General features: G+C 46.1%; 43 protein-coding genes and 3 pseudogenes. 31 read left to right on the top strand and 15 right to left on the bottom strand.

The genetic code is table 11. The features are described from left to right. Positions 1-232, top strand: a pseudogene (locus L5M37_RS22340) (IS4 family transposase); the annotation flags it as partial. 103 nt (positions 233-335) lie between these two features. On the opposite strand, the gene L5M37_RS22345 reads toward L5M37_RS22340, so the two are convergent. Beyond that, positions 336-2,753: an Ig-like domain-containing protein gene (locus L5M37_RS22345; protein WP_263149259.1), complete on the bottom strand. Its 2,418-nt coding sequence runs from the start codon at positions 2,751-2,753 to the stop codon at positions 336-338. 10 nt (positions 2,754-2,763) lie between these two features. Continuing rightward, positions 2,764-5,145, bottom strand: a complete 2,382-nt coding sequence (locus L5M37_RS22350; RefSeq protein ID WP_263149260.1) for an Ig-like domain-containing protein — start codon at positions 5,143-5,145, stop codon at positions 2,764-2,766. A 109-nt stretch (positions 5,146-5,254) separates the two neighbouring features. Between L5M37_RS22350 and L5M37_RS22355 the strand changes: the two genes are divergently transcribed. Continuing rightward, positions 5,255-5,539 carry a hypothetical protein gene (locus tag L5M37_RS22355; protein ID WP_037431062.1) on the top strand — a complete coding sequence of 95 codons (285 nt, stop codon included), beginning with the start codon at positions 5,255-5,257 and terminating at the stop codon, positions 5,537-5,539. Here L5M37_RS22355 and L5M37_RS22360 read toward each other — a convergent pair. Beyond that, a complete protein-coding gene (locus L5M37_RS22360; RefSeq protein WP_259564278.1) occupies positions 5,520-5,972 on the bottom strand; it encodes a hypothetical protein in 453 nt (150 codons plus the stop codon). The two genes, L5M37_RS22355 and L5M37_RS22360, sit on opposite strands and share 20 nt — an antisense overlap. A gap of 82 nt (positions 5,973-6,054) precedes the next feature. Between L5M37_RS22360 and L5M37_RS22365 the strand changes: the two genes are divergently transcribed. Then, positions 6,055-6,354 carry a hypothetical protein gene (locus L5M37_RS22365; RefSeq protein WP_037431063.1) on the top strand — a complete coding sequence of 100 codons (300 nt, stop codon included), beginning with the start codon at positions 6,055-6,057 and terminating at the stop codon, positions 6,352-6,354. 2 nt (positions 6,355-6,356) lie between these two features. Here L5M37_RS22365 and L5M37_RS22370 read toward each other — a convergent pair whose 3' ends face one another. Beyond that, entirely contained in the window at positions 6,357-7,076 is a 720-nt protein-coding gene (locus L5M37_RS22370) for a hypothetical protein (RefSeq protein WP_263149261.1), read from the bottom strand. Between the two features lie 75 nt (positions 7,077-7,151). Further along, positions 7,152-7,889 carry an OmpA family protein gene (locus L5M37_RS22375; protein WP_263177614.1) on the bottom strand — a complete coding sequence of 246 codons (738 nt, stop codon included), beginning with the start codon at positions 7,887-7,889 and terminating at the stop codon, positions 7,152-7,154. A gap of 120 nt (positions 7,890-8,009) precedes the next feature. Between L5M37_RS22375 and L5M37_RS22380 the strand changes: the two genes are divergently transcribed. Together L5M37_RS22380 and L5M37_RS22385 are read left to right on the top strand one after the other, a co-directional pair. Continuing rightward, a complete protein-coding gene (locus tag L5M37_RS22380) occupies positions 8,010-8,882 on the top strand; it encodes a DNA replication terminus site-binding protein (protein ID WP_259564288.1) in 873 nt (290 codons plus the stop codon). A 143-nt stretch (positions 8,883-9,025) separates the two neighbouring features. Further along, positions 9,026-9,931, top strand: coding sequence for a hypothetical protein (locus tag L5M37_RS22385; protein WP_011711611.1), 906 nt, complete (start codon positions 9,026-9,028; stop codon positions 9,929-9,931). A 22-nt stretch (positions 9,932-9,953) separates the two neighbouring features. On the opposite strand, the gene L5M37_RS22390 is transcribed toward L5M37_RS22385, so the two are convergent. The 7 genes from L5M37_RS22390 to L5M37_RS22420 all read right to left on the bottom strand — a co-directional run bounded on the left by L5M37_RS22390 (position 9,954) and on the right by L5M37_RS22420 (position 20,814). After that, the gene (locus tag L5M37_RS22390; protein ID WP_259564290.1) at positions 9,954-10,499 is read right to left on the bottom strand and encodes a hypothetical protein; all 546 of its coding nucleotides are present in this window, start codon (positions 10,497-10,499) and stop codon (positions 9,954-9,956) included. Between the two features lie 13 nt (positions 10,500-10,512). Then, entirely contained in the window at positions 10,513-11,403 is an 891-nt protein-coding gene (locus L5M37_RS22395) for a hypothetical protein (RefSeq protein ID WP_259564292.1), read from the bottom strand. A 108-nt stretch (positions 11,404-11,511) separates the two neighbouring features. Next, the gene (locus L5M37_RS22400; RefSeq protein WP_263201859.1) at positions 11,512-16,962 is read right to left on the bottom strand and encodes a conjugal transfer protein TraG N-terminal domain-containing protein; all 5,451 of its coding nucleotides are present in this window, start codon (positions 16,960-16,962) and stop codon (positions 11,512-11,514) included. Positions 16,963-16,965: 3 nt separating this feature from the next. Beyond that, positions 16,966-18,360: a conjugal transfer protein TraH gene (locus L5M37_RS22405; RefSeq protein WP_263149161.1), complete on the bottom strand. Its 1,395-nt coding sequence runs from the start codon at positions 18,358-18,360 to the stop codon at positions 16,966-16,968. Then, on the bottom strand, positions 18,357-19,352 hold the full coding sequence (gene traF / locus L5M37_RS22410; RefSeq protein ID WP_208660813.1) for a conjugal transfer protein TraF: 996 nt from the start codon (positions 19,350-19,352) through the stop codon (positions 18,357-18,359). Before traF ends, L5M37_RS22405 begins: the two co-directional genes overlap by 4 nt. A gap of 98 nt (positions 19,353-19,450) precedes the next feature. Then, positions 19,451-19,738, bottom strand: coding sequence for a hypothetical protein (locus L5M37_RS22415; protein ID WP_011711605.1), 288 nt, complete (start codon positions 19,736-19,738; stop codon positions 19,451-19,453). Positions 19,739-19,746: 8 nt separating this feature from the next. Beyond that, positions 19,747-20,814 (bottom strand): hypothetical protein, encoded by a 1,068-nt coding sequence (locus L5M37_RS22420; protein WP_140906551.1) that lies wholly within the window; start codon positions 20,812-20,814, stop codon positions 19,747-19,749. A 645-nt stretch (positions 20,815-21,459) separates the two neighbouring features. Between L5M37_RS22420 and mobI the strand changes: the two genes are divergently transcribed. From mobI to L5M37_RS22485, 13 genes are all read left to right on the top strand, one after another. Beyond that, positions 21,460-21,951, top strand: coding sequence for a conjugative transfer protein MobI(A/C) (gene mobI / locus L5M37_RS22425; protein WP_263149167.1), 492 nt, complete (start codon positions 21,460-21,462; stop codon positions 21,949-21,951). A 9-nt stretch (positions 21,952-21,960) separates the two neighbouring features. Then, positions 21,961-22,680 (top strand): hypothetical protein, encoded by a 720-nt coding sequence (locus L5M37_RS22430; RefSeq protein ID WP_263201860.1) that lies wholly within the window; start codon positions 21,961-21,963, stop codon positions 22,678-22,680. Next, complete coding sequence (gene mobH / locus L5M37_RS22435) at positions 22,680-25,532, top strand: MobH family relaxase (RefSeq protein ID WP_259560901.1); 2,853 nt, start codon at positions 22,680-22,682, stop codon at positions 25,530-25,532. The genes L5M37_RS22430 and mobH overlap by 1 nt, the downstream gene beginning before the upstream one ends. Beyond that, positions 25,525-27,399, top strand: coding sequence for a conjugative transfer system coupling protein TraD (gene traD / locus L5M37_RS22440; protein ID WP_140906554.1), 1,875 nt, complete (start codon positions 25,525-25,527; stop codon positions 27,397-27,399). Before mobH ends, traD begins: the two co-directional genes overlap by 8 nt. Before the next feature lie 12 nt (positions 27,400-27,411). Further along, positions 27,412-28,047, top strand: coding sequence for a DUF4400 domain-containing protein (locus L5M37_RS22445; protein ID WP_259216138.1), 636 nt, complete (start codon positions 27,412-27,414; stop codon positions 28,045-28,047). A gap of 113 nt (positions 28,048-28,160) precedes the next feature. Further along, positions 28,161-28,559, top strand: coding sequence for a hypothetical protein (locus L5M37_RS22450; protein ID WP_205403074.1), 399 nt, complete (start codon positions 28,161-28,163; stop codon positions 28,557-28,559). Between the two features lie 71 nt (positions 28,560-28,630). Next, a complete protein-coding gene (locus L5M37_RS22455; protein ID WP_140906556.1) occupies positions 28,631-28,915 on the top strand; it encodes a hypothetical protein in 285 nt (94 codons plus the stop codon). 9 nt (positions 28,916-28,924) lie between these two features. After that, positions 28,925-29,581 (top strand): TraE/TraK family type IV conjugative transfer system protein, encoded by a 657-nt coding sequence (locus L5M37_RS22460; protein ID WP_140906557.1) that lies wholly within the window; start codon positions 28,925-28,927, stop codon positions 29,579-29,581. Between the two features lie 5 nt (positions 29,582-29,586). Then, positions 29,587-30,846, top strand: a complete 1,260-nt coding sequence (locus tag L5M37_RS22465) for a type-F conjugative transfer system secretin TraK (RefSeq protein WP_259216137.1) — start codon at positions 29,587-29,589, stop codon at positions 30,844-30,846. A gap of 1 nt (position 30,847) precedes the next feature. Next, positions 30,848-32,206, top strand: a complete 1,359-nt coding sequence (locus L5M37_RS22470) for a TraB/VirB10 family protein (RefSeq protein WP_259216136.1) — start codon at positions 30,848-30,850, stop codon at positions 32,204-32,206. A 3-nt stretch (positions 32,207-32,209) separates the two neighbouring features. Then, the gene (locus L5M37_RS22475) at positions 32,210-32,764 is read left to right on the top strand and encodes a hypothetical protein (protein WP_263177140.1); all 555 of its coding nucleotides are present in this window, start codon (positions 32,210-32,212) and stop codon (positions 32,762-32,764) included. A 6-nt stretch (positions 32,765-32,770) separates the two neighbouring features. Then, on the top strand, positions 32,771-33,034 hold the full coding sequence (locus L5M37_RS22480) for a hypothetical protein (RefSeq protein ID WP_259483858.1): 264 nt from the start codon (positions 32,771-32,773) through the stop codon (positions 33,032-33,034). Positions 33,035-33,043: 9 nt separating this feature from the next. Beyond that, positions 33,044-33,181: a hypothetical protein gene (locus tag L5M37_RS22485; RefSeq protein ID WP_263170212.1), complete on the top strand. Its 138-nt coding sequence runs from the start codon at positions 33,044-33,046 to the stop codon at positions 33,179-33,181. A 491-nt stretch (positions 33,182-33,672) separates the two neighbouring features. On the opposite strand, the gene L5M37_RS22490 is transcribed toward L5M37_RS22485, so the two are convergent. Continuing rightward, positions 33,673-34,032, bottom strand: coding sequence for a DUF3147 family protein (locus L5M37_RS22490; RefSeq protein ID WP_011787741.1), 360 nt, complete (start codon positions 34,030-34,032; stop codon positions 33,673-33,675). An 89-nt stretch (positions 34,033-34,121) separates the two neighbouring features. On the opposite strand from L5M37_RS22490, the gene L5M37_RS22495 reads away from it, so the two are divergent. From L5M37_RS22495 to L5M37_RS22540, 10 genes are all read left to right on the top strand, one after another. After that, positions 34,122-34,499 carry a BlaI/MecI/CopY family transcriptional regulator gene (locus L5M37_RS22495; protein ID WP_014609901.1) on the top strand — a complete coding sequence of 126 codons (378 nt, stop codon included), beginning with the start codon at positions 34,122-34,124 and terminating at the stop codon, positions 34,497-34,499. 230 nt (positions 34,500-34,729) lie between these two features. Further along, on the top strand, positions 34,730-35,488 hold the full coding sequence (locus L5M37_RS22500; protein ID WP_263177138.1) for a M56 family metallopeptidase: 759 nt from the start codon (positions 34,730-34,732) through the stop codon (positions 35,486-35,488). 13 nt (positions 35,489-35,501) lie between these two features. Next, on the top strand, positions 35,502-36,785 hold the full coding sequence (locus L5M37_RS22505) for a TolC family protein (RefSeq protein ID WP_014609899.1): 1,284 nt from the start codon (positions 35,502-35,504) through the stop codon (positions 36,783-36,785). Positions 36,786-36,793: 8 nt separating this feature from the next. Further along, positions 36,794-38,038: an efflux RND transporter periplasmic adaptor subunit gene (locus L5M37_RS22510; protein WP_014609898.1), complete on the top strand. Its 1,245-nt coding sequence runs from the start codon at positions 36,794-36,796 to the stop codon at positions 38,036-38,038. 11 nt (positions 38,039-38,049) lie between these two features. Next, complete coding sequence (locus tag L5M37_RS22515) at positions 38,050-41,193, top strand: efflux RND transporter permease subunit (protein ID WP_011787746.1); 3,144 nt, start codon at positions 38,050-38,052, stop codon at positions 41,191-41,193. Further along, positions 41,183-41,878 (top strand): HupE/UreJ family protein, encoded by a 696-nt coding sequence (locus tag L5M37_RS22520; protein WP_011787747.1) that lies wholly within the window; start codon positions 41,183-41,185, stop codon positions 41,876-41,878. The genes L5M37_RS22515 and L5M37_RS22520 overlap by 11 nt, the downstream gene beginning before the upstream one ends. Positions 41,879-41,897: 19 nt before the next feature. Further along, positions 41,898-42,428, top strand: coding sequence for a hypothetical protein (locus L5M37_RS22525; RefSeq protein ID WP_011787748.1), 531 nt, complete (start codon positions 41,898-41,900; stop codon positions 42,426-42,428). Positions 42,429-42,453: 25 nt separating this feature from the next. Beyond that, positions 42,454-42,786 carry a DUF6488 family protein gene (locus L5M37_RS22530; RefSeq protein ID WP_011787749.1) on the top strand — a complete coding sequence of 111 codons (333 nt, stop codon included), beginning with the start codon at positions 42,454-42,456 and terminating at the stop codon, positions 42,784-42,786. 293 nt (positions 42,787-43,079) lie between these two features. After that, entirely contained in the window at positions 43,080-43,337 is a 258-nt protein-coding gene (locus L5M37_RS22535; RefSeq protein WP_218737364.1) for a hypothetical protein, read from the top strand. A 28-nt stretch (positions 43,338-43,365) separates the two neighbouring features. Further along, entirely contained in the window at positions 43,366-43,641 is a 276-nt protein-coding gene (locus tag L5M37_RS22540; RefSeq protein ID WP_259216134.1) for a hypothetical protein, read from the top strand. Between the two features lie 3 nt (positions 43,642-43,644). Here the strand turns inward: L5M37_RS22540 and tnpA are convergent. Then, a pseudogene (gene tnpA / locus L5M37_RS22545) lies at positions 43,645-43,842 on the bottom strand (IS200/IS605 family transposase); the annotation flags it as partial. Between the two features lie 55 nt (positions 43,843-43,897). Here tnpA and L5M37_RS22550 point away from each other — a divergent pair. The 3 genes from L5M37_RS22550 (at position 43,898) to L5M37_RS22560 (ending at position 45,976) form a co-directional block, all read left to right on the top strand. Next, positions 43,898-45,103, top strand: coding sequence for an RNA-guided endonuclease InsQ/TnpB family protein (locus tag L5M37_RS22550; protein WP_086904945.1), 1,206 nt, complete (start codon positions 43,898-43,900; stop codon positions 45,101-45,103). A gap of 79 nt (positions 45,104-45,182) precedes the next feature. Further along, positions 45,183-45,494, top strand: a complete 312-nt coding sequence (locus tag L5M37_RS22555; RefSeq protein ID WP_140906700.1) for a helix-turn-helix domain-containing protein — start codon at positions 45,183-45,185, stop codon at positions 45,492-45,494. A 224-nt stretch (positions 45,495-45,718) separates the two neighbouring features. Beyond that, a complete protein-coding gene (locus L5M37_RS22560; protein ID WP_259216132.1) occupies positions 45,719-45,976 on the top strand; it encodes a hypothetical protein in 258 nt (85 codons plus the stop codon). Positions 45,977-46,688: 712 nt separating this feature from the next. Here the strand turns inward: L5M37_RS22560 and L5M37_RS22565 are convergent. After that, a pseudogene (locus L5M37_RS22565) lies at positions 46,689-46,918 on the bottom strand (IS1634 family transposase); the annotation flags it as partial.

Here is a 46,918-nt window from a genome sequence, read left to right on the forward strand (position 1 = left end):
GATGGTTCAATGCCTGTTGTGGCTAGTTGGTTTACACGCACAGCAACAGGGCTGGGATAAGCATTTTCAGGCCAATACCATTGGGCATCGAACGGTACTCTCAACGATTCGCTTGGGATTGGAGGTACTCAGGCGGCCTGATTATCAAATCACGGAGAAAGAATTGCTGGCGGCCTGGGTATTATTCGCCAATCAGTTGCTCAAATATGGCTATGCTATGGCTGATTTATGAGGGGATCCTTCAGTACTGAAATGGCAGTGACCACATCGGTGTACTGCCTTTTCAAAAAACTTCTGCGCAATCCGTATTTCAGTATTTTAAGTCAATCAAAGTTTTAGATACTGCTCTTCACTTCTAATATTTCAAATAAAAACTGCGCCTTTCCTTTTTGACCACTCACAGCGGGATACACCGAAAATTTAACCACTCCCGATTTGGCAACAGGGTTTAGCGTTACCGTTTGACCAGGCTTTACTACTTGACCAAGTACTTGAACACTTATTTCAGCATCAGTGCGTAACGTAAATAAAGCATCTTGCGGTCCCGAAGCGAGCTGGCTTTCAACTGTTCTCAGATCATTAATGACGACTTCACTGACAGGATTGTCTACAGAGCTAGCTAAATCCTTAGATACTGCAAGAGTTGTTAATGAGCCTACATTTACTATGTTAGGCGGCTGATAAGTAAAGCTCTTGCTACTAACGCCTTGGTTGCCAAAAACGTCGGTAGCTTTCACCGTTAAAGTATAAATCTCACCGGATGTAAGTGATGGGAAAAGCCTTGGATATTGCAATGAATACACGTTATTGCCTTTACTTACAGTGGCCAAATAAACCGTGTCGTTAGCTGAGCCGCCGGAGATAATAACACTATCGATGGTGTAGCTTGATTCATCTGCAATGGACACTACCAAGTCATCTAGCCCGACAATGTCATTGAATACTGCACTACCGGAATTGGTAATGCTTATTGTTGGTGCGGCGTTTTCTATTTTGAATGTTTGAAGCGGGGACACAGTGGTAGGCCCGTGATTCTCGACCATCTCTAATTCTAGTGAATGGTTTCCAGTCGGCAGAGAGTTTAAGTTAAAGACGTATTCCCAATTAACACCGTTGCGAATTGAACTAATAGGGTTTAAATATTTTGTACCATATTTAATTCTAGCGGCCTTCATGACTAACCTTTCAAACCAACTGCCTGCACCCGGTAGATAAACAAATGCAGTAAGAGTGTTAGTTGTCGTATCAACTTTATAACTGGTCATTTGCGGGTATTGAGCATCGTTATAGGTTGATTCGCCGTAGCTGTAATTCGCGTAAAGTGTTCCCATCGGCAGGCCCACTGACACAACACCGATAGCATCGTGCAAATAGCCATATCCACCTTTGGTCATCTCATATGTTAAACCCGTTAAGCTACAAATTGACTCACCTGCTGGAATGTCGCAAGAATATCCACGAAAACTTGCGCGTTGCACGTAATCCCGCGGCTGCACCCGAAGCTCAAAATCAGTCATTGTAGCTGGCAAAATCGAATTATGATGCTTGATCCCTGTCGTAATAGGCATTCGAACGTCATTTAACAAAAATGTTGCTGACGTCAACACTGGGGATTTTGAAGCAGTTTCAGACAATGACAAATTGTATTGGATAGTGCCTGCCATCCATCGACCAAAGTCAACCCACTTAATTTGGTTTGCGCTGTTATATCCAAATGGCGCTGTCATATCAAAATAACCGTATTCACCATTAATTATAACATTTGTCGCTCCCACTGAGTTCGCGAGAGCAAGCCCCCCTTTCACTCCAGCGTCTCGAACGTTATCTACTGGTACTCTATATAACAATCGAACGGGGTTGGTTTTGACTGTCATGCCTGGCGTATAAGCTACAAAACCTACAAATGAACTAGATACACTTTCAGCCAAGTTTGCATCCGGGTCGAAGACTGCAAAAGGAGAAGATGGAGCCCCACCATAGTTGTCGTAATAGAATGTTTTGACAGTTGAACGAGTGATGTTACCTGCGGCATCATATAGCTGAGCCTGCATTGAATATGGTTCAGAAGCGTTATTTGACGGTAATATATTTGATAAGTCTGTTTGTGCATTTATCACAGCTTTGAATGCTGCTTGGTCTATGACCATGGGTCTTGTTAATACGATGGAATCGGAATTTAGTTTTTGTACAATGACAGAACCTGAAACCGCACCTTTTACATCCGTTATCCAAATTTTCGATTCTTCGCCGGAGTTTTGTGTATTTAGCCACCAAATTTCATTCGACCCTGTTTCGGCACCATAATTGCCTGTACCATTTCCATACCAGTCTCCAATGATAGGTCCCTCAGTATCAACTTCAACAACCTTTGTATACTGATCAATTGTTGTACCAGAACTGTTAATCGTTTCGATTTTAAGGCTATACAAACCATCCATCAATTTGGGGATAGTTATTGATTTTCCGTAAAATTCTCGTCCAGAAAAGCTTAACCTGTCAGAAACTCGAATAAAATCTGTGGTGTTGTTGAACACCGTCACTCCACTGGTGTTGATGACTGATAGCTTAAGTTTGTTATCAAGCCCTCCAGAGAGGTAAACCATCGCATCAGTTTGAGGGTTAATGAGCGAGCCCTCAGTGGTTTTCACTGTAGCGTTGGTGTCTGTATACGAAAAGCCTTCTACTGCCGCGTTAGCCATGCCAGAGCAGATGACGCTACACAGCCCTAAAAGTAGTGATTTATTAATTTGCATGGCCTGCCCTTTAATTGGTAGAAGTGATTTGCGGAATGTCGATCATGAAGCTTGCCTGCCCTTTCACACCAGGAGAAGCAGAGTAAACAGGAATAACAACTTCACCTGTGATGCTGGGGATGATCGTGATTTGTTTAGTTTCCCCAGGTTGCAACACGCTACCAAGGATATTGACGTTGATTTTGGCGTCACTGCGTAACGTGATAAATGCCGTTTGAGCACCGGACGCGAGTTGTCCTTCAGCCGTTCTGAGCACACCAGTTTTAATTGATGTAATTGGGTCGTTTTGCGTGTTCTGCAGTTGTTTATTAACAGCCAAAGTCGTCATTTGCCCAACTTGCAATAAGTTGGCAGGCAAATACAAGAAGGTTGAAGTTAACGTCGATGCGTTCCCTGCTGTATCTTGAGCGGTAATATTGATAGTGTAAGTTTCATTCGCTTCCAAACTAGGGAATAAACGAGGGTAATTCAGGTCGTAAACACCATCACCTAAATTATTTGTAGAAACATAAACTGAATCCTTAGCAGCCCCTCCAGATAGCACAACCGAATTGATATTGGCTTCACTATCATCAGTAATGCTGATACGTAAACTCTCTAAACCATTAATGGTGCTTCCGTTTGAGATTTGCGCTCCAGAAGGCGATTGCAATCGCAAAACTGGAGGCGTAGTGTCGTTTAGATAATTGGATAGAATCGACTGTGTTACCCGATTACCATAGGTGTCATCTGCGTAAAACGAAATATTTTGACGACCACTTGGTAATCGATTGAGTTTAAAAGTAACTCGATGACGGCCGGTGCCGGTGATCACCCAAGAATCGGGAGATATTGCGAAGCCTAAACTAGATTGCAATCGGAAAACCTCTGTCTTCCACATTCCAGAACGCCAATCGCTAGTAGTGTTCGTGTCGTACACGTTTACAGTTATTGAATCATCAGTAACATTGACCGATTCGATTGTGGGAGCAATAAAATCCCAATATGTATACCAATAATTAAATTGAGCACTAAAACGTCCATCACTGACACCGTTCACACTTGAGTAGACCACATAGCTGTAGGGTGTATAGCCAAAACCAGACTCAAATACTCTGTTGATTGTAACATCGCAATAGGTTTCACCAATTGGGATAACACAGGAGCCTAAACCTGAAACAACGGCTAATTGTTCATAACCCATTTTTTCACTGTTTAGACGAAGCCTTACCACTTTTGTGTATTTGCCAACACTGATTCTTTCGCCCCCACTGCCACCTTCCTCACTAAACCATTGTACAGTGTCAGGTTGCTTAGTAGGCGAACGATCAACACCTGGGCCTAGGGTGAACTTGAAATCAGAAAGGTAATTGACTGAGTGAATGCCACTTTTCGTCAGCGCAACCCAATATGGGTTTACTGTAGGATATGAGACAGTAAATTCGTTATAGACAAAATCACCATCTCGATAACCATAACTACTCCAACCATAATCCCCGTTTGCTTCCAACGTTTCAGAATAGGGCCGTCTATAGCGGACTTTTATCGGATTGTTGTAGATGGTCATCCAAGATGTGTACGGCTTCCACGTAGCACTTGAAGCATCATAAATGTCGCTACGAACTGGTAAGGGATATGAGGCTTTTTCGATAAACGAGCGAGCAGTAAAATCTGAATAATTACCTGCTGCATCAAAGACCCTAAAACCAGCCTGATACCAACCTCTATCACTGGGTAAAACCTCAGATGGTAGGGACGAAAGGCTCGCAGTGGAAGTATCTAAATCCAATTGAGCATTAATCGAATTTATTAATGAAAGGCTCACATCATCTTTCACAATGTAGAGAACATTTTTGAGCCCAGCACCTGTATCTTGAATACCTGTGAGTTTTAATTGGCCGAAATCCATAGGGCTATATGAAGCTAAAGTTCCACCGAAGGATCTATAGTTAAAAGCTAAATCAGAACTATTAGCTGTTGGTGCTTGAGTATCTATTGTCACCGGAATAGACCAAGAGCCAATCACATTCCCATCAACGGATAACAAGTCAGCCTGTAAGGTATAATTTCCCTGTAAATTAGGCGCAACTATAGAGATCTGTTTTCCGTAAAAGTCTTTTCCTTGAAATGTAATTCTGTCGGAAACACCAACCACACCCGTATTGACTTCGTTAAGCTTGACCCCACTAGAAAGCCAATATAGTTTTAGCTTTCGGTCAAGACCGGCAGACACATAAACATTCATTGAATGTGCAAGAACCGGGTTGATGGCCATAGCGGAAGCAGGTGTCAAAGTCGTCTGTTCTTGCATAACAGACGTAAAGGTCATACCTTCAATTTCCGCAAATGCAAAATGTGGCAAGGCTAATAACGCAGCCGCTAAAAGTTTGTAGCGATGCTGACTGAAATTCATAAGTGGCTCCTTCATCGAGAGCGATTATTTTAACACAGATAATTAAGTTTGCATGTTATTTAATCTAAGTTAAGATCTAACATAAACCATAGTTCTAGGTAGGAAATTCATGAAACTTATCAGACTGATTAAAGCCGTATCCATTTGTGCGATTGCTTCAGCTACGCTAAATGTCTACGCCAAAGATGATGGCAAGAAACGGCCAACCCTAAACGAATTGATGGCTGAAAATGCTTACATCGAACTTGCTGAACGTAATGAGCTCAGCAAGCCAGTTGTCTCTTCATGGGAACAAAAAACGATGAAATCAGAAGGTGGGAAAACCACGGAGGTTGTTGAGTCTTGGAAAGTCGAAACACGTATATACAGTAAGCCTAAGAGTGACAAACCTTAATCAGTTTTGCTAACTGCCCATGAACCTGCTCAGCTAATCCCCGCGAATTGGTAAGCACGATACTTTTGTCACTGAGAACCACGCGATAAGCGTTCATTGTACTTTCAATTTTAAGTTCATCATTGGCTAAGTTGAATTCTCGACTCCAAATGCGCCCCCCCCACAGTGTCAACTCGAGCAGGCAATCAGACTCGTAAAGATAAGACATATAGACCTTTTTCTTTAATCCAAGCGCCACCAACGCCCCCCCCCCAAGTACAACCATCCCAGCCCAAGGAGTTAATGAGTTATGGAGGTTGACGATCACAGACAACGTGCTGAAACCCACAATTGAGATCAACGAATAAAAAACTGAGCGAGGGTAAGGTGTGAATGAAGTACCAAACCATACTCGGATTTTAGGGTTGTTGTGACAAATTCTTATCGCATTCACAAAATTACATCTCCATATTTGAATTAGGATGGATTATAGTAGCGTCAATAACACAAATCTATAATGCTAAGGCATATGTAAATTGTTTATTTCATATTCAGAATTAGTGGACGAATGCGGTAAACTACTAGAGTCAGAAATGCCAGTAGTGCTAGTTCAAATTATTCATGCCCGAGGTCACAGCGCGGCCTACCATTTAAAACTGGGAGTTATCCCAGAATCAAATGACAAGATCATTGTTAAGTACCAACTTCCAAGCATGACCGATAATCCATCGGTTGCGCAGACGTGGATAGAGACTCTTCTGTCGCATTATCCTCAACTGGCTATCCACACCTACGGCGCTTTCAAAACTCATTCCTTGCCGATTGAAAACGCCTAGCACTACTGCTGGACAGGATAGTACGGCAGCTGTGTAAAGGTTTGAACGGTATTTAACAGGCAATGTGAGTCAATGTTAGGGTAATTTCGTGCAAATACATCCAATGCGTAGACCCCGAGTAAGTAAGCATCATCAAAGCTCACAGGAACAGCTTTTGGCTTCTTGCCACCCTCATTGATTGAGAAGAAAAACCCATTCTGTTGTCGCTTGACCGAGATGCTTTTGTTTTTCTGTGGGCCATGTGACTTAAACTCAATGAATGGAATGAATCCGAATAGCACGGCTAGCAAATGCCGATATTCAGTCGCGGTGATTTGAATTATTGTCTTATCCTGCCAATCAAACTTTTTAGTGCCATCCCCCATTCCGTTTGCGCCTTCAATGTTCAAGGTGTGAAAACCTTTCTTAGTGACAGATGCGACGATGGTCAGCGCAGCGGCCTTACCGTGGATTTTTACCGATTTTTCAAATTCTGGAGCAGCTGCAGGCTGAACATTATGAGCGCTTTGTGCGGATTGCTCTTCAAATCCGCGGCGATTGTCATGCTGGGGTTGGTACTGCTGATATTCATCATAATTTGCGGCCTCGTGGTGAGGCTCAATATTCATAGGGTTACCTTGGCGCGGTTGATAATAAAGCGTCTGCTGTTGCATTGGAGCAGATTGAGATTGGGCTTGTGGGGTTGCGTTGTAAGCGGGTTGGCTGTAATAGCTGTTATTCATTTTTAAATCTCCACTAATCATCATGACTATGATTAGACCAGACATTTCAAATGACGCAAAAATTGGCCTTTCGACTCAATAATACAACTCGACTTTACGCCACAACTTCAAATTGTCAGTATGACCGCTCATAAGTGGTGGCGAATACGAAGCCCCATAGCTAACGACGCTAATCAGTTCACTAGGCACCCCTTTGGTGACCAATTCGTTTTTTACTCGCTCCGCACGTTTGCGTCCAAGAGCAAGATTGTAATCAGCTGAGCCACTAATATCAGCATAACCAACAACCAGCACTCTACCGTGGGTTTTTAAAAGATAATCACGGTGCTTAGCCAAAACATATTGAGCCTCGGCAATATCGGAATAGCCGACAGCATCATACTCAAAATAAAGCGTTCTATCGGTGGGTTGGTGAATAATGATTTGGGCATCATCATTGAATTGTTGCTGATAACTCTTTTCATCATTTGCAGCTGGCACTTGTGTTGGCAGATAGCTATCACTGTAAGCAGATGAAACTGCGGCACGATAAACGTCACGATAGTACTTCATCATGGAGCTACGGCCATCATTAACAGCCGCATCTCTCGCCTTTTCCAATTCGAAAGCGAGATCGCCTATTTTTCGCCCAGCATCAGCTGAAAGGTTCCGAACGTCGTTTCTTTGTTGATGCCTTACATTGATATTTTGATCATAAATTGTTTTACTACAGCAATCAGTAATTTCTGGTATTTCAGTTGATACTGATACAGCGCACGCTGAAAGCATCATGGCGAACAGTGATACTGTTGCTAGTTTGTTGATTTTCATCATATGGCCTACACAGTTTTCTAAACGCAAAGTTTTTAATATATAATAACATTTTTTTAGAAGAGTTCTAAGTTTTCAAATGAATCAGAAGAAAGGGAATTTCGGAATTTTACGAGGTAGACGGTGACTAACGCCGAATTCGACATTAACTCTTTTGATGTTTTGTACAACAAACTGACTCTTGAATTAATTGAACTAGCCAGTCATCTTCCTGATGCAGCTAGCAATCAGTCATTTTTTTATAAAATAACTCCTTCACCCCAAACATTTGATAAATTCAAAGTAGAACTATTTTCTGACATCAAAGCGCGAGGGTGGATAGCATCTTCCTTAACTCAAATGACGCTTTCTGAAGATTCAATCGGCAGAACCAGTATAACACCAGGTGTTATCATTTTCCCTCATTCAGAATATAACCATATAAATCAACTGATTGAAAAAATAAATAATACGAAAGATAACATTCAAGCGTTACTATCAACGCATGACCTACACAAGTTAAGAGCAACGTTAGCCCGGCAAAATACATTGTGCTCACTCGTTATGCTCACAAGAAAAATCCACGTTTTAAAATGCGAAGAAAAATCTACCATTTCAGTCTCTTGGTACATGAGAAGTGGAATGCGCGTTTTGAAAGAAAAGGATTTTTCAACAAGAATACAAAAAGCAGTGCAAAACAACATTCTGGAATTTTCAAAAGGAAATGAATATCTAGAAATTTTTCAAAAAAACCAAAAATCACATAGTTTTCGAATAAAAAGAAACATAATACCAACAACGATTTACAACATTTGGAAAGCTGGTAGTAGTAAAGAAAAACTGCAATACAACGGCCAAACACCTCTTTTCGTTTTCTCCGATTACGACATAAAGGTCAAACACTTAGAAAGTAATTACGGTACTAAGACGCGTTCAAAACGCAATGATGCAACGCCTGACACGGATCTTCTCATTCCAGAATTACACATTTACATGTCAAAGATTAACAAGGAATGATTAACCTATAGAATATTTGAATTGTGTTTGTGAGAGATTTCGCACATACTCATAGATGAAAATCGTACTGAGTAGACAGCTACCCTCTCAGGAATTTTACGAGCCTAGCCAGCGCGAAGCCGTCAAAAAATCGAGAAAACATCATGAATAGCAACAACGTACTTAAATTTCCGGTTACTGCACCACTAACGCACGTACCCAAGGATAACATCAAAAAACCAGAGCAAGTTGCTTCGGAGAAGATGATAACCTCACGGAAAGGGGTGCAGTTTTTATCTTATGAAGATTGGGTGGAGTATATAAAAGATCTCGGAGTTACCAGTCGTGCAGAATGGCTTAGATACGTCGAGGCTAATGAAATCCCTCCATATCTACCAGTGTCGCCATCATTATTCTATGGCCGTAGAGGATTATGGCAAGGTTGGGGGGTGTTGAACCCTAACGCACCTGTAATACCGCAATCGGAAGAAGATGACATTCATAGTCGCGGCGGCGTATTTGCTAGTTATGAGACATCTTCCGAATATGCCAAAGCATCTGGCATTAAAACAATGGCCGAATGGGTGGAGTATCACCAGAAGAATGAAAAACCTAAAAACATTCCTTCTGATCCTCGTTCTTTCTATACAAGAAAAGGTATGTGGCAATCTTGGAACCATTTCCTAGGAAATGAAGAACCTTATGATTACCACCAAAAAGGTACTCTTGAGAAAGTGAAAAGATGGTTTAAAGAAAATAACATCACCACTTCAACTCAATTTTTAGAAATGGCTGCAAATAAACAACTGCCTGACTTTGTGCCAGCAGCACCGACCATGTTATTCGGTGTCAAGTTCAAAGACCTTCTTGCTAAAAGACAAAAGTACGTCACTTTTAACCAAGCTAGTAAAGAAGTTAAGAAGTGGAATTGCAGCAGTATGTTGGAATTTAGAGCTAAACATCGCGAATTGAAAGCCAGTGGCAACAAACTAGCGACTCAAATTCCGTCTGCACCAGATCGCGTTTATAAAGACCTTTGGAAAGGCTGGACAAACTTCCTTCAAGGTTAATTTCCTAAAAAAAGCTGGGACATCAATAACTTGAAAGTGTGTAGTCAAGATAAATTCCCAGCTTATCAAGCGCCTCAAAGCTCATAAAGATCCTTGACATCTCTCCCGCATTTTTTTGATTCATCGCTTTAGAATACTGTTCAAAAGCCTTTTGAAATTCCTGATTTTGCTCCAACCTCAAAACATTTTTATAAGCACGATCAATCACATCACCTCTCACTGTAATTGTTTTGCTCGCAACAATTCTAAATATCGGCTCCGACTGGCCTTCTATCTCTCCTTGTTCAAAGGCTAAATCGCTCCCGGTAACTTCATACGGGGACAAATTCAAAACCATCACCACTTCCCAAGGCTTTTCAATCTTGCGGCCTGACTGCATCAAAGCATCGTAAAGCGCATATTGAATCGATTTGATACTTCCTGTGTGCGCAAGAGAATCGGCGTCGTCGAATCCATGAACAATTAACCTGGACACACCATTACCACGATAATCATACTCACCCGCAATGACATCTGTGTGAGTTAACAACATAGTAATTATTAGCAGCGCGGCACTAATTTTTTGCATATAAAATCCTCCCCTACTTCGACGGCAACGCTTGAATCGTAGCGTTCATACCGATGGGTACTTGGGTATTTTTCAAATTGTTGACAGATACGACCTTTTTACCGACTGAGATAAATGCGCCATCCATCCTTTTAATCATCTGTTGGTCAGGATATTTAATCTGCTGTTGAGGCTTATGTGACAGAACGGCTTCAAAGACCATATCAGGCCTTGAGCTAACATCATCTACCGTGCCTAAAGTGGGCCCCTTTACCCCACGACGCCCGTAAGCGTCAGCGAGCATGACTTTGTAGCGCATAACCCAATAATCCAAAAAGGTTTCAGTAGAGACAAACTGATAGTCGGATGGCATCGTGTTCTCATGATTGCCGGTGATCACAAACAAACTATTAGGAGTGCCATAAATTCTATCTTCTTTTTCTTTCAAATAGCGTCCATCAATCGGTGTCCAATGGCGCCGATTCTGCGAAGATAGATGCACATCCGTTTCCAACTGTTTTAATAACGCGGACTCGTCGTAAGGACGAATGCTAACGGTGATATCTGCTTTAATCTCAATACCAGCAGACAACACGTTATAGCAAAATTCAACACTATTTACAGAATACATATAGGAACTTGCAGTAACGACCTCATGTAATACCGATTCGTCATTAGATGATGACCTGATCAATACGCCCTGTTGTGCTGTAGGGTTCAATTTGGAATAAATTGCTTTTCTCGCCGCTCGGTCAATTAGATCTGCTTTGAAATTGTTGAGTGACATCTTGCGGCCCACTGGTTTGCCACTTAAATAACTCACACCCCATAAATCGGTTGCTGACTCTGTAACAGTCAGTTCTTCAGCATTGACAATACAGGTTGAACTAAACCAAGCTGCCACTAATAGGCTAATTATCTTCAAAATTTTCCCCCTACCATTACATTTCCATCCATGCTACACCACTAATCAAATCCAGCAAATTCCCAAAAAAACGGCGGTAGAAACCGCCGAATTTCAAACCAAAATCTATCAACGCTCCATCGTTGGCACGTTGCTATTGGAAGTGTCCATAGATGGGCCACCGCTGCTATTGGAACCTGCGACAGAGTGACCGCTGGCCGCACCACCACCCACTAAATCAACACTGTTATAACTCACGTTTGAGGGTTGGACGTTGTTCCCGAATCCGCCCATTACAGAGAAATTGAATCCAGCTTGATTACCATCGAATGCGTAAGGATTGTTCTCTACAACGGTACTTCCCGATTGCGTAGAATTTTCGGCCGGAGTTTCGACATAACGAACCTCTGGCTCACTTCTTTCAGGACTAGCGGTGTTTACCGCATCACCTTGAACCGTTGCCGCAGGGGATGCGCCTTGTTGGCTCACCGTGTCACCCTGAGCCATGGCCGCTGGCGCTGCGCCTTGCTGGCTCACAGTGTCACCTTGAACCGTTGCTGCAGGGGATGCGCCTTGTTGGCTCACTGTGTCACCCTGAGCCATGGTTGCTGGAGCTGCGCCATGTTGGCTCACCGCATCACCTTGAGTTGCGGCCGCTGGGGCTGCGCCTTGTTGGCTCACCGTGTCACCCTGAGCCATGGCCGCTGGGGCTGCGCCTTGTTGGCTCACTGTGTCACCCTGAGCCATGGTTGCTGGAGCTGCGCCATGTTGGCTCACCGCATCACYTTGAGTTGCGGCCGCTGGGGMTGCGCCWTGTTGGCTCASCGYRTCACCYTGAGYYRYGGCCGCTGGAGCTGCGCCATGTTGGCTCACCGCATCACCTTGAGTTGCGGCCGCTGGGGCTGCGCCTTGTTGGCTCACCGTGTCACCCTGAGCCATGGCCGCTGGGGCTGCGCCTTGTTGGCTCACTGTGTCACCCTGAGCCATGGTTGCTGGAGCTGCGCCATGTTGGCTCACCGCATCACCTTGAGTTGCGGCCGCTGGGGCTGYGCCTTGTTGGCTCACCGTGTCACCCTGAGCCATGGCCGCTGGGGCTGCGCCTTGTTGGCTCACTGTGTCACCCTGAGCCATGGTTGCTGGAGCTGCGCCATGTTGGCTCAGCGCATCACCTTGAGTTGCGGCCGCTGGGGCTGCGCCTTGTTGGCTCACCGTGTCACCCTGAGCCATGGCCGCTGGAGCTGCGCCTTGCTGGCTCACAGTGTCACCTTGAACCGTTGCCGCTGGCGCTGCGACTTGTTGGCTCACAGTGTCACCTTGAGCCGAAGCCACTGGGCTTGATGGGAATTGTGTCTCACCTATGGGCAATTTTTCACTTGATGGCGATGAATTGCTTGCAGTTAATTCCATGCCACGCTCTACATTCGACCTTACCGAATCCGGAAGAGATCCTAAAATTGCGGCTTTATCTTCTGGCGACATCTTATTGGCAATGGACTCAAGTTGCATGTTCGCACCTTGACCGTTAAATAGGGTGTTCTCCATCCTAGATTGAGTTGAACCTTCTCCCACTCCTATCCGGTTGAAACCATCCATCGCTCGAATCCTTTCGCTTGAGCTTAGACCACTCATGGCCGGGCTATTTTGAGTTGCATCGTCATAAGCTGTTGCATGATCATAACCTGTGCTATTTCTTGCATGTGCGTCAGAGTTGAGTGATACCGCTAATTTCTGATTAAAATCCTGCAATCCTTGTAGGGTTTCGGCCAACCTTTGTTTTACAGGTTCAGATAATCCATCTTGTCCCATTGCCTGTGTCACGATGCCTTGAGCACGATCCGTGACTAACCTCATACCTAACACGTCTTCCTTAGCAGGGTTGTTTTCCTTGTAGTACCGACTAAATTCCGCGTTTGGCAATGGATTAGCACTTGTCCCTTCCGCTGCAATAGTCGAAGCCAGAGCCACGGCCTGTTGAGTTTGAGGGTCCTTACTAGAACCTAAAGATGAAATAACTTGCGCTGCAGCATTACCCGCGCTTGAAGATCTATCCGAAATTACTTTAGCAGAATAGGCATCATTCAAACCACTAAAGGCCTGTTGAGCATTCTGGAAGTAAGGTTTCTCACTCGGGCTTAATTGATCGCTGTTGATGGCCTTACTTAATAAACCATCAACAGTGTTGGCCATTGCGGAGATAACTGGGGCGACTTGAGCTGCACGATCGCCACTGAAATAATTAGATTTTGCATCTGTATAATCATTCAGCATCCGACCTAACTCTGCGGGTGAGTTACTGGCGTTTTTCATCACTTCAGCAACTCTGTCAATAACCTGTGGTGATACTGCCCCATAAGTCCCTGACTTCAATTCTTGCGCTACAGTGTCGATGATTTGGTTTACCCCTGCAGGCCCACTCACAGCCTCACTTTGCTGCATTTGTTTCCATAGGTCATCAACACTCTTGTCCAACTTATCAAGTTTATGTTGCTGATCAGGCGTCCATTTAGCTGGAGACTGAAGATTTTGGTTGCGGTAACCATCTATAGAAGGTTTATAGTCCTTCGCTCTTTGAGCCGCCTCTTGTTCCAATTTGGCGCCCTCTGAGCTGATACGTTGACCCGCTGCATTAATGCCATTCTGTGTATCAGATTTGAAGGCCTGTTGCTCAGGAGTTAACGCTGGCTTATCATAGTCTTTAATCTGCGCCTGACCAACAGCGATAAATTGAGCGCCAACAATTCTAGCGGTCTCATTTCCATTGGCAGTTCCATTTAACGCAGCATATTCAATGGCGGCACCTGTAGCAAGGTTGCGAACCGCGTCAGCCTTAATCGGTTCTGATTGAGTTCGGGCCATCGTATCCGACAACTTGGCTACGGCACGGTCAGCGATCGAACCAATATCTTGAATGGGGATAGGTCTACCATCAGCGGACATCATCGTCTGCGAATCATTCACAATGCTCTGTAGCGCCTGCTTGTCTCGTGCCACGTCATATAATGACTGATTAGCGGCATAGTCCTGTTTCATCGCATTAAACCTGGCTTCTTCTGCTGTACCAGCCCCAGCCCCAGCGGCTTTAGCATCTAAAGCACTCATTGTGCTTTTGAAATCGAGCGTATCCACGCCGTTAGTAGCGGCATCCCAATCGTTTCCATATTTGCCACGCATTGCGCCATCAGCTGCATTCTGTGCAATCTTGCCCAAGTTGCTCGCCGTTGACATCAAATCACGATTGCTAGAAGAAATAATCTCACCAAACTTGATGTTTGCACTGCTACCCGCCGCTCCCGATGATGTTACACCGTCACGAACTTCACGAGACCGAGACTCTGCTTCCTGTAATTGCTGTTGGATACTTTGCTGTCTGGTAGCTGCTTCATCTCGAGCCTTAGCTGCTTGATAACTGGCTGACGAAGTATCAGTTGCTGAATCGCTATAGGATTTACGATTAGAGGCCGAATCGCTTTCTCTAAACGCCCTTGCTACGTCTTCTTGCTGGCTTGAACTTAGCGTTGACGTTTTGTTGGCTCCTTCTGACTCTAGCTGCGTTTTTATGCTCGTTTGCGTCTGCGACCAAGATGCACCGGCTTCTGCGTTAACACCCAAGGTTTTCATTAATGCTGTGAGCGGATTAGTTGAAACTCCTTGACCGGCCCCCACAGAAAACCCAGCTTTAAGAGCAAATTGATTTGCTTCTTGCTCACTCATTTGTGATAAGGTTTGAATTATCTGCTGACGGGCCTGTTGACCACTAACACCCATCTGCGAACCGAGTTGCTGACTTACATCAAACCCGCGTGCTTCTTCAAACCCCAAACCTGCTTGATGGGCATTTTGATAGGCGTTACCAGTACCAATAGCGGTCTGTAATCTCTCATTCGCGGCAGCGAGATCTTGTTGCGCTGCGGTTTTAGATGAAGTTAGAGATGAAACACCTGATTCCGCTAGGGCCACGGCTGAAGTACCAGCATGTTGAGCATTGTAAGTTGAACCACCGGTGCTAATGGAAGACATATTACCTGCACCCTGACGGCTTTCCATCCACTCACCATTCGATGTCATTGTCTGACTATAACCACCTGACGAAACGGTTTTACCATCGCTATTGACCGTCTGTGGTGATACGCCCTTGGCATCCATGTTGGCGCCCATTTGGGCTTTTTGTGTTGCCCCCATCATAGTATGAACACCGCCGAAGACAATCATCATAGCCAGCGCTGGCACCATCGTTTGAATGATTGCCGCTTGAGATACGAAAGTCTCTAGTGTGGTGTAGGTGCTATCCATCCCCCCAAGAGAATCGATACTCCAATTTCGCATACTAGGCGCAATCATGCAGTTCTGAACCGAGCTCGAATCATTCCCTGGCAGAGAACACATCAGCTTATTGAAATAGTGGTTGGTATACATGTTGACGCCGACTTGGATAATCGGCCAAAAGTTCACAGCGAGTAGAAATGAATAGAGCTTTCCGGCCATCATGATCCCTTTGGAGCCGAAGGTCAGGAAAACCGGAAGCAGCGGAGCAATGAGGAAAATAAAACACTCAAACCAAGTGATAAGTGCAGGGGCAGTTTCCAAGAAAAATGAAGACTGCGCTGCTTGGCTTAAGTGACGCTGTTGAATCGCATCAAATTCTTGCTGAAACGCCAATCGTTCAGAGGGCTCTAACTCTACATAGCTAGCCCCAACTTTGGCCATCATTGCTTTTACAAAGTTGGCTCGATACAAATTTATGAGGTTAGCAGTATCCCCTGTTAAAGACTCGAAGACTTTCTCAACTTGAGACTCTTCTGCCATATTGTAAAGTACGGCGGCTCGCCCCTTCATTTCTTCGGCCCAAGGACTACTGTCAGAGAGATCATTTCCTAACTTGGCATAAGCATCGGCACAGGTAATTTTTGTGTAGGACTTGGTGTTAACATCGTAGTAAGGCGTAAACCAGCTTCCCGAGGTTACCTTGAATTTAGTCCAGTCAAACGCCCCAGTGACACTCTCGTCGTGATGAACCTCCTGTACAGCCTGCCCCGTCGGATTTTTACCGTTTCGAATGTCTTCGAAATAACAGTTTTTAATGTACGCTCCCAAATTTTCACCGACAGAACGATAACTCGCATCTGCCTCAGAAGTGCCGACAAATCGGGCTTTAAGTAACGCTTTTAGAGGGTCTATGTTGGTGCCAGGCTCAGTGTCATAATTAGGCGTGATACTGGAATAGGCCTCTGACATACCTTGAGCAAAACCACCACCAATCATGGTAGCTAATGCAGCAGGCGCCACAATCCCAAATGGCAAAGTAAATGACTGAGACACTTCGCCCGTTCTGACTGACTCAACGTAAAAATCCACCTTCGGGGTGAACAAAAACATGTAAGTGAACAAGGCGATGAAAAACTCCTTTACATGGAATTTATCAGGGTCAAAAATTTGCTTGAAAGCAGATACTAGCAGGGTAATACCCAATCCAATCGCAATAAGATTGCTATTTGCAATGCCGCCATCACTGAATGCCAATTCCGCCGATTGCGCCATCTTTATCAATAAATCGAGGTCACCGAGAGAGTAGATAGTTAACATGAATTACTTACCTCTCAAACTTGCACGAAAGTTGATCTGATTTAATAGTTCCTGCTCCATTTCACGTCTTCTGTTGGCCATTTCTTCCCTTTCAAGGCTCAGCGCATCGATTTTCTCTAACAACTTAGATGAAAACGCGCCGCGCTGACCTTTATCAGTCGAAGCCATCTTACTCGCGGCAATTCGTAGACCGTCGAGCAACTGCTGGGTTGCATCTATGGCCATCGCTTCGGAGATAAACTTACAATTACCTGTATTGATGACATTGATTGTTGAGGCTCGTTTAATAATGTCTTCAAATTCACTTCGCATATTGGCCATGATCTGTGCTTGAGAATCACTATAATTTCCTTTCTGAGCATAGATGGCCATGATGCTCGAACCGACTAAGTTAGAATCGACTAAGCCACAAATTGCATCACCATAAAATCGATAGAACGAATCCAAATAGCGTGTATCGCTAATTGGAACAGTCGCGACCTTAGCCGATAGACACTTGCTATCGGCAGATTGGGCCTGCTCACAGACCACCATTTGTTTAGGTACAGCCATTGATGTAGTCGCTTGAGGCTGATACAAGTCTTTCAATGAAACTTGTGGGCTAAATGACTTACTGACCGCATCACTTCCTGCTGAAGCCGATGCAGTTAATGTGCTGTCGAATTTATAAACTTCAGTCCCTAAAATAGTCATTAACATTTGAGCGACGACATGGCTGTCTGAGGATAGGGTTGGGACGGTAGTTTTAGACTGCATGAAGGTTTCATACACCGAGTTGAACTGCATCTCGTCGCCAGCCTGAGTCAACTGTGCGGCTTTCGAGTGGGAGTCTATTGAACTGCGCTCAACCGTCGATGAAGCGAATGAATCAAACCAAGCACCAGTCGAATCATTGTAGGCTTTCCACATTTTACGGTCACTTTGTACCTGAAGTGATGGCCACTGTTGCTCGGCCAGATCAGCCCATTCCTCGCAATCTTTGCTGATAAAATCATTTAACGCATTGAGGCGTTTCGCTAGGTCTGCGAGAATTGCATTACAGTCCGGGCATAACATTCCCATTGCTAATTGGAATGCGTACATCGGGGCGGCGGCGGCGATAGATCTTGCCATCTGAACAAGCTCTTCACGTTTTATAATGGACAGTGAGCCACCGAAGAAGTCGATCCCCTTGCAGGATGATTGAAGGTAAGGAGCCCTAACCGCCACAATCTTTTCGTTAGTGGTTTTAATCCGTACCGACGCACTCCCCAGAGAAAATCCGTCACGTTTAGCGCCTGAATATGAAGTTGCACCGGAGCTGGCAGACAACATCTGATCCCATAAATTGTTTAACCCGCTAGCAGCTGTAGCTGATAACGGGCAACAAAGTAAAGCAACTATAACTTTCTTTTTCATTCTTGTTCACCCTCGCTATCAGGTTTTCCGAGCATAAAATTCCGCATCTTGTTAATGAGGTAGTCTGGGTCTTCATACACTTTTTGCGTGTCAACCTTGGCTTCTGCATCGGTCATATAAAGAGCTCGTACCTGCTTCACATTATTAAGTTCTGCTTGGCTAATAATTTTCTCGCGGCTAGCGAGTTCTATGATCCTTTCACTGAGAGAATCCATGCCGATTAGCCCAGAACTCAACAGGAAGTAATCACCCGTGTTGTTGGTTAGATACAGTGTTGGTGTCGCCAAGACGTCGAAGCGCTGCGCCATGTCGGAAGTCGCCACTCGATAATCGCCTAATGCTAAAAAGTCATCATTTGGAACGGTGCCGCCATCGAGAGAAACAGGCATGATCGACCATCCATACTCCTTTGCCAGACGGATTAGGTAGGGAGTTTGCTTTGCGCAATACGGACACTGAGAGCCGTAGAAATAAATGAGGGTGGCTTTCTTGCCGATGGCTTCAATTAACTTCCATTGGTTTTCAGACTGAGCGCCTTTGAAAGTTTGCAGCGTCACGTCATTTTCAGGACGGCGTAACCCTTCATCGAGGTAAGGGTCAAACATTTGTTCGGAAATATAAGTAGCGGCAAATTGGTTGGCGCGATCTATTGCGGCACGCTGGATGTAAAGGTAGCGTTTAACGTCTTCTGGTTTTCCAGTGTTAAGCGCCAACTCCTTTGCCTTGGGCAAGTTTTCTTGGAACCACTTAACGCTCATGGCCTCTACTGAATTTTTACTCGTTTCAGTCTCAGTTGGTGCAGAAGATGGCGTTGGCGCAATAGGTTCTTCCTCTTCCTTTTCTTCGGGCTCAGGAATGTACTCGTGCCAATACCAGCCCTTTTCGCGTTGTTTATAGAAGTTACCACCATCATTGCTATTTGCAGGATCTTCTGCCACAACTGGCAGAGCCAGAGCCGCAAAAATCAAAGCCATCAATTTATTTACTTTCATAACACCAACACACTTTTTATATTCCATAGGCTAAATATATCACGCCTCACTGGATGAAAAAAAGCCGCCTTAATTGCAGGCGGCTGATTTATTGTTTTTCACGTTTCTCGGGCGACAAAAAAATCATCACTAATATCAAAGTCATCTTCCATTGGACTTCGAGGTTCTGCATCTGCTTCCACTTTCTCCCTTTCACTTTCGACTTCTACCTTCGGCGCCAACACAGTGCCTAGATTAAATCCCTGCTGTCTCACCATTAATCCAAATTCCATCAGGGTCATCATCTCGCGGGTCAGTGCCTTTGGCCCAAACTGATCTAAATGAGCGAAAATTAGCGGGTGAGTATCATCGGCAATCCGAATGTGTCTCTCGATTGTTTTGGGCATCCCTCACCTCAGACTGCTTTTAACTTTTGATAATCACCTCGCGCTATGGCTCCACGAATGAATTGCTCGCCTGCGGTTTGCAAGCCACGGGCAACAGCTGTCAGAGAGTCATCAACGACTTCGATTTTGTGGAAAGGGAATGCGCGCTGAATCGAAGGCAGGTATACCGCTGCGGCACCACCGGAGACAATAATCAGGTCAATGTCCTGACCATCACCCACTTTATTGACGACACTTGTTAATGCTTCGTCAGTAACAGACCGAATCGCGCTGGTCACATCAAACAGATCGCACTTAGGGAATTTCATCGCTTTACCGTACAGCTTAAGCTCACCACTGATAAAGGCTTGGTCGATCAACTCTGGGTTAATCTGTTTGATGTTGAAACCTTCGAGTTGCGAGCGCAGCGCGACTTCGACTGCACCAATCACTTTGGACATCCCAGTTTCAGAATCACCAGAACGATTTGGACTGACCTTCAATCCTTTCGACGTAATGAAGTCGGTGGTCATATAACCTGGGTCAATGGATAGCATGGTTTTATCTTTGCACTGGGCAAAGCGTTCATTTCCGCCTTGGCGCAAAAATGACATCAACGCACCAAGCGGTTGTTCAAAAACCAAGACCTGACGAATGGTGACCTTGCGACTTGGGGTGATTTGGTGAGTGCCGGTATAAATCTTGGCGAGTTCATCTTTCCTGAACATGACACTCACTGGCAGACCAAGCACTAACACATCTATATCGATGTGATTTGATTTGCCTAAAAATGACAGGGCGCCAAACAATAACGCTTTATAGCGGTCACTCGTGATAAACGATTCGGTGTTGAGAACGCGAACATTTCGCGAACCGACCGAGGTCCCTACGTCCGAACCAACCTCATAGGTGATTCCATCGACTTCCACGGTTGTTACATCGCGCTCCTCGCCTGCTAAACCCAGATTAATATCCGATTTAATCGGAATAGGCAGGGACGGGAACGTCTTCACTGAGTAATTGCCTAGCGATTCCTTGTGTACACAAGTCGTTGTGCCATAGCCAACATCGACTGTGATGATGACGGGATTATTCATAAATACCAACTCCACACCAAATGACCCCCAATCTGGGGTTTTAAGAGACTTCCAAAACCTTTCCAGCTTGCTCTGGAAGATTATTCTTACCATTCCAATACCAATCTGGGATCTACATAATACACAATATATTTAGCTCGTGTATTATTTATTTTGTGTGTATATTATGCACTTTGTTATCCACAACATGTCGCTAGTGAATTAATCAAAACATGAAATGGCTAACGAACTGAAGTGCAACTAAGTCTGGCTTAGTAGCGAAATTCCTACTCTGGATTCTTCGAAATTAAGCAGTTTTAACGGCTTCCAAAATCAGCAAATCAACGCTCTGAATGCACAAGTTGGCTCACGAACTGGGGGAAAACCTGAAGTGGCCAACAGAATCGCAGACGTGAGAAAGGATTTCTCAGGGGGCTTGCCCGTGAATCGGTGTGTATATCACGCGAAAAGCATGAGTTGGACAACGAACTGAAAATCATCAAAGGATGGCTAACACAGGAGGCACCTGGGATTTTATCCCAAACTCAGCTCGCAGAATAACGGACGGTGACAGACACGAGTTCGCCAACGAACTGAATTTCTGCATGAGTTGTCCCCGTAGGCCGAAAACGGATTACTGAAGACGAACAAACAGTAGGTAAATGAATGAATGACTACTCAGGTACTTCGGGTAGCTCTGAGAACGGGAAGCCCGTACCCGCATTAGGGTTCCAGTTGGCGAATACCATCAGAAGCCTAGAAGGGTTGATTGAAGCCGCTCAGTTTCAGGCAAAGGTCATAGTCGATGATTACTGGCTGAAATGGAGATCTTCAAACCGTCAGTTGCGCAGTGATGACGGTGGGAAGTTTAGTGGCGGTGAGATGGCACCCAGGGTCGTTGTAAAAAACGAAAAGGTGTATTTGGTCTGGACGAGGTATCGACCAGGGCGAGTTGGAAACATCAGCAAGTCTTGGGGCGATGACGTTAAACCGACCCAGCGCGGATACACCTTAGACCAGTTAACCCGCAAATCCCCAGAGTGGGAGGCACGAATGATTGAAGACACAGAGAATCGATTGGCTCCGTTGAGAGAAACCCTTGAGTGTCTACATGAAGCAAAAATCAAACTACGTCGCATAGAGCGAAAACAATCCTAGGAGGATTATATGAGTCAGACCAACGAGAACCCACAAGTTTCATCAAAGCGCACTCAGAAACCATCTGCAGTGCGTCAAGTTCAGCAGCGTAAATTCATTCTGAAGGAAATGGATTTCAAGAGTAGCGCCATCCAGCAGCTGTTTAGCAATGATGCTCGTCAGCAGAATATCAAATACAGCATCGCCCGTATCGCTGGTCTATTTGTGTTGACGTCTAACAACAAAGAAATCCGTGACCGTTTAGATGCGTGGTTTGCAGCTGAGCAAGAAGAAGCTGTTCGTCGCAGCACCCTTCTCAACACAATCCACAACAATGAGTTGTCTACCTCGCTTGGCAACAATGCCGATTTAGACGTGGTGACACCAGAATCGTTCAGCGTGACATTTCAAATCGAGCACCCAATCTACTGGCGTGTAATCGACGTAATTTCCCAGATTGATGAATCTATCGCAGCTATTGAAAACCTCTGGTTAGCTGGCGTGATTTCTGAGTCAGTCAGCAACAATAGTCGCGGTATAACGATGAACACCATGACTCGTTTCTTTGGTCGCATGAGAACTGTAGCTACAGATTCAGCTGACCGTAAGGGCGGAATTTATTCGTTAGACGCTTACAACAAAATCATGCAAACCATCACCCGCAACAATCCAGATGACCGGTCAGCCAATGACGACTCAGGCGCTGAAGAAATTGAGCAGGATTCCGGCAAACTGGTAGTGAACGCATAATGAAGAAAATAGCCAAGCTAGTTAGTTTGGCTGTTCGATCCTTCTTACTGGATGGCAAAGCCCCAGATAAGAATGCGGTACGGATGGCTGTTGGTGGGGTTGAGACTAAAGCGGTCAGCGAAGAGTTGGTAGAGACTTTCTACCCTCCCGTAGCTGACGGTGTAGCTGTAGCGAATCAAGCGAGAATCATTAAATCCAATAATGACCTAATTGATATGTCGATTCGTGAACTGGGTTTGACTGATATTCATCGTGACACGTTCAATCCTGCCAACCTATCTGAATACAACCAAGTCTATAACGCACAGACATTGGTTAGGGATGTGGTAGCGAATTTCCTTTCTTACGCTCACCTACTCCCAGCCTCAGAAAACCATCATCACGCGGCTGTTGGTGGTTTAGCGCGTCACAGTCTAGAGGTGGCTCTGTTCTCCCTGCGTCACATGGCGTCGGTTGATATTAAAGAGACCAAATTTACCGACGAGTTGCACGGTAAGAAAATCCGCTGGCAATATGCGGCGTGGGTAATTGGGTTAGTGCATGACATCGGTAAAGCTCTACATGACATGACCGTGCAGGCCGATGATTCAGTCTGGAACCCACAACTCGAAAATATCTATGATTGGTCAGGGCGCAACCAAGTATCCCGTTATCAAGTGACGTGGAACTATGCAGACCGTCACGGCAAGCACATTGGGCTTGCATCATCCATGCTTAACACTGTACTGACCAAGGCAGCGAAGCAGTATCTATTTGGCACTCAAGATGACCTTCAGGTCGCCATCTATGAAACCTTGTCCGGCAGTATCGAAGTTAATAACTCACTTAGAGACAGTCTTAAAAAAGGCGAAGCACGTTCCGTCCACAAAGACATGATGTGGCAATGGGACAGATTAACCGGTGCTCGCAAGATGCCACTGGAAGCGGCGTTTATTAAGCGCTTACAAATGATGCGTCGCGGCTGGAAGGTTAACGAAGAGAAAGCCGACATTTGGTGCCTGGGCGCCGAAGATGTGTACGTGTCTTACCCAGCAAGTTTCAACAAAGTGATGTCATCGCTCAAGGAAGATGGCTTTAACGTCCCAATGCAAGTCGGAAAAATGCTTGAGATGCTGGTAGAGCGTCAGTTATTTGAGCCGCTGTTTGAGGATTACACCAGTGGCCACTTGCACCCAGTTACGAATCCAGAGTGGACGGCAGGGCCAATCAAAGTTGTTAAGCCAAAATGGGCAGGCATCGTCTATGGCGAGGAGATTCCGCAACGCGGCATTCATGGGAAAATCTCATTAACCCGTGACGATTCACTGTTAATCCATTACGCCGATACTGGGCTAATCACCCTGACAGATACCCGTGAGCCAGACCCGCAAACTCCGGCTAACAACACGGCTGCACCAACCCAACCAGCTCCTGCGTCAACCCCTGCTCCTGCGGTAACACCGGCACAGCAGAATGGGTCGCAAACAAATCAAAGTAAGGCTCAGACAAAGAAACCGAAGAAGCAAGCAGCTCCGGCGAACACCAACACTCCGGCACCAGCACCAACGCCGAGTAAGCCTGCGCCAAAGAAACCGCAAGCTGAATCTAAGGAAGAGCCAGAGCAATCCAATACCAGCGCTCCAGCACCAGACACCAAGGGTATCGTGTTTAAGAACATGAATGACACTCCGGTAGTTAGTGAATCAGTGGAAGCGGCAGTAGAGATAAATGAGCCAGTAGCCCAAGAAATGCCAGCAGAAGTATCGAAGGACAAGACCTGTATTGATCTGATAATCGAATACCTGCTAACGGCTAACAACACACTACATCGAGCAAAGCTGGATGGTGACGTGCTGACATTGAATACCAGCCTATTCGAAGAAATTGACCAGCAAATGAGAGGGCTTGGTTTTGACGAGGGTGCCGTGCTGAAGGATTTGATGGATAACAAGTTACTTATTCCAGACCCTAAAGCGCCGCGTAAAGTTATTCATGTCGTTAACAAACAAAAGTTCTACCAGCTGAAGCTAGCCGACGTTCTTGCCAAGCCAGTGGGTGACATGCTGACCGAGCTTCAAGCTAAGGCCGATGAACGCAAAGCCAAAAAGCAAAAGAATAAAGCCCTAACCACCGAGGTCATTACAGAGCCGAATAACCTGCCCAAGCAGGAGTCTTCTATCAATGATGTGATTGATGGCCCGATGACAGAAGTCCCGGAGCAAGAATTATCTCCGTTAATGCCTAACGAAGTATCACCAGAATCAAGCGGTCAGTTTGATTTAGCCCCGTCGTTCATTGATGACGCGGTAGATAGCCTAATGGCAGAAGTCCCAGAGCAAGATTTATCTTCGTTAATGACTGACGAACTTCCACCGTTGTCCGAGTACACGGGGGAGATGTCTTTGGCCACGCCGGAGAATGAGCTGCCATGGTTTACGCCGGAAGATCTATCGATGTTAACGACTGACATGGAACCTACCGTCCCCGTCGCTGAAGCGGCCATTGAAACTGCCGTTGAGCCCGCCACCACGTCTGCGAGCTTTACCCCTCCTGCCGAGCAGGTATCGACACTTTCACAGCTAAAAGTCGCCACGGGTAACAAGTCTCCGAAGGAAAAGAGCAAGTACCCGCCTGAGTTGCAAGTGTTCATTGGTTGGGCGATGGCTCGCGCAGGCAAGTCCGGTATAGACCTCCGCCCTGGGGTGATCCGAATCCAAAGTTTCGCGTTAACCACTTACGAGCAAGAAGTAGGGTTAGCAAAAAAAGAGGCGACTAGCCTCAAGCGCACAGCAGGCGACAACGCCTCAATTGCGACAGACAGTAACCAAGTTGCATGGATGGTATTTGAGACAGTGGGAATAGAGCATGAGTAAAAGCATCGAGACTAACGGCTTATTCATGGAGAACATGTATAGGCCGATTTATGAAATCCAATCCAGTTATGCTTGGGCTGGAGCCTCCTTGTTCACGGCAGGCTCGTGGGTATACCACGGGGTAAGTGGACACGATGTATCGATGGTCGCAGTTTCGGTTATTGCGGCCACAGCGGGTATGTCGGTTAAGCGCTTAAAAGAAGCCTTACCGCAAATACGTCGCCAGATTAAGTTGGTATATAACTATCAATACCTCATTGAATCTAGCGCTTTGTGGGATCTGAGCAAAACCCAGAGGGATAAGGCCTTCTTTGGTCGCGGCTTTGAGTGGACGATCACCGAAGCAAACCGAGCTTATCAGCTGGTGGGTAAACGCCCAGAACACGCTAAGGGTTTCTTGCCTTGGGCAGTGCGTAGAGCCCTGAAGAAAGTCGAAGCAGATACCGAGAAATTAGAAGGTCGGCCGTGGATTCAGGGGTGTGGTGACGAGCAGGATTTGTGGCTGGATGCTTCGCTATTCTGGTCTCATAGTTTCTACACCGGATTACCTGGTGCCGGGAAAACAACGATGTTAACGCTTAACAGTGTTGGCGCCCTTTACCGTGGTAACTCTGTATTAGTGTTAGACCCTAAGAACGATCCAAACTGGAAGAACAGATTACGCGCAGAAGCGAAGCGTTTAGGCGTCCCGTTTTATTACTTCAACATTGCTGAGCCAAGTCAATCAGTGCGAATTGACCCACTGGTGAACTTCACAGTGACAACAGAGATTGCATCGCGCTTAGCGAACGTCTTAGAAAAAGGCTCAGGAAGCTCTGAGGGTTTTCGCTCCTATGCCTGGGACTCATTCTACGTCACGGCTGAAGCATTACGTTTTATCGGTAAGCGACCATCAATCAAGATGGTCGCTGATTACATGCTAAACCGCAAAAGCGAATTGGCCCTAGCAGCCTTAAGCAAGATTATGACTATGCATTACGGGCCCGATTGGTACGCGAACATGGCGACCCAAATTGCCGAGGAAGGCCGCGGCAATTTGCTACAGGGTTTAATCATGCGCTACCAACAGGTGTTAATCCCTGACGACAAAGGTGAAGACGCGGTATCGAGTTTTATTGGTTTCTTAACGCACGACCAATCTCACCAAAGCAAGATGTTAGCGACCACCAAGCCGATGTTAACCCAGTTAACCGCTGCGCCGCTGGACAAGATGTTAAGCCCTGATCCGAATGATACGGATGACGAGCGCCCTATTATCGACATCAAGAAATTCATTGATACGGGCGGCGTGTTGTACATCGCCACCGATTCATCGGGTAACCCTGCAATTTCAGCAGCTGTATCGAAACTCATTATGGAAGATACCTGCGCGGCAGCTGCGTCACGTTACAACTACGAAGGCGGTAAAGGGGTACGTGTGTCGGTGTTTGGTGACGAAATCCACTCTGCACTCTCCGACGGCCTAATTAACTTAGCCGCGATGGGTCGTGGTGCAGGCTTTGAATTGCACCTATCTACTCAGGGTGTTCCCGATTTGATTGATAAAGCCGGTGATGCAGTAGCGAGCCGTGTTTTGTCGTTAACCGCTAACTGGTTCTGTCTGCGAGCTCGAGATGATATCACCAGGGAGCGATTTGCGGCGCTACTCCCGGAGTATCCAATTAAGTCAAAGCAATGGCAGTTAAGCTCTAACACCGATTCTACCAGTAAGCTCCACAATTACTCGGGCTCGGTGGGTGAGCGGATTATGGAAGCTGACAAGCCAGCGTACCCTCTTTCATTGATGTCGGAATTACCTAAGTTGCAGTACGTCGCACGTCTGGCCAACGGTAAGACCTATCAATGTCGTATTCCGATTTTACTGTAGTGAGTGTTGATTATGGACGGCGTAGTTGAGAGTAAGACCCTGCACGGCAGGTTAATTTTGGCGGTTGGAGCGTTAATCAGTATTTACGTACTGATTTTCATGCAGCCCCAAGAGCATAACGAAATGTTACGGAAGGAAATCTCAAATATAGAAAAGGCCATTAGCACGGAGGCAACTATGGTTGTGGTGTTTAGGGCGAAAGGCTGGTACGAGGCGACGATGGTGAAATCAGGTTTAGCCGCGTTCATTGACCAGTATCATCAGGACACTGGTTTAAAAGGGGATCAACTATGGCGTACCCCTCTTACACGGATTTCTCAAAACATCAAGACCATTTGGTATCAGTGCTTACTGAGACTATCCTTGCTGATTTTCTGGTTTTGGATGGCCATTGGGTTGATTGCCGCATCAGCTGTGGACGGATTAATGCAACGTAAAATTAAGCAACATGAATTTACCGCACCATCAACTGGCTATTTCAGACTGGCTCTTTGGTCAGGAATATTGGTGGTAATTCTGTTAGAGCTTTACTGCGTTACGCCTGCATTTATCTCCAATGAGCTGTTCCCGCTTTTCCCGCTTTTTGCAGCGGTGATTATCGGCTGGTTACTCAAAACTACGTTGGCTAACAGCGCGAAGAACATGTAATCACCTCTCCGTGTGCTATCTTTGATATAGATAGCGCTCACAATATAAATAACGTGTTGACAGTAACACGCAAACAGTTAAAATTTGACCGTCACATTTAACGGAGATCCACAATGAACCAAAGCGCTAAAACCGAAAAGAAAGGACTAATCCAGCAGTTTAAAGAAGCCCCTGTTGCCGTAAGAGCGTTCTTCGCCCTAATCGTTGTCGCGGTAGCTTGCTCATTGCTGTTTGCTGGAGAAGCAAGTGCGGTATCAGCATCTGGCGCGACCCTACACACTTTCTTCGACCAAATGTGGGACGAGGTAAAGGGTTTAATGACGGGTGCGCCGGCTAAGGCAATCATGGGTTTGTCGATTTTAGGCACTATCGCATTCTCAATGATTAAACCAAACCTAATTGGTTTCTTAGCTTCTGTTGTCGTAATTCTGGTACTGGCTAACGCGCCTACAACTATCGACGGCAGCTTAACTGTAACCGTAGAAGCGCTGAAAGCTGGCCTAGTTCACTAATAGCGACAATTTTTGCTGTATCAAGGAAGGGTGCAATCTTATATGCACCCTTTTTTTTCAAGGGGTGAGACATGAGTGAAGCGAGATTTCCTAAGCGTTGTAACGGCGCTATCAAAGTTGGAACTATCCATTGGGACTCAATCAAGCTGGCGGTGATTGTGATGGTTTTTAGTCTTGCATCAGGTCACATCAACTTAGGCATTATCGCGGCAATTAGCAGCATGGCCGTAGTAGAAACACTGTTTAAAAAGTTTGGACGTGGCGTATTAAAGCATCTGTTATGGGTAAACGGTTTGTGGATTTCCAAAGGGCCGGAAACCCTCATGTCACCAGCCATTCGTCGATTAATTAAGTAAGAGGTCAACATGCTTTGGAAATCGAAGATTAAAGAGAGTTACGACAATCTCAATATCTCTAACAAAAACATAGGTCGTTCTAATCTGGCACTAAGCATTAGCGTGGTGCTTTTGCTGTTCATGGTGATGACCAAGCAGACCGAAGTCATTGTCATGCCAAACGACTTTAAAGAGCCGATTGTCATGAACGGCAATAGCGTGACTCAAGAATTCAAAATCCAATGGGGCCTGATGATTGCAACCATCATCGGCAATATCACCCCCAAGAATGCTAAGTTCGTTATCGACAGGGTGACCAAGATGATCCCGTTAGAACTTAACCCAGATGAAGCGGAAGCGACGATGGCCGCAGCTATCGAAGAAATGGCGCTCAGGGGTGTTAGTCAGAAGTTCGTCCCGTCTGACGCGATTTATTCATCTGTCACAGATTACGTATGGGTTGTGGGTGAACAAACCACAACCTCATTAAAAACAGGCGCAGCTGATACTACTGCGTACACCTTTGAATTAAAAATCGGGATCCGAAACGGCAATCCCATGATTCTGGATATTCAACAATATCCAGCTGCTGTTAACCCTGCTCAACGTGAGCGTGAAATTCTCCAAGGCAAAAACGCAACAACTGCCTTGGATAAAGACAGTGTGATTAAAATCGAGTCACGGTGAGACCTATGAATAAAAGACCCCTTTCAACTGCAATCCTTCTGACATTAATGATCACTCCTGCTTTTGCTGCTGACGATGACATTTATTCGTTACCGACTGAATCAGTGAATCCGCAACGAGTACCTGTTTTGGGTACTGATTTCAATCAAGCAGAAGAAAAGCTACAGGCTGAATTAAACAGCCCTTATGCGAATCAACCTCTGGCCATCGATACGAACAAAGAAATTGGTACCCAAACTGCGTTAACGGTTTCGCCCAATGAACAAGTGCTCAATCAACATCCAGAGACCCAGCCGCCAGCACAGCAACCAATGCAACAGACAGAGCATCAACAAGTCCCCAATTACGGCGGCGCGAGCCTTGTTAATCCGACGGCGATCTCCCCTGCCAATGCCGGAGAAGTCATTAGCCGTCGTGATGACTCAATGGACTACTTACGCAAGCAGTACAAAAGCCATCAAGTGATTGCATTGAAAGCCGGTGGCACAACGACATTGCCAATTTCGCTGTCAACCACGAACCGAATCGCGACCTCGTTCAAAAACGCTAAAATAACCACGTCAGTACCGAGTGATGCAGCGCTGGTTTACGGTGAGCAAGGATTTGTGTACGTCACACCTGGCGTTAACGCTGGCGCGATTGACTTAATAGTTGAAGAAGATGGCGCACCTGAGACCGCAGTATCACTCTACTTGGTGCCATTAAACGTCCCACCAGTGCTCGTGGAGTTAACCGTTAGCTATAACGCGAGTCAACGTAATGCAGCTTTGCAAGCCGTGTCTATCTACAGCGAGAACGAAGCTAAGGAGCTGGAATCGGCAAAACAAGCAGAGCGTGAGCGTATTGCTAATAACCAGCCCGTCGCTGACAGCCATGTTGACGATGTAATGAAGTTACTGGAAATTGTGGCCAAAGCCGAAGTTCCGGCAGGTTACGAACTACTTGAAGGTGACACCATTCCGGCGGAAGTGCGTTACCCGTGCGATATTCGCCAAATGCTCCCGCTTTACCATGAAGTGAAACAACGCTTAATTGGCTCCAAATTGGTCGTTGACATCATGGAGGTCAGAAACGATGTCAATGGCTTACGTTCATTCCGCGACGAGTCCTGCATGGGGCCAGGTCGTGAAGATGTGATGGCCGTTGGTGTGTTAGATAAAGCGACATTAGGCCCAAGGGAAAGCACCGAAGTGTACATTCTGCGTGACCGCAGCTACTTCGAACGCCAAATGAAAGTTCCACGTCGTAGCCGTGTAGGAGGTTAACATGCAAGCGTTACAGGATTTAAAAAGCAAGTGGCTTGCGCTTCCATCGAACCAGCGCACTATCGCATTAATCGTGTTAATGGCATTGCCTGCCTATTTCTTGGCGGAAGCTATTTTCCCTTCGGCTCCAGACACCCCAGCCAGCTCAGCCCCCGTCAGGGCGAAGCCTACGTTTATGAGCACCATGGGCAGTGAGCGCTTGGAGTCCACTCAGACTTCAGGCCAACTCATAGCGATGCGAAAGAAAATTCAAGAGCGTGAAAAAGCGATTGATGCACAGTACACCGAGCAAAAAGCTAGTGAAAAGCGAATTCAGCAACAGGTCGATACCCTGCAAATGTCTCAGCTTGAATCACAAAAGCGCCTCGAGACCATCGCGCATCAAATGCAAATGCTGGTTGAACAACAAAGCAAAAATGCCGCAACAGCACGAGACAGTGTGAGCGCGAAAGGAGCTCGACCAGAAAATATCGCCCAGCAAGCACCTTCATTGCCAAGTACCGAGTTTAACCTAGACCCAATGGCAGGCCTTAAGTCGAATGTCGCCATGACCCCGCCAGTGTCAAAGCCTTTAACCATGAACCGTGGTGACGTAAGTTTAGGTAAGGCCGCTGCGACAGGTGCTGAAGCAAATGTTGGTAATGCGTCAACAGCCAAAACCCAAGTCGCAGCCAAAGCAAAACAAGCGATTTCTCAAGAGAACACAGGTTCTAGCAAGAAAACTGAAAAAGAGCCTGAGACATGGTTGTCAGCTGGCACAGTGATACCAACCGTCTTGCTTACGGGTCAACATGTACCTACCAGCTCATCGGCGCAATCAAACCCTGCTCCAGTTTTATTAAAAATCGTAGACGTTGGGGTGATGCCTAACGGTTTCACTATCGATCTAGTGGGTTGTACCGTGATTGGCGCGGCCCGTGGTAGTGCCAGTACCCGTCGTGTCGAAATCCGCGCTGAGAGTATCAGCTGTATCGACCAGAGAGGTCGTGCGATTGAGCAGCCGTTCATTGCCGCAGTGCAAGGCCAAGACGGTCATAGCGGTATCCCAGCCAAGTTAGTAACACTCTACGGTGAAGTGGTGAAGCAATCCTTCTGGGCAGGCATCTATGGCACTGGCGCCCAAACCCTCACACAAGCCGCGACCAATCGAGTGTCTGGTGATGTGGTTTATGACGGCACCTATTTCAAAAACACGGCGACCAGCTCACTTGCTGGTGGCTCAAGTACCGCATTCGACAAGATTGCTGACTTCTACCTGCAGTTAGCCGACGAAGCCAGACCGTATCTGGAAATGCACGGCGGTATTGAAGGTGTTGACCTCATTGTTCAACGCGGTGTTAGCCTCAAATATAAGGGTTAAGCAATGACAACCGAAAACGTAAATTCTGAAAAATTGGAACCGACTATCGGCGCTCTGGCTGAGCCAGAGCAAGCCGCTCCCGCTGAGGTTGCACAACCCGTCGCTGGGCCAACGCCAGCGACACCCGCGGCTCCGCAGGGCTTGTCCCCCGTCAAAATGATCATGGTGATGGCAGGCCTAGTGCTGCTATTTGGCGTGATGAAATTTGGCATGAGCTTCTTTGGCACGGGTGTAAGCGCCGAACAAACCAATACTCAATCCAAAATCGTAGTCGCAGATTTAGGTGAGATGTTTCAACAATGGTCAAAGGAATCGGTTAACCAAGCGGATTTAAGCTCGGCGGCTCAAGAGCTGGGACAGATCTACTTTGACATGGGATACCTCGTCATCGATAGCGGTATGACGCTGCGCATTCCTGAAGAGTTCAAAATGGACATCCCAAGAGCAGAGGTGTTGCTCCGCATTAAGCAAATTCGTAGCGAATACCAAGACGAAGGCAAAGTACCGCCATCGCCACAGCAGCTGCTTCAGATGGCCACGGAACTGACAGGGAATTAATTGTTTATGGCTGACATGGAAATCGCTCAAGCGTTGTTGGCAGCGAGTGAACAAAACCAGCTAGCCCAGATTATTGAGACTCACAATCTGGGTGAGCTCCCACACTCACTGCGATTAGCCATCAACATATTTGAGATTAACGCAGAGAATATCCAGCAACACCCCGAGGCAGCACAGTCCCTTCTGCGTTGCCCAATTCCAACGACATTTGGAGAGACTGAATCAATCAGGCGCACCATATTGTCACTGCTCACCCAAATGCACAGTTAGGCAGGATGTATGGCCAGTAAGAAAGCATCCAAAAAAATCACCGGCGATGACGAAAATGTTATGGGCTTACGCCAACAGCGTCCCATCCGTGTTCATTTACGTCGGCACTTTAGCGCGAGCAAATCAGAGTTAACTCGTGCCATTTAGCGGTCACAAGAGATCTATAAAATCGCGCTTTGCTTAGGGGCGCTTGACTGCCTTTATTGGCAGGCTATGGGCTTAGGGGAAATAAAACTGGCCAAGGGCATTAGCCGCTTACTGGCTAAATCCTATCAACATCACCCAATACGGGTTAGCTCAACACCTATTTGACGTTATCAGAAGGAAATCATGGACGTAGCAACATCTTTTATTCAACTCGACCAGCCTTTGTTTATGCCTGGGATGCCGGAAACCTCCAAGGCCTTATCGGTGTTGTGCGTTTATATAATAGTTTGATAATTCTTAATAATGTTTGATCATTTATATAATAGTTTGATATTTTTTGGCTCTTTTGGTGAATGTGCGGATTAAGAGTTAGCACATTTTTGCCCCAAAGCTTTTCAGGAGTAGCAAAGGACCTGATACCAACTGTGCACAGGTTGACCAAATTTTTGTAATGTATAAAGTTCCCACTATTACTGAATCACATCATTTTTCTAGTGCCATGAAATTAGATCGATTCCAAATATTTTTACGAATAACGCAAACAACCAAAAGCAAATTACGGTTATCGTGGCACTCACTAGTAACGATGGCCAGAAACCCAAACGTTGTAACAGTGATGGAAATATCAGGAACATAGGTAATGTAGGTATGACATACCAGAACGTGTACCAAGCATGGTTCGCTATTTTTTCCATTGGCTGTTTTTCAACATATAACCAAACCATGGCTAAAATGGTGACCAGCGGCAATGCCACGATCAGCGCTCCAAGTTTATCACTACGCTTTGCAAGCTCAGAAGCTGCAACAACGACTGCAGCGGTGATCATATACTTTGTTAGTAGCCAGCCCATTCCACCCTCACTATGAGTTATTAAAAACCGATTGCCTATCGGTTTTTGTTCTGCCACTATAGCGGTCATTATGGCAAGAGAAAAGTGTTATGCAGTTAGGTGAATTAGAAAAGCAGGTTTTGCAACATCTTTGGACTGAGTCTGAAGCGGATGCTAAGCAAGTACATGCGGTGCTTGGGTTGTCTCGAGAGAGTTCACTCAATACCATTCAGAGCACCTTAGATCGCTTGTTTAAAAAAGGATTACTGAGTCGAACTAAGCAGGGTCATGCCTACTTTTATCGAGCAAAAGTCGACAGAGAAGCCTTGATCGCCAAACTTATTACCAATGTTACTAGTGACTTTATCGAAGAGGGTGAGCACAGTCTGATCGCGGCCTTTAGTTCAGTATCCGCTAATCTGAATGATGCTCAGCTAGATATCTTGGAACATTTAATTGAAGAACAACGTCAACTTCGGAAAGGATAATTAGGCTTATGTTTGTTGGCGATTTAGCGATTACACTGAATTTACTGAGTGTTGCAGTGCTGGCATTTGCTATCAGTGTTGTGTTCATCTCGATCGCTCTACGATTCACTCTGCCTAGATTAGATTATCTCACTTTCAGGTTACGTAAAGTTATCCTATGGTCGTTAGTCACAGCGCCTTGGTGGATAGCCATTAATTGTGTTGTCTTTTTCTGGCCGAAGCAGCAAGATTTGTTTTCTGCAGCTTGGTTAAATGAATTTGTTCACTGGCACCATATTGATATTTTTAGCTTCGACAGTTGGCACGCAGTTACCTTGCTTTCGGCCTCGGGATTTTTGATTTGGTCGATGATAAAGACTGTTTATTCTCGCAAAAAACAATCATCAACAATGGCGTCTCTGCTTGGATTATCAGATGTTTACCCCCAAGAAGCCAACTCTCAGCATCGTTATTATTTATTACCTTTGGCAATACCTGCAGCTTTTACCACAGGGCTTATTTCTCCCAAAATCTATCTGACTACGGCACTACAAGAACGGGTTAATGAGCAGGAATTAGATATTATTATCCGGCATGAAATGGCGCATGTCGCTGCCAGAGATCCTCTGTTTAAAGTGATCTTCGCGACTTTTGCAGGCTTTTTTCCGCTCGGGATGAAACAACATTTGGTCAAGCAATTTACCTTGCTTACTGAACTGATGGCAGATCATGCAGTGACAAATGAACACGACCATCTTGACGTTGCTCAGGCTCTGGTTAACGTTGCCAGAATGCAACGAAGCGTAACGCTAGGTTGTGATGGGTTGCAAACGAGCTATTTCGGCAATGATCAAACCAGCGTGCGAGTGCAGCGCCTAATTTATCCTGTTTGTACATCTTCTCGATTGGCAATCGGTTTAGCTATTGTGTTGTTAGTCATAGCACCAGTATTAACCGCCTCCACGGTGGATAGCCTCCACCATATTATCGAAACTTTTTTCACCCATTAAGTAAGGATTGGGAATGAAAGCTATTCTTTGTAAACGCACAGCCAAAAAACCGATAGGCAATCGGTTTTCTGCTGCATTGATAGGAATGAGTATTATCCTATCGGCATCCGCAGCGACAGATGAAAGCCCGCAAAAAATCAGTTTATCTGATGCGGTTACCATGACTCTCACCCATCATCCTGATTTACAAGCTTTTGTATCGCAGCAGCGAGTCTGGGAGGGGCGTATTCAGCAAGCGAGTGTCGGTGAACGCCCAGAAATTGGGCTGATGATTGAGGATGCGTTAGGCACGGGGGAACACAGTGCATTGAAAAGTGTGCAATCTACGCTCACCTTCTCATGGTTGCTGCAACAGGACCTAATTGATAGTCGTGTTAACACGGTAAAAACGGAAGCCACTAAACTGGTCATAGAGAAGCAAATCAAGGCGCTCGATTTGTCTTCACAGGTGGCTAAGCACTTTATCGATATACTGGTTAAACAGGAGCATCTTAAGCTCAATGTGATGGCAAAAGCTCAGGCTGAGAACGTTGTTGATACGATTGCCAAGCGGGTGCAAGCAGGTAAAAGTTCGGCGGTTGAAATGCAGTTGGCAAAGGCTGAATTTATCCGCCGAGGACTGGCGGTCGAAGATATCGAACACGAGCTGAAAGCGAGCCAGTATCAACTAGCCTCCCTTTGGGGTAAGCCTAAAGCAGCATATTATTTCAACGGTGATCTGCTGGACATGCCAACAGTGCCGTCGGTTGACAGTCAGCTTACCCTGCTAAAGCAGAATCCGCGTTTTCAACAGTTTGCCAGTGCTCAGCGTATTGCTCAGTCACAAATGGAACTGGCACGAATTGAAGCCAAACCCCAGTGGCAATTTACCGCTGGGGTCCGTCGTTATGAGGCAAGCGATGACTTTGGTTTAGTGGCAGGCGTCTCTATCCCTTGGGGCACAAGTGACCGTAATGCAGGGACAATCGCAGCCCTCCACGCTCAGCAGGATGTGTTGGTCAACGAACAAAGCGCATTAATGCAAGCTCAAGATGCTCAACTCTATGTACTGCTACAGGAAATGGCACACTCTGCGCATGTGATAGATACAGTGCGCAACAGTATAGTGCCCACCCTCGAAAAAGCCCTGTCAGAGGCAAGCAATGCTTTTGATAAAGGTCAACTCAGTTACAACCAATACAATGATGTGTATCGGGAATTACTCAGTGCTCAATATCAGTTGCTGGATGCCTTTGAAAGCCTGCATTTGCAACACATCGAAATTCAACGCCTGACGGGTACGTCCATTTCTCAGTGAGATTACTTATGAAAAATAACCACATCCTTTCGTCACTGAGTTTGGCGATACTGCTCAGTATGGGTATGAACGCCTTCATCCCAACACCTGTAATGGCTTCCTCAGCCCCTGTTGCTGAGCAGGCTGAGCCAGAAAAAGGTCCGCATCGTGGACGTATGCTGCGTGAGGGGAATTTTGCTTTAGAGCTGTCCATTTTTGAAACGGGTGTCCCTCCAGAGTTTCGAGTGTGGTTGACCTATGAAGGGAAACCACTAGATCCCAAAACTGTTGATTTGAGCGTTAAATTGACTCGCTTAGGCAATGTCGTGGATGACATTCGCTTTAACGCGCAAGGGGATTTCCTCCGTGGTGATATGGAGATCTATGAACCCCATTCGTTTGTGGTCACGATTGAGGCTAAATACCAAGGTAAAACGTACCTTTGGCAGTATGACAACTTTGAAGGTCGCACCACGATAGAGCAAGCCGTCGCCACCGCGATGGATATTCAAACCGATATTGCAGGTCCAGCCACTTTGCACCAAACAATCCCTGCCTATGGCACATTGGCGCTACCGGTAGAGTCGCAGCGTGCCATCGCCGCTCGCTTTGAAGGAGAAATTACGCAGTTGTATGTTGGACTGGGTGACAGGGTAAAAAAAGGCCAACCCTTGTTAACCATAGAAAGTAACGAAAGTTTGAAGCCATATCAAATCAAAGCGCCATCCGATGGCGTAGTCACCCAGCAGTTCGCTAACAGTGGCGAGCAAACCCTTGGCCGTTCGTTGCTGACGCTCACCGATAACAGTCATTATATCGCTAAACTGGCGGTATACCCCATTGATTATCAAAAGGTTAGCATCGGTGCTGCCGTCACTTTGCAGATAGAGGGCTCGGATGAGACTTATCAAGGTACTGTTTCATTTATCGAGCCCCAAGTGCGTGATGATCAAGCCCGTATCGTGTGGGTAAAACTTGCTAATGAAAAGGGAGCGTTTACCTCCGGCAGTTTTGTTCACGCCAAGATTGAAGTGGCCACCATTGAGGTGTCTTTGGCGGTTAAACGAATTGGATTGCAAGGGTTTCGTGATTTCACCGTAGTGTTTGCCAAAGTCGGTGAGCAATATGAAGTGCGTATGCTGGAGCTAGGCCGTCAAGGCGGTGAATGGGTTGAGGTACTGGGCGGTTTGAAACCTGGCACTGAATACGTCACCGAAAATAGCTATATCTTAAAAGCCGACATTGAAAAGTCTGGCGCATCCCACGATCACTAGGAGTGTAAGTCATGTTGGAATCGATTTTACGCATTTCGATAAAGCGAAAATTCCTAGTGCTGGTGATGGTATTAGCTTTAGCCGGATTAGGCATATGGAACTTCACTAAATTGCCGATTGATGCGGTGCCGGACATCACCAATGTGCAGGTGATGATCAACACCGAAGCCCCAGGTTATACCCCGCTTGAGATTGAGCAACGGGTCACCTTTCCCTTGGAAACCGCTTTGGCAGGTTTACCTGGGCTAACTTACACACGTTCCGTTTCTCGCTATGGCTTGTCTCAAGTGGTTGCCATATTCAGTGACGACACGGATGTGTATTTTGCCCGCCAGCTCGTGAACGAACGATTATCCGCAGCCCGTGCTGAATTGCCTGTAGGACTTGAGCCGCAGCTTGGGCCTATTGCGACAGGCTTAGGTGAAATCTTTATGTTTACGGTGGATGCATTGCCTGATGCCACCCACGCCGATGGTTCGCCGATCACCCCAATGGATTTACGCACTGTGCACGATTGGACGATTAGACCGCAGTTGATGCGAGTGCCCGGCGTTGTTGAAGTGAATCCTATTGGTGGTTTTGAACGTGAAATTTTAGTGGCTTTCAAACCAGAAAAACTTTTGGCCTTTGGCTTAACCCAAGCGGATGTTGTCGATGCCATTGCTAAAAATAATCAAAATCAAGGTGCGGGTTTTATTGAGCAAAACGGCGCGCAGTGGCTACTGAGAATGCCCGGTCAGGCAGAGGATATGGCCACGATTGGCAATATCCCGCTGAAATCGGCCAATGGATCAGCCTTGACCATCAAAGATGTGGCAGAGATTGAAAATGGCCAAGGTCTACGAAACGGTGCCGCCACGCAGAATGGCCGTGAAGTGGTTATGAGTACCGTGTTTATGTTAATTGGTGAAAATAGCCGCACCGTAGCCCATGCCGTGGGCGAAAAGCTCACAGAAATCAATGCGACTTTACCAGAAGGGATTGTGGCCACTGCCGTATATGACCGCACCACCTTGGTAGATAAAACGTTACAGACAGTACAAACCAATCTACTTGAAGGCGCAATTCTGGTGATCGTGGTGTTGTTTGTCTTGCTAGGAAACTTTCGGGCGGCATTTTTAACCGCATTAGTCATCCCTTTTGCCATGTTGATGACCATTACGGGCATGGTGCAGACTCGTGTTAGTGCTAACTTGATGAGCTTAGGGGCTCTGGACTTTGGTTTATTAGTGGATGGCGCGATCATCATTGTTGAAAATTGCCTGAGGCGTTTAAGTCAGGCGGGGGATGATCCCTTACCATTAAAAGAACGTTTAGAACTCGTCTTTGAGGCCACTCGCGAGGTTATTCGCCCGGCACTGTTTGGTGTCTTTATCATAACGGCGGTCTATTTGCCGATTTTTGCGCTGGAAGGCGTGGAAGGCAAAATGTTCCATCCAATGGCCATTACAGTGGTGATTGCACTGTTAAGTGCAATGCTGCTTTCCGTCACCTTTGTTCCTGCAATGGTTGCACTGCTGTTTAAAAAACCGGTGAAAGAGAAACACAGTCCACTTATTCGTGGCGCAGTGTTCTTATATCGCCCGGCCTTAAGTTGGGTTATTAAAGGGCGCTGGATGGTTGTCATCGCTGCCACGCTGTTAGTGGCAATCTTTGGTTATCAGGCGACGAAATTAGGCAGTGAATTCGCACCTAATCTAGATGAAGGGGATATTGCTATGCACGCCCTTCGAATTCCGGGAACCTCGCTGAGTCAGGCAATCGCCCTGCAGGAAACACTGGAAGATAAAATTAAACAAATGCCAGAAGTTGAGCGGGTGTTTGCCAAAATCGGTACGGCTGATGTCGCTACCGATGCGGTTCCTCCCAGCGTGGCGGATAACTTCATTATCTTAAAACCACGTGAGCAGTGGCCCAATCCTAACAAATCTAAAGCACAAATCGTCGAAGAACTTGCTGCTCTAGTCGCCCCCATTCCGGGTAATCGTTATGAATTCTTGCAACCCATTCAGATGCGTTTCAATGAACTGCTGGCAGGGGTAAGGGCAGAACTTGCCATCAAAGTGTTTGGTGATGATTTTGATACGCTCACAGCACTGGGTGCAGAAATTGAGTCCGCTATCGCTCAAGTCGAAGGCGTTGCAGATATTCAGGTTGAGCAGAGCACGGGGCTAACGATGCTGAACATCATTCCTAATCGTCAAAAGCTGATGCAGCATGGTATCAGTATCATGGAGGTGCAATCTCAGGTTGCAACCGCGATGGGAGGGACTGTGGCGGGTAAATTCTACCAAGGGGATGTGCGTTCAGATATCGTGGTGCGTCTTGATGAGTCGCGTAGGCAGAACATCGATGCGCTCAGTTATCTACCAATTACGTTGCCTGGCGGTCAAAGCATTCCACTTCAAGAATTAGCCTCCTTAGAGCTGGTTTCTGGTGCTAACCAAATAAACCGTGAAAACGGTAAACGCCGAATGGTCGTTACTGCTAACGTACGTGGACGAGATTTAGGCAGCTTTGTCGCCGATATTCAGACTGTTATTGGTGAAAAAGTAGCAATTCCCGCAGGTTATTGGCTGGAGTACGGTGGCACCTATCAGAAACTGCAATCGGCTTCAAAACGCCTCAGTATTGTGGTGCCTGTTACCTTGTTGATGATTATCGGGTTGCTGATGTTGGCGCTTAACTCCTTTAAAGACGCAATGATTATCTTTACTGGTGTGCCTCTGGCGTTAACTGGTGGGATTGCGGCGCTGTTGCTGCGCGATATTCCGTTCTCAATTTCGGCCGCGGTTGGCTTTATTGCATTATCGGGCATTGCGATTTTAAACGGTCTGGTAATGGTGTCCTTTATCCGCCAATTGCGTAAAGAAGGGATGGGACTCGATAGCGCCATTTTTGAAGGGGCACTTACAAGGCTGCGTCCGGTCATAACCACCGCATTAGTCGCCTCGCTTGGCTTTATTCCGATGGCCCTCAATACCGGTATTGGTTCTGAAGTGCAACGGCCACTGGCTACCGTAGTGATTGGCGGCATTATCTCCTCTACGCTATTAACGCTATTTCTTATCCCCGCGCTATATCGAATTTTACACAAAGAAAAGGAGTCTATTTTGACTGAAGTAGAAGCAATGGAGTTAGTTGATGCCAAATAAGCTATTAAAAATCAGCCTATTCCTCTTAATTGGACTGTTAGGTTTTATCAGTGTCGATGTATTGGCCCATGGGGTCGATGACAATACCCGAGCCTTTTTAGAACAAAACCAAGGGGTGCAATTTATTCCGTTTTTGTATATCGGGGCTAAGCATATGATCACCGGATACGACCACTTACTATTTTTAGTGGGGGTGATCTTCTTTTTGTACCGCAGCAAAGATGTGTTGTTGTATGTCACCATGTTTACTATTGGTCACAGCACAACGTTGTTACTTGGCGTTATGACTGATGTTCAGGTCAATGCGTATTTGATCGATGCCATTATCGGCGTATCAGTGATCTACAAAGGTTTTGATAACTTAGGTGGATTTAAGCGCTGCTTTAATTGGCAACCCAATACCCAAATGGCGGTGTTGATCTTTGGTTTGTTCCATGGCTTTGGACTGGCAACCAAATTACAGGAATTTGAACTGTCACAGGAAGGCCTGTTTACCAATTTATTGGCATTTAACATCGGGGTGGAGATCGGGCAATTTGCTGCGTTGGCCTTTATTTTGATAGTGATTAACGCTTGGCGTCACTTTCCTTCATTTCAGCGATTTTCAACGCTCACAAACACGGCACTCATGAGTGCCGGGATCATGCTGATGGGCTATCAGCTTACTGGTTATTTTGTAAATTAACTAATAAAAAGAGAAGATTATGCAACACACTGTGAGTTCAACCACTTTAGTCAAAGCCAGTATTTCCGCAACTGTCATTGCGGCCGTTGCTCTGGTGACTTTTATCCTTCCTGCCGAGTACAACATTGACCCGACAGGCGTAGGCCAAAAATTGGGATTAACGACACTTGCACAAGCCGCTGAAGCCGAAGGTGTGGTTTCAACGCAGGGCTTAGGTGAGAAAAACAGCCAAGAATTTCAAACGATTGAAGTGGTTGTTCCCGCTGGTCGAGGCGTCGAATATAAGTTTGCTATGCCACAGTATGCCAAAATGACCTATGAATGGTTAACTGATGGCGACGCTTTGTATTTTGACCTCCATGGTGAACCAGAGGGAGATACTACAGGTTATTTTGAGAGTTACACCATAGCAACATCAAACGAAATGAAAGGGAGCTTTACGGCACCTTTCGCGGGTTCCCATGGTTGGTATTGGAAAAATAAATCGGATAAACCGATAGCCGTACAGCTACTGGTTAAAGGGCAGTATGACGTCATTGGCCTTAAATAATAATTGACATAATTTGGAGAATGCTATGAAAAAATTGATAACAGTTGTCGCCCTATGTGGCCTATTAATGAATGGTAGTGCTTTAGCCCATGCTGATCATGGTGTGATTAGTGGGCAAGGTGCAATAAAGGTTGCCGCTAAGTCACTCAATCAAATGACATTTAAAGACTTTGGTTTTGAGGTAGGTAAATTAGATGGCTCATGGAAAGAGGTACCTGAATCACAATTATCCATTGTGACCTTTGAAGGTAATTTTTATGTAATAAGCGCTGTTAACCCCACCACTAAAAAACAGGTCTTTCTGAAAATCGCCAGTAACGGTGAATTATTGGAAGTTAAAGATACAAACAAGTTCTAATATCCCGATATGATGCTGTCTAGTACGCATTAGACAGTGCCATAGATATCCCTCTTGAATATATATTTTCACTTATTGTTAGATCGAGCATTGCCATACTTTTGGTAATTCGAATCTGTGGAATTAGAGTTAAAATTCTAACGCGGAAATGTCCAAAAGTGAGTTTGAAAATGATCAAACTTAATTATGAGAAACTGAAATTCGTCCTCAGATAAATTATCAAACAATAGCGGTATTACCGTTCATGACACCCATAATTTTTATCAAACTTTATTATGGTCGTACAGGTGTTAATGACTAACATCGATTGGCCATCCGGCGCGACATGTGCGACTCAGGAAGAGGACGGTGAAATCATTTTCTGGAAAGCCCCGGTGGAGACTGTATTGTCAGTGCGTGACGACGCTGAAAGCCGTGGTGATCTGCCATCTCTTCTCCATAAGGATATGGTACATAGCTGGTATCATAGGGATAGCGGCCATGACGATGATTTACCAGAGCTGGCGTGTGATTGGCGTACCGCGTTAGTCACCAAACCAGCTCGGTTCTAAGTTAAACGATGACAGAGATAGGCCAGAGATGAAAATCAGTAAGTTAGTTGAACATCAGTACCGTGCTAAGCCAAAACAGCTGGCGTTAAAACCGATCCTTCACCTCGTCTGCGTCTTAGAAGAAATCCTAGGAAATGCCAGTGCTGAGCAACTGCTGGCTATTATCAAAGACCATCAACAGCTAGTTGCGTTGCGTAAGCAATGCGCCACTCCGCACCACAACACGCTTGACGTTTATCGGATAGTGCGGAAAACCTCGCCGTTCAGGGCGAGGATGAATAGCGCAACGGCGAAGCCGTTCTGAGGGCTACGCCGGAGTTTGTTGCTGCTCAATATACTGCCGGATGATCTCAATTGGCGCACCACCACAGCTCCCCGCAAAATAACTGGGCGACCAGAGCGCACCTCCCCAGAGTTTCTTTTTGATCGAAGGGTAATTCTTTTTTCGGATCATCCGGCTGGATACACCTTTGAGACTGTTAACCAGATTCGACAAAATCGCTTTCTATTTCCATAGACCAATCTATAATTGAGTTGTATTGACACAGTATGAGCAAGCCATGCAACGACTGCAAGCCTACAAATTCGAACTGATTGTCACTGGAGAGCAGCAGCGCCAGATGCGCCGCTTCTCCGGTGCTTGTCGGTTTGTCTATAACAAGGCGCTGGCGTTGCAAAAAGAACGACATGAGCAGGGTGAAAAGAAACTATCGGCCTTTGAACTGAATAATCTGTTACCACAATGGAAAGCAGAGCCAGAAACAAAATGGCTGTCTGATTCACCTTCTCAAACGCTGCAACAGTCGCTGAAAGATTTAGATCGGGCGTACAAAAATTTCTTTGCCAAACGAGCAGACTTCCCGCGCTTCAAAAAGAAGGGTCAGTCAGATAGCTTTCGCTATCCACAAGGGGTGAAACTGGAGCAAGGCAATAATCGACTCTTCCTGCCCAAGCTCGGCTGGCTGCGTTACCGCAACAGTCGGACGGTGGAAGGTGAGATTAAAAACGTCACGGTCAGTCAGGTTTGTGGTAAGTGGTATGTATCGATCCAGACCGAGCGGGAAGTTGAAATTGCCGTGCATCAGGGCGATGCCATCGGCATTGACATGGGCATTGCCCGCTTTGCCACCCTGTCCGATGGCCGTTTCTACGCCCCGCTCAACAGTTTCAAACGGCACGAAACCGCTTTGCGCAAGGCGCAGCAGGCCATGAGCCGCAAGGTAAAATTCAGCAATAACTGGAAAAAGGCCAAAGCCAAAGTTCAGCGCATTCATTCCAATATCGGCAACAGCCGCCGTGACTACCTGCATAAAATATCAAACGACATTAGCAAAAACCACGCGATAGTCTGTATTGAAGATTTGCAGGTCAAAAACATGTCAAAATCAGCGGCAGGAACCGCCGAGCAACAGGGTAGGAATGTTAGGGCGAAGTCAGGCCTGAATAAAGCCATTCTTGATCAAGGCTGGTTTGAGTTCCGTCGCCAGCTCGATTACAAGCTGGCATGGAATGGCGGCCACCTGATCGCCGTTCCACCGAAAAACACCAGCCGGACGTGTCCGTGCTGTGGTCACATATCGAAGGATAACCGCGCCACGCAAGCTCGGTTTGCCTGTGTGGAATGTGGCTTTGAAGAAAACGCCGATGTCGTCGGCGCGATCAATGTATTAAGGGCGGGACACGCCCGATTAGCCTGTGAAGTGAGTGGTGCAACAATGCCGCCAGCAGCAGGAACCCACCGAAGCGAGTCCGGCGTTCGCGCCTAACCGCAGTAGGAATCCTCGTCGTTTACGGCGAGGAGGATGTCAAATAACATCTTAAGTGGTGAGTTAAGAGAGGTTCGAAATGACTGATGAACGCTTAGATAGAATGCACAAACTGGCTCAGCGTTTAGCTAAAAATGGCACGATGGATCAGCTAACCATGCGAAAAATCGATGCACTCGCGCTCAGCGCAAAGCTAGATGAAATGACAGCAGAGCGAATAAAGCATATTAGGGAGCGTGAGCACATTAGCCAAGGTGTCCTCGCTACGATTCTGAATATGAGCAATGAGAGCATTCAAAAATGGGAACAGGGAAAGTCTAAGCCACAGGGTGCCGCGTTAAGATTGCTTAACATGATTGATAAGAATGGCATTGAGTGTGTGCTTTCTTAAGAGACACAAGCCGCAGACGGAGCCGATGGTTCCGTTTTTTGCTTCTACCGTTCAAATTCCTGCAAATCTGCACCAAGCTAAATCACACCTAACAGCATGAATGTAAAGTGTTAACTTAAATATTTTCAGCTTAATTCCACCGAATCAAAGTTTGAATTTAGCCCTCCCTTACTTAAAATAATGTGACATAATTTACTATTAAATACCCCTACGAGAATTTGCGCATGGTTCAATCAAATCAACAGATAGAAACGATTTTAGCCGCATGGCTTAGCGTGGGGAATGAGTTCAATCCTCATAATAAATTGTATCGGCATCCTGAGTTTATCTTTAGAAAAGCCGGAGAGTGGAATGGATGGAATGATTTTTTTGGTCTGAGCCCCGATGCAGACACTTATGAGGAAAATGATCGAATAAATGAGTTAGAGAATCAGGCTTGGGAGTTATACAAAGAACGCTTTCATCAAGTGCGCCTTCCTTAATATATGTCCCCTGGGAGCGTTGCCGGGAACAACACATCTCCCATGTAAAGGCCTAACAGAGTTACGGACCTGGGGGAATCATGTCCCGGAGCTGAAGAAGTCCCGGACTAAAACACTCACATCTATGTCAGTGCTTAACACACATCTCAACGTCGCTTCATATCTATCCGGGCATTGGCCAAAATCAACAATTCCCATGTAATCGCCTAACAGAGTTGTCAGCCTGGGGGGAAAGCGTGTCCCGGAGCTGTCGTACTTGAGCCATCAGAAAAACATCAATCCCCGTTTGAGAGATTCCCTAGAAATTTGTGTCGTTTTGAATCTGTGAGAAGCTGCTAGAAACTCAAAGCAGGAGCGTACAAGATGACGATGAATATCCTAGGGACAGTAACAACGAGCGAAGGTGGCAGCACTCAATGCCTTAATCAATCCGGCAAGTGGGACTGTAGTTCTCTCTTTAATTGCTGTGATTGCGGCGTAAGCGACGGCGGCGCGGGTTGCGGTTGTCAATACTGTTTTAGCTGCAATGCTTGTGATCATTGCCTACAAGAAGAATGAATCGCTATGAGACCACTGTGTTATTCGGCAATAAGGGCGCGATTAAGCGCCTTTTTCCATGCTTAATGGCAATAAAAACCCGCACTAAGCGGGTATTAATTAGAAGGGACGCTCTTAGCCATTAGAGGTTTTCACCCGACTTTCCGCACCTGATTTAGGAATAAATTTGCCGATACCGTTCGCCTAACACGTCGAGAATGATCTGCTGGTCCACTGTGAGTCCTGTGACTTGAGGTGGCGCCTCTCCCAACTGGTACTCGTGCACCCCGCCAAAGCGTAAAAAAATCCACCGCGCAGTCGGTTTTTGCGTGGGTTTCTTTTTCATGTCCGCCACACTCCGGTTCTGCTCTACTAAGCCCTGCCGGATCCGGTGCTCCAGCGCCG

The sequence above is a fragment of the Shewanella sp. SM69 genome (assembly GCF_025653985.1).
GTDB classification, from domain to species: Bacteria; Pseudomonadota; Gammaproteobacteria; order Enterobacterales; family Shewanellaceae; genus Shewanella; species Shewanella oncorhynchi.

Bases quoted from the DNA above. Each gene is read 5' to 3' on its own strand.
- L5M37_RS22490 (WP_011787741.1), bottom strand. From the start codon at position 34,032: ATGGGCTGGCTACTAACAAAGTATATGATCACCGCTGCAGTCGTTGTT.
- L5M37_RS22405 (WP_263149161.1), bottom strand. From the start codon at position 18,360: ATGAAAAAGAAAGTTATAGTTGCTTTACTTTGTTGCCCGTTATCAGCT.
- L5M37_RS22370 (WP_263149261.1), bottom strand. From the start codon at position 7,076: ATGAATAACAGCTATTACAGCCAACCCGCTTACAACGCAACCCCACAA.
- L5M37_RS22455 (WP_140906556.1), top strand. From the start codon at position 28,631: ATGAGTGAAGCGAGATTTCCTAAGCGTTGTAACGGCGCTATCAAAGTT.
- L5M37_RS22550 (WP_086904945.1), top strand. From the start codon at position 43,898: ATGCAACGACTGCAAGCCTACAAATTCGAACTGATTGTCACTGGAGAG.
- L5M37_RS22475 (WP_263177140.1), top strand. From the start codon at position 32,210: ATGACAACCGAAAACGTAAATTCTGAAAAATTGGAACCGACTATCGGC.
- L5M37_RS22535 (WP_218737364.1), top strand. From the start codon at position 43,080: ATGACTAACATCGATTGGCCATCCGGCGCGACATGTGCGACTCAGGAA.
- L5M37_RS22450 (WP_205403074.1), top strand. From the start codon at position 28,161: ATGAACCAAAGCGCTAAAACCGAAAAGAAAGGACTAATCCAGCAGTTT.
- L5M37_RS22470 (WP_259216136.1), top strand. From the start codon at position 30,848: ATGCAAGCGTTACAGGATTTAAAAAGCAAGTGGCTTGCGCTTCCATCG.
- L5M37_RS22465 (WP_259216137.1), top strand. From the start codon at position 29,587: ATGAATAAAAGACCCCTTTCAACTGCAATCCTTCTGACATTAATGATC.
- L5M37_RS22510 (WP_014609898.1), top strand. From the start codon at position 36,794: ATGAAAAATAACCACATCCTTTCGTCACTGAGTTTGGCGATACTGCTC.
- L5M37_RS22520 (WP_011787747.1), top strand. From the start codon at position 41,183: ATGCCAAATAAGCTATTAAAAATCAGCCTATTCCTCTTAATTGGACTG.
- L5M37_RS22495 (WP_014609901.1), top strand. From the start codon at position 34,122: ATGCAGTTAGGTGAATTAGAAAAGCAGGTTTTGCAACATCTTTGGACT.
- traD (WP_140906554.1), top strand. From the start codon at position 25,525: ATGAGTAAAAGCATCGAGACTAACGGCTTATTCATGGAGAACATGTAT.
- L5M37_RS22560 (WP_259216132.1), top strand. From the start codon at position 45,719: ATGGTTCAATCAAATCAACAGATAGAAACGATTTTAGCCGCATGGCTT.
- mobI (WP_263149167.1), top strand. From the start codon at position 21,460: ATGAATGACTACTCAGGTACTTCGGGTAGCTCTGAGAACGGGAAGCCC.
- L5M37_RS22415 (WP_011711605.1), bottom strand. From the start codon at position 19,738: ATGCCCAAAACAATCGAGAGACACATTCGGATTGCCGATGATACTCAC.
- mobH (WP_259560901.1), top strand. From the start codon at position 22,680: ATGAAGAAAATAGCCAAGCTAGTTAGTTTGGCTGTTCGATCCTTCTTA.
- L5M37_RS22350 (WP_263149260.1), bottom strand. From the start codon at position 5,145: ATGAATTTCAGTCAGCATCGCTACAAACTTTTAGCGGCTGCGTTATTA.
- L5M37_RS22390 (WP_259564290.1), bottom strand. From the start codon at position 10,499: ATGCAAAAAATTAGTGCCGCGCTGCTAATAATTACTATGTTGTTAACT.
- L5M37_RS22540 (WP_259216134.1), top strand. From the start codon at position 43,366: ATGAAAATCAGTAAGTTAGTTGAACATCAGTACCGTGCTAAGCCAAAA.
- L5M37_RS22430 (WP_263201860.1), top strand. From the start codon at position 21,961: ATGAGTCAGACCAACGAGAACCCACAAGTTTCATCAAAGCGCACTCAG.
- L5M37_RS22420 (WP_140906551.1), bottom strand. From the start codon at position 20,814: ATGAATAATCCCGTCATCATCACAGTCGATGTTGGCTATGGCACAACG.
- L5M37_RS22375 (WP_263177614.1), bottom strand. From the start codon at position 7,889: ATGATGAAAATCAACAAACTAGCAACAGTATCACTGTTCGCCATGATG.
- L5M37_RS22460 (WP_140906557.1), top strand. From the start codon at position 28,925: ATGCTTTGGAAATCGAAGATTAAAGAGAGTTACGACAATCTCAATATC.
- L5M37_RS22505 (WP_014609899.1), top strand. From the start codon at position 35,502: ATGAAAGCTATTCTTTGTAAACGCACAGCCAAAAAACCGATAGGCAAT.
- traF (WP_208660813.1), bottom strand. From the start codon at position 19,352: ATGAAAGTAAATAAATTGATGGCTTTGATTTTTGCGGCTCTGGCTCTG.
- L5M37_RS22355 (WP_037431062.1), top strand. From the start codon at position 5,255: ATGAAACTTATCAGACTGATTAAAGCCGTATCCATTTGTGCGATTGCT.
- L5M37_RS22480 (WP_259483858.1), top strand. From the start codon at position 32,771: ATGGCTGACATGGAAATCGCTCAAGCGTTGTTGGCAGCGAGTGAACAA.
- L5M37_RS22515 (WP_011787746.1), top strand. From the start codon at position 38,050: ATGTTGGAATCGATTTTACGCATTTCGATAAAGCGAAAATTCCTAGTG.
- L5M37_RS22530 (WP_011787749.1), top strand. From the start codon at position 42,454: ATGAAAAAATTGATAACAGTTGTCGCCCTATGTGGCCTATTAATGAAT.
- L5M37_RS22385 (WP_011711611.1), top strand. From the start codon at position 9,026: ATGAATAGCAACAACGTACTTAAATTTCCGGTTACTGCACCACTAACG.
- L5M37_RS22485 (WP_263170212.1), top strand. From the start codon at position 33,044: ATGGCCAGTAAGAAAGCATCCAAAAAAATCACCGGCGATGACGAAAAT.
- L5M37_RS22555 (WP_140906700.1), top strand. From the start codon at position 45,183: ATGACTGATGAACGCTTAGATAGAATGCACAAACTGGCTCAGCGTTTA.
- L5M37_RS22345 (WP_263149259.1), bottom strand. From the start codon at position 2,753: ATGCAAATTAATAAATCACTACTTTTAGGGCTGTGTAGCGTCATCTGC.
- L5M37_RS22525 (WP_011787748.1), top strand. From the start codon at position 41,898: ATGCAACACACTGTGAGTTCAACCACTTTAGTCAAAGCCAGTATTTCC.
- L5M37_RS22445 (WP_259216138.1), top strand. From the start codon at position 27,412: ATGGACGGCGTAGTTGAGAGTAAGACCCTGCACGGCAGGTTAATTTTG.